This window comes from Denitraticella aggregata, assembly GCF_048158365.1.
GTDB lineage: Bacteria > Pseudomonadota > Gammaproteobacteria > Burkholderiales > Rhodocyclaceae > Azoarcus_F.
The window spans coordinates 1-56546 of sequence record NZ_JBLLNL010000011.1 but is presented as its reverse complement, the minus strand read 5'-3'; the positions used below and the strand labels follow the sequence as shown (position 1 = coordinate 56546).

At 63.0% G+C, this 56546-nt stretch carries 51 protein-coding genes, 8 tRNA genes and 1 pseudogene (1 of these 60 running past the window's edge); 36 read left to right on the top strand and 24 right to left on the bottom strand.

Translation table 11 applies throughout. The features are described from left to right. From ACKVEX_RS13430 to ACKVEX_RS13395, 8 genes are all read right to left on the bottom strand, one after another. On the bottom strand, window positions 1-47 hold the 5' end (the start) of the coding sequence (locus ACKVEX_RS13430) for a CBS domain-containing protein (RefSeq protein WP_473216243.1). 409 nt of this gene lie to the left of the window's left edge; 47 of the gene's 456 nt are visible here — the first part of the coding sequence; it begins with the start codon at window positions 45-47; its stop codon lies off the left edge, out of view. A gap of 261 nt (window positions 48-308) precedes the next feature. Next, window positions 309-1136 (bottom strand): pantoate--beta-alanine ligase, encoded by an 828-nt coding sequence (gene panC / locus ACKVEX_RS13425; RefSeq protein ID WP_473216242.1) that lies wholly within the window; start codon window positions 1134-1136, stop codon window positions 309-311. Window positions 1137-1163: 27 nt separating this feature from the next. Continuing rightward, the gene (panB, locus tag ACKVEX_RS13420) at window positions 1164-1979 is read right to left on the bottom strand and encodes a 3-methyl-2-oxobutanoate hydroxymethyltransferase (protein WP_473216241.1); all 816 of its coding nucleotides are present in this window, start codon (window positions 1977-1979) and stop codon (window positions 1164-1166) included. Window positions 1980-2141: 162 nt separating this feature from the next. Continuing rightward, on the bottom strand, window positions 2142-2777 hold the full coding sequence (locus ACKVEX_RS13415) for a deoxynucleoside kinase (protein WP_473216240.1): 636 nt from the start codon (window positions 2775-2777) through the stop codon (window positions 2142-2144). 96 nt (window positions 2778-2873) lie between these two features. Then, a complete protein-coding gene (gene pcnB / locus ACKVEX_RS13410; protein ID WP_473216239.1) occupies window positions 2874-4232 on the bottom strand; it encodes a polynucleotide adenylyltransferase PcnB in 1359 nt (452 codons plus the stop codon). Between the two features lie 81 nt (window positions 4233-4313). Further along, entirely contained in the window at window positions 4314-4976 is a 663-nt protein-coding gene (locus tag ACKVEX_RS13405) for a histidinol-phosphatase (RefSeq protein ID WP_473216238.1), read from the bottom strand. A 64-nt stretch (window positions 4977-5040) separates the two neighbouring features. Further along, window positions 5041-5712, bottom strand: coding sequence for a DnaA regulatory inactivator Hda (gene hda / locus ACKVEX_RS13400; protein ID WP_473216237.1), 672 nt, complete (start codon window positions 5710-5712; stop codon window positions 5041-5043). Next, on the bottom strand, window positions 5712-6803 hold the full coding sequence (locus tag ACKVEX_RS13395) for an AI-2E family transporter (RefSeq protein ID WP_473216236.1): 1092 nt from the start codon (window positions 6801-6803) through the stop codon (window positions 5712-5714). The genes hda and ACKVEX_RS13395 overlap by 1 nt, the downstream gene beginning before the upstream one ends. Before the next feature lie 117 nt (window positions 6804-6920). Here ACKVEX_RS13395 and purM point away from each other — a divergent pair, with 117 nt between their 5' ends. The 3 genes from purM (at window position 6921) to ACKVEX_RS13380 (ending at window position 12320) form a co-directional block, all read left to right on the top strand. After that, complete coding sequence (gene purM / locus ACKVEX_RS13390; protein WP_473216235.1) at window positions 6921-7955, top strand: phosphoribosylformylglycinamidine cyclo-ligase; 1035 nt, start codon at window positions 6921-6923, stop codon at window positions 7953-7955. 119 nt (window positions 7956-8074) lie between these two features. After that, window positions 8075-9232: an efflux RND transporter periplasmic adaptor subunit gene (locus ACKVEX_RS13385; RefSeq protein ID WP_473216234.1), complete on the top strand. Its 1158-nt coding sequence runs from the start codon at window positions 8075-8077 to the stop codon at window positions 9230-9232. A 10-nt stretch (window positions 9233-9242) separates the two neighbouring features. Next, window positions 9243-12320, top strand: a complete 3078-nt coding sequence (locus ACKVEX_RS13380; protein ID WP_473216233.1) for an efflux RND transporter permease subunit — start codon at window positions 9243-9245, stop codon at window positions 12318-12320. Window positions 12321-12362: 42 nt separating this feature from the next. Here ACKVEX_RS13380 and miaA read toward each other — a convergent pair whose 3' ends face one another. Both miaA and ACKVEX_RS13370 read right to left on the bottom strand, forming a co-directional pair. Beyond that, window positions 12363-13307 (bottom strand): tRNA (adenosine(37)-N6)-dimethylallyltransferase MiaA, encoded by a 945-nt coding sequence (gene miaA, locus ACKVEX_RS13375; protein ID WP_473216232.1) that lies wholly within the window; start codon window positions 13305-13307, stop codon window positions 12363-12365. A 32-nt stretch (window positions 13308-13339) separates the two neighbouring features. Next, window positions 13340-15121 (bottom strand): diguanylate cyclase, encoded by a 1782-nt coding sequence (locus tag ACKVEX_RS13370; RefSeq protein WP_473216231.1) that lies wholly within the window; start codon window positions 15119-15121, stop codon window positions 13340-13342. Window positions 15122-15482: 361 nt separating this feature from the next. Here ACKVEX_RS13370 and ACKVEX_RS13365 point away from each other — a divergent pair, with 361 nt between their 5' ends. Then, a complete protein-coding gene (locus tag ACKVEX_RS13365; protein ID WP_473216230.1) occupies window positions 15483-16064 on the top strand; it encodes a YqaA family protein in 582 nt (193 codons plus the stop codon). A gap of 77 nt (window positions 16065-16141) precedes the next feature. Here ACKVEX_RS13365 and mutL read toward each other — a convergent pair whose 3' ends face one another. Beyond that, window positions 16142-17980, bottom strand: coding sequence for a DNA mismatch repair endonuclease MutL (mutL, locus tag ACKVEX_RS13360; RefSeq protein WP_473216229.1), 1839 nt, complete (start codon window positions 17978-17980; stop codon window positions 16142-16144). Between the two features lie 289 nt (window positions 17981-18269). Between mutL and ACKVEX_RS13355 the strand changes: the two genes are divergently transcribed. From ACKVEX_RS13355 to ACKVEX_RS13330, 6 genes are all read left to right on the top strand, one after another. Beyond that, window positions 18270-18959: a hypothetical protein gene (locus ACKVEX_RS13355; RefSeq protein WP_473216228.1), complete on the top strand. Its 690-nt coding sequence runs from the start codon at window positions 18270-18272 to the stop codon at window positions 18957-18959. Between the two features lie 18 nt (window positions 18960-18977). Continuing rightward, window positions 18978-19637, top strand: coding sequence for a phosphoribosylglycinamide formyltransferase (gene purN / locus ACKVEX_RS13350; RefSeq protein WP_473216227.1), 660 nt, complete (start codon window positions 18978-18980; stop codon window positions 19635-19637). Further along, the gene (locus ACKVEX_RS13345) at window positions 19634-20392 is read left to right on the top strand and encodes a DUF3108 domain-containing protein (protein WP_473216226.1); all 759 of its coding nucleotides are present in this window, start codon (window positions 19634-19636) and stop codon (window positions 20390-20392) included. The genes purN and ACKVEX_RS13345 overlap by 4 nt, the downstream gene beginning before the upstream one ends. Before the next feature lie 32 nt (window positions 20393-20424). Then, the gene (locus ACKVEX_RS13340; protein ID WP_473216225.1) at window positions 20425-21759 is read left to right on the top strand and encodes an RsmB/NOP family class I SAM-dependent RNA methyltransferase; all 1335 of its coding nucleotides are present in this window, start codon (window positions 20425-20427) and stop codon (window positions 21757-21759) included. Continuing rightward, entirely contained in the window at window positions 21752-22336 is a 585-nt protein-coding gene (locus ACKVEX_RS13335) for a phospholipase D family nuclease (RefSeq protein WP_473216224.1), read from the top strand. Before ACKVEX_RS13340 ends, ACKVEX_RS13335 begins: the two co-directional genes overlap by 8 nt. A gap of 154 nt (window positions 22337-22490) precedes the next feature. After that, window positions 22491-23660, top strand: coding sequence for a DesA family fatty acid desaturase (locus ACKVEX_RS13330; RefSeq protein ID WP_473216223.1), 1170 nt, complete (start codon window positions 22491-22493; stop codon window positions 23658-23660). On the opposite strand, the gene queD is transcribed toward ACKVEX_RS13330, so the two are convergent. Next, entirely contained in the window at window positions 23648-24136 is a 489-nt protein-coding gene (queD, locus tag ACKVEX_RS13325) for a 6-carboxytetrahydropterin synthase QueD (RefSeq protein WP_473216222.1), read from the bottom strand. The two genes, ACKVEX_RS13330 and queD, sit on opposite strands and share 13 nt — an antisense overlap. 149 nt (window positions 24137-24285) lie before the next feature. Then, window positions 24286-24576, bottom strand: coding sequence for a helix-turn-helix domain-containing protein (locus ACKVEX_RS13320; protein WP_473216221.1), 291 nt, complete (start codon window positions 24574-24576; stop codon window positions 24286-24288). 272 nt (window positions 24577-24848) lie between these two features. Here ACKVEX_RS13320 and ACKVEX_RS13315 point away from each other — a divergent pair, with 272 nt between their 5' ends. From ACKVEX_RS13315 to ACKVEX_RS13305, 3 genes are all read left to right on the top strand, one after another. Continuing rightward, entirely contained in the window at window positions 24849-26072 is a 1224-nt protein-coding gene (locus ACKVEX_RS13315; protein WP_473216220.1) for an aspartate kinase, read from the top strand. Window positions 26073-26134: 62 nt separating this feature from the next. Continuing rightward, window positions 26135-26227, top strand: a tRNA-Ser gene (locus ACKVEX_RS13310). Window positions 26228-26340: 113 nt separating this feature from the next. After that, window positions 26341-27198: a DUF6279 family lipoprotein gene (locus ACKVEX_RS13305; RefSeq protein WP_473216219.1), complete on the top strand. Its 858-nt coding sequence runs from the start codon at window positions 26341-26343 to the stop codon at window positions 27196-27198. A gap of 58 nt (window positions 27199-27256) precedes the next feature. On the opposite strand, the gene ACKVEX_RS13300 is transcribed toward ACKVEX_RS13305, so the two are convergent. Beyond that, the gene (locus ACKVEX_RS13300; protein WP_473216218.1) at window positions 27257-28321 is read right to left on the bottom strand and encodes an AI-2E family transporter; all 1065 of its coding nucleotides are present in this window, start codon (window positions 28319-28321) and stop codon (window positions 27257-27259) included. Window positions 28322-28583: 262 nt separating this feature from the next. On the opposite strand from ACKVEX_RS13300, the gene ACKVEX_RS13295 reads away from it, so the two are divergent. Then, window positions 28584-30029 (top strand): mannose-1-phosphate guanylyltransferase/mannose-6-phosphate isomerase, encoded by a 1446-nt coding sequence (locus ACKVEX_RS13295; RefSeq protein ID WP_473216300.1) that lies wholly within the window; start codon window positions 28584-28586, stop codon window positions 30027-30029. A gap of 38 nt (window positions 30030-30067) precedes the next feature. Here ACKVEX_RS13295 and ACKVEX_RS13290 read toward each other — a convergent pair whose 3' ends face one another. Further along, on the bottom strand, window positions 30068-30865 hold the full coding sequence (locus tag ACKVEX_RS13290) for an outer membrane protein assembly factor BamD (RefSeq protein WP_473216217.1): 798 nt from the start codon (window positions 30863-30865) through the stop codon (window positions 30068-30070). Between ACKVEX_RS13290 and rluD the strand changes: the two genes are divergently transcribed. Beyond that, complete coding sequence (gene rluD / locus ACKVEX_RS13285) at window positions 30852-31841, top strand: 23S rRNA pseudouridine(1911/1915/1917) synthase RluD (protein WP_473216216.1); 990 nt, start codon at window positions 30852-30854, stop codon at window positions 31839-31841. The genes ACKVEX_RS13290 and rluD overlap by 14 nt on opposite strands. After that, window positions 31838-32584, top strand: a complete 747-nt coding sequence (pgeF, locus tag ACKVEX_RS13280; protein WP_473216215.1) for a peptidoglycan editing factor PgeF — start codon at window positions 31838-31840, stop codon at window positions 32582-32584. Before rluD ends, pgeF begins: the two co-directional genes overlap by 4 nt. Window positions 32585-32650: 66 nt before the next feature. On the opposite strand, the gene ACKVEX_RS13275 is transcribed toward pgeF, so the two are convergent. Continuing rightward, on the bottom strand, window positions 32651-32875 hold the full coding sequence (locus ACKVEX_RS13275) for a hypothetical protein (RefSeq protein ID WP_473216214.1): 225 nt from the start codon (window positions 32873-32875) through the stop codon (window positions 32651-32653). A 111-nt stretch (window positions 32876-32986) separates the two neighbouring features. Here ACKVEX_RS13275 and ACKVEX_RS13270 point away from each other — a divergent pair, with 111 nt between their 5' ends. The 14 genes from ACKVEX_RS13270 (at window position 32987) to ACKVEX_RS13205 (ending at window position 43153) form a co-directional block, all read left to right on the top strand. Next, window positions 32987-34729 (top strand): PHA/PHB synthase family protein, encoded by a 1743-nt coding sequence (locus ACKVEX_RS13270; protein ID WP_473216213.1) that lies wholly within the window; start codon window positions 32987-32989, stop codon window positions 34727-34729. 125 nt (window positions 34730-34854) lie between these two features. Beyond that, window positions 34855-35595 (top strand): acetoacetyl-CoA reductase, encoded by a 741-nt coding sequence (phbB, locus tag ACKVEX_RS13265; RefSeq protein WP_473216212.1) that lies wholly within the window; start codon window positions 34855-34857, stop codon window positions 35593-35595. A 275-nt stretch (window positions 35596-35870) separates the two neighbouring features. Beyond that, window positions 35871-36611, top strand: a complete 741-nt coding sequence (gene phbB / locus ACKVEX_RS13260) for an acetoacetyl-CoA reductase (protein WP_473216211.1) — start codon at window positions 35871-35873, stop codon at window positions 36609-36611. Window positions 36612-36731: 120 nt separating this feature from the next. Continuing rightward, window positions 36732-37385 (top strand): polyhydroxyalkanoate synthesis repressor PhaR, encoded by a 654-nt coding sequence (phaR, locus tag ACKVEX_RS13255; protein WP_473216210.1) that lies wholly within the window; start codon window positions 36732-36734, stop codon window positions 37383-37385. Window positions 37386-37467: 82 nt separating this feature from the next. Then, the gene (gene rimO / locus ACKVEX_RS13250; protein WP_473216209.1) at window positions 37468-38799 is read left to right on the top strand and encodes a 30S ribosomal protein S12 methylthiotransferase RimO; all 1332 of its coding nucleotides are present in this window, start codon (window positions 37468-37470) and stop codon (window positions 38797-38799) included. Window positions 38800-38970: 171 nt separating this feature from the next. Then, window positions 38971-39912, top strand: a complete 942-nt coding sequence (locus ACKVEX_RS13245; protein ID WP_473216208.1) for a patatin-like phospholipase family protein — start codon at window positions 38971-38973, stop codon at window positions 39910-39912. Window positions 39913-39992: 80 nt separating this feature from the next. Then, window positions 39993-41330: an FAD-binding oxidoreductase gene (locus tag ACKVEX_RS13240; protein ID WP_473216207.1), complete on the top strand. Its 1338-nt coding sequence runs from the start codon at window positions 39993-39995 to the stop codon at window positions 41328-41330. Between the two features lie 70 nt (window positions 41331-41400). After that, window positions 41401-41476 (top strand) — tRNA-Ala (locus tag ACKVEX_RS13235). A gap of 13 nt (window positions 41477-41489) precedes the next feature. Then, a tRNA-Glu gene (locus tag ACKVEX_RS13230) sits at window positions 41490-41565 on the top strand. 61 nt (window positions 41566-41626) lie between these two features. Next, window positions 41627-41703 (top strand) — tRNA-Asp (locus ACKVEX_RS13225). A 106-nt stretch (window positions 41704-41809) separates the two neighbouring features. After that, window positions 41810-41885 (top strand) — tRNA-Ala (locus ACKVEX_RS13220). Window positions 41886-41902: 17 nt separating this feature from the next. Continuing rightward, window positions 41903-41978 (top strand) — tRNA-Glu (locus ACKVEX_RS13215). A gap of 58 nt (window positions 41979-42036) precedes the next feature. After that, window positions 42037-42113 (top strand) — tRNA-Asp (locus ACKVEX_RS13210). Between the two features lie 185 nt (window positions 42114-42298). Continuing rightward, window positions 42299-43153 (top strand): 3-hydroxybutyryl-CoA dehydrogenase, encoded by an 855-nt coding sequence (locus ACKVEX_RS13205; RefSeq protein WP_473216206.1) that lies wholly within the window; start codon window positions 42299-42301, stop codon window positions 43151-43153. 69 nt (window positions 43154-43222) lie between these two features. Here the strand turns inward: ACKVEX_RS13205 and rho are convergent, their stop codons facing one another. Then, window positions 43223-44485, bottom strand: coding sequence for a transcription termination factor Rho (gene rho / locus ACKVEX_RS13200; RefSeq protein ID WP_473216205.1), 1263 nt, complete (start codon window positions 44483-44485; stop codon window positions 43223-43225). 135 nt (window positions 44486-44620) lie between these two features. Then, window positions 44621-44947 (bottom strand): thioredoxin TrxA, encoded by a 327-nt coding sequence (gene trxA, locus ACKVEX_RS13195; RefSeq protein WP_473216204.1) that lies wholly within the window; start codon window positions 44945-44947, stop codon window positions 44621-44623. A 269-nt stretch (window positions 44948-45216) separates the two neighbouring features. On the opposite strand from trxA, the gene fdxA reads away from it, so the two are divergent. The 5 genes and pseudogenes from fdxA to ACKVEX_RS13170 all read left to right on the top strand — a co-directional run bounded on the left by fdxA (window position 45217) and on the right by ACKVEX_RS13170 (window position 48464). Beyond that, complete coding sequence (fdxA, locus tag ACKVEX_RS13190) at window positions 45217-45540, top strand: ferredoxin FdxA (RefSeq protein ID WP_473216203.1); 324 nt, start codon at window positions 45217-45219, stop codon at window positions 45538-45540. Between the two features lie 144 nt (window positions 45541-45684). Then, window positions 45685-46134, top strand: a complete 450-nt coding sequence (locus ACKVEX_RS13185) for a CBS domain-containing protein (protein ID WP_473216202.1) — start codon at window positions 45685-45687, stop codon at window positions 46132-46134. Window positions 46135-46277: 143 nt separating this feature from the next. After that, window positions 46278-47945 carry an AMP-binding protein gene (locus tag ACKVEX_RS13180; RefSeq protein ID WP_473216201.1) on the top strand — a complete coding sequence of 556 codons (1668 nt, stop codon included), beginning with the start codon at window positions 46278-46280 and terminating at the stop codon, window positions 47943-47945. A gap of 292 nt (window positions 47946-48237) precedes the next feature. Further along, window positions 48238-48351, top strand: a pseudogene (locus ACKVEX_RS13175) (HU family DNA-binding protein); the annotation flags it as partial. Between the two features lie 37 nt (window positions 48352-48388). Continuing rightward, window positions 48389-48464, top strand: a tRNA-Val gene (locus tag ACKVEX_RS13170). A 135-nt stretch (window positions 48465-48599) separates the two neighbouring features. Here ACKVEX_RS13170 and ACKVEX_RS13165 read toward each other — a convergent pair. The 6 genes from ACKVEX_RS13165 to hyfB form a co-directional block, all read right to left on the bottom strand. Continuing rightward, the gene (locus ACKVEX_RS13165) at window positions 48600-49172 is read right to left on the bottom strand and encodes an NADH-quinone oxidoreductase subunit B family protein (protein WP_473216200.1); all 573 of its coding nucleotides are present in this window, start codon (window positions 49170-49172) and stop codon (window positions 48600-48602) included. 37 nt (window positions 49173-49209) lie between these two features. Next, entirely contained in the window at window positions 49210-50754 is a 1545-nt protein-coding gene (locus tag ACKVEX_RS13160; protein ID WP_473216199.1) for a hydrogenase large subunit, read from the bottom strand. Beyond that, window positions 50751-52211, bottom strand: coding sequence for a hydrogenase 4 subunit F (locus ACKVEX_RS13155; protein ID WP_473216198.1), 1461 nt, complete (start codon window positions 52209-52211; stop codon window positions 50751-50753). Before ACKVEX_RS13155 ends, ACKVEX_RS13160 begins: the two co-directional genes overlap by 4 nt. Then, window positions 52211-52870 (bottom strand): formate hydrogenlyase, encoded by a 660-nt coding sequence (locus ACKVEX_RS13150; RefSeq protein ID WP_473216197.1) that lies wholly within the window; start codon window positions 52868-52870, stop codon window positions 52211-52213. Before ACKVEX_RS13150 ends, ACKVEX_RS13155 begins: the two co-directional genes overlap by 1 nt. 86 nt (window positions 52871-52956) lie before the next feature. After that, the gene (locus ACKVEX_RS13145; RefSeq protein ID WP_473216196.1) at window positions 52957-53907 is read right to left on the bottom strand and encodes a respiratory chain complex I subunit 1 family protein; all 951 of its coding nucleotides are present in this window, start codon (window positions 53905-53907) and stop codon (window positions 52957-52959) included. Next, window positions 53901-55901 (bottom strand): hydrogenase 4 subunit B, encoded by a 2001-nt coding sequence (gene hyfB / locus ACKVEX_RS13140; protein ID WP_473216195.1) that lies wholly within the window; start codon window positions 55899-55901, stop codon window positions 53901-53903. Before hyfB ends, ACKVEX_RS13145 begins: the two co-directional genes overlap by 7 nt. A gap of 252 nt (window positions 55902-56153) precedes the next feature. Between hyfB and ACKVEX_RS13135 the strand changes: the two genes are divergently transcribed. Further along, window positions 56154-56339 (top strand): CopG family transcriptional regulator, encoded by a 186-nt coding sequence (locus tag ACKVEX_RS13135; protein WP_473216194.1) that lies wholly within the window; start codon window positions 56154-56156, stop codon window positions 56337-56339. Window positions 56340-56546 lie beyond the last annotated feature (207 nt).

The window sequence follows — 56546 nt, the reverse complement described above, 5'->3', positions numbered from 1 at the left end:
CCCTTTTGCTCCAGAACCTGCTTCACTGTGACGGTGATTGCGGTCATGCCTGTTGTCCCCTTTCTTGGCAAAAAAACTCCGAAACTCTTCCGTATTCTCTCACAGCTCTTGGAGAATTCGTCACCCTAGGAGGCTGTCGGACTTGAGCGATCGTCACGAGCCGGGTGGGAAAGCGAGGACAGATCTGGTCGATTTTGAGGCGCATAGTGGTTCTATGCAACGAAAAATCGGGCAGATATGGACCGCTTCTCCCACCGGCGCAGTAGATCAGCCTCAAGTCCGACAGCCTCCTAGGGTCCCGGCCCTTTTCAGATCTCGAGGTTGTCGATCAGACGCGTCCGCCCGAGTCGTGCAGCGGCGAGCACGACCAGCGGATCGTCTTCGTGAAGCGGCGGCTGCAGGTCGGCACGACGGCGCACCGCGATGTAATCCGGCTCCCAGCCATGCGCCGACAGCGTGCTCATCGCGTCGGTCTCGAGCTTCAGAAAGTCGTGGTCCCCAGCGCAAACCGCCTCCCGGATGACGTTGAGCAACTGGTACAGACGCGGTGCCTCGGCTCTTTCCGGCTCCGACAGATAGCCGTTGCGCGATGACAGGGCCAGACCATCCTCGGCCCGCACCGTTTCGCCCGGCAGCACTTCGACGGGCATCGCGAGTTGGTGCACCATGTTCGACAGCACCATCAGTTGCTGGTAGTCCTTCTTGCCGAACAAGGCGGTGTCGGGTTGAACGATGTTGAGCAGCTTGAGTACGATCGTCGCGACGCCGCGGAAGTGCCCGGGTCTGAATTCGCCTTCTAGAATCGAGATCTGGGCCGGCGCGGGGTCCACATGATAGTTTTGCGGCTCCGGATAGATCAGCTGCTCATCGGGGGCAAAAAGATGTTCTACGCCCGCGGCCTCGAGCTTCTCGCAGTCGGCCTCGAGCGTCCGGGGGTAGCTGTTGAAATCCTCGCCTGGGCCGAACTGCAGGCGATTGACGAAGATGCTGGCGATGACCGCGTCGGCATGATCTCCGGCCTGACGCATCATCGTGATGTGACCCTCGTGCAGGTTGCCCATGGTCGGCACGAAGGCAACCCTGCCGGCTTTCCTGCGCGTGTCACGAATGCTTTCGATCGTTTCGTGGATCTGCATGGTGTCGTCTCCCGGTGCGTGCGTCGATCAGTAGTTGTTTTCGGCGGCCGGGAAGCTGCCGTCCTTCACCGCCTGCACATAGCGTGAGACCGCCTCGTCGATGCTGGCCGACCCTTCCATGAAATTGCGCACGAAACGCGCCTTGCGGCCGGGAAACACGCCGATCATGTCGTGCAGCACCAGGACCTGGCCGTCGCAGGCGGTGCCGGCTCCGATGCCGATCGTGGCCATCGAGCCGAGGCTCGCGGTGATGTCGGCGGCGAGCTCGGCCGGAACCATCTCCATTACCATCATGGCCGCACCAGCCTTCTCCAGTGCAAGTGCATCCGCCTTCAGGTGCGCTGCGCCGTCCTTGTCGCGCCCCTGCACCCGGTAACCGCCGAGCTGATGCACGGACTGCGGGGTGAGACCGATATGGGCGCATACCGGTACACCGCGTTCGACGAGAAAACGGACCGTCTCGACGACATGGGCGCCACCTTCGAGTTTGACCATCTGTGCGCCTGCGGCCAGCAGACGGGCGGCATTGCGCATGGCCTGCTCGGGGCTCTCCTGATAGCTGCCGAACGGCATGTCGGCGACGACGAAGGCGCGCCGCGCGCCGCGCGCCACGCATTCGGTGTGGTAAACCATCTGTTCCATCGTCACCGGCAGCGTCGATTTCTGGCCCTGCAACACATTGCCGAGGGAGTCGCCGACCAGCAGCACATCGACCCCCGCACGCTCCAGCAGCGACGCGAAGCTGGCGTCGTAGCAGGTAAGCATCGCGATCTTGTGTTTTTCGGCCCGCATCTTGCCGAGCTGGAAAAGCGTGACGGGTTTGTCGTCCTGTAGGTAACTCATTGGATACTCCAGCTCCGGATGAGGGTTCGAAATGCCAGGATTCGGGTTGGCGACGTCAAGGATGGCGAAATTCGATCGGGTCCGGACGCTCAAGGGCGGCAGTGTTCCGCAAAACGCGGCGATGTACAAGCCTCTTTGCGCGATGAAGCAATCGTGCAGTGCTCAGCCCGCATATCCGAAGAACTCCCGATAACTGCGCATGTTGCGCAGTCGATCCAGGAGCAGTTCGAAGTCGGCGTCCTCGTCGATCGGATTCAGGACCTCTGCGTCGACGATGAACAGGGGCGCGGCGTCATACTCGTAAAAGAAGCGCGCATAGCGCTCGGCGACGCTTTCGAGATAGCGTTCGGTGATGCGTCGCTCGGCATCGACACCGCGCCGATGTACCCGACCGATCAGTGTCTCGGGTTTAGCCTGAAGGTAGATGACCAGATCGGGCTTGCGAACCCGTGCCGGGCGGATCGCGTCGAACAGACGCTGATAGAGCGCAAACTCGTCTTCCCTCAGATTCAGCGCTGCGAAAAGCGGGTCCTTGTCGAGGATGAAGTCGGAGACCACCTTGTGGTCGGTCTGCTCCCCAAGCAATGCGAGCTGGTCGATGCGCTGGTACAGGAAGGAGATCTGGGTCGCCAGCGCCCATCTGTCCAGGTTGGCGTAAAAACGCTCGAGGAAAGGGTTTCGCTCGGGTTGCTCGAACACCGTGTCCGAGTCGAGACGCTCGGCCAGACGCCGGGCCAGCGTAGTCTTGCCGGCGCCGATCGGTCCTTCCACAACGATGTAGCGGGCCTTGTCGAGCATGAGCGGGGTCGCGAGTTCGGTCGAAGGGAGTCTTATAGGCGCTGCAAGGAGGTCGGTCAACTCGCGATCGGCAAATCCGTCGTCGCGTGTGCGCGTTCAGTCCGAGGCCTGTTCGAGGGATTCGTCAGGCAGCTTCTTCGCAGGTTTTTTCCGGCGTCGGCGCTTCCTGGCCGGCGCGTCGGTCGCCGGTGCCCGGTTGATCATCGCTTCACGCGCATCATGCCCGGCGTCCGCGAAGTCGCTCCACCAGTCGACGATCTCCATCGGTATTTCGCCGGACTGCGCACGCAGGCGCAGGAAATCCCATCCGGCCCGGTAGCGGGGCTGCTCGATCAGTCGGTAGGGTGCCCGCCCGTTGCGCTTGTCGAAGCGTGGCTGAAGCGCCCAGATCTCCTTGATGTCGGCCGCGATCCGGCGCGTGATTGCAAGCTTGCGTGCCTGAGAGTCGAGTACGTCGTCCATCGCCGCGAACAGCGCCGCCTGGGACTGTTCCCCGTCGCCCCGGCGCTTGTCCCAGTTGGCCAGCACTTCATGCCACAGCAACGTCGCGAACAGGAACCCGGGCGAGACCGACTTGTCCGCACGGACCCTGTCGTCGGTGTTCTCCAGCGACAGCCACACGAAACGTTCGCCCATCGGCTGTTCCAGAATCACGTCGAGCAGGGGCAGCAGGCCGTGATGGAGGCCTTCTTCACGCAACTGCTGCAGACATCGGACCGCGTAACCGGAGAACAGCAGCTTCAGCATCTCGTCGAACAGGCGCGCGCTGGGCACATTCTCGAGCAGCACCGCCATCTCGCGAATCGGCGTGCGTGCGTCGGGCGCGATCACCAGGCCGAGTTTCGCGGCCAGACGCACTGCCCTGAGCATGCGCACCGGGTCCTCCCGATAGCGCGCCCGGGGGTCGCCGATCATCCGCAGGGTCTTCTGCTCGATATCGGCGACGCCGTGGTGGTAATCGACGATTGTTTCGGTGGTGGGATCGTAATAGAGCGCGTTGGCGGTGAAGTCGCGGCGGGTGGCGTCTTCGGCCTGTGCACCGTACTCGTTATCCCGCAGTACGCGCCCATGTTCGTCCGTCTGTGCGGCCTCCGCATCATGGGTGGCGCGAAAGGTGGAGACCTCGATGGTCTCACGGCCGCTCATCACGTGCACTATCTTGAAGCGACGGCCGATGATGCGCGATCGCCGGAACAACGCGCGCACCTGCTCGGGTGTGGCGCTGGTCGCGACATCGTAGTCCTTAGGCGGGTGGCCGATCAGCAGATCGCGGACCGCGCCGCCCACGATGAAAGCGGCGTGGCCGTTGTCCTGAAGCACGGCGCACACCTTGCATGCCACCGGGGAAAGCTGCTCCCGCTCGATACCGTGTCGCGAGACCGGGATCAAGGCCGGTTCGGTGGCGACGGCAGATTCTGCGCGGCGAAAAACCTTGCGCAGCAGTTTTCGGATCATCTGGTCGTTTCTTCCGAGGAGTTCGATATTAGCCGGCAATCATAACTGATCCATGCCCTGTCCGGCGCTTCGCCGGCCACGTCAGCGCAACGACAGAATCGGCCAGCCCTGTTCGTGCGCATGGGCGCGCAGCGCATCGTCCGGGTCGACTGCCACCGGATTGGTGACGCGCTTCATCAACGGCAGATCGTTGTGGGAGTCGCTGTAGAACCAGGTGCGCTCGAAGCTGCCGAAGTACAGGCCCATCGCCTCCAGCCACGCCTCGACACGTTCGATCTTGCCAGCCTTGAACGCCGGCATGCCGCGTGGTTTGCCGGTGAACGCGCCGTTCTCCTGCGCGGCAACCGTCGCGATCACATGCGCGATGCCGAACTCGCGCACGATCGGGCCGGTCACGAAGCTGTTTGTCGCGGTCACGACCGCGACCAGAGCCTCGCGGTCCAGATGTTGCTGGACCAGGGCACGGGCGTGCTCGCCGATCATCGGGCGGATCCTGTCGTGCATGAACCGACGGTGCCAGGCATCGAGCTGGGCGCGCGAATGGCGTGCAAGCGGCGCGAGCTGGAAGTCGAGGAACTCGAAGATGTCCAGCGTTCCGGCCTTGTACTGTTCATAGAACTGGACGTTGCGGGCCTCCTGCACCTCGCGGTCGAGCACGCCCAGCGAGATCAGGAACTGCGCCCATTCAAAGTCGGAATCCCCGGCGAGCAGGGTGTTGTCCAGGTCGAAGAGTACGAGATCCACATTCAATCCTTTTTCGATTGTCGATGGCCGTTCCGCGGCGCGCGGCGACGGCGCTTGCTTGACCCTAGATGTCCAGCCCGCCCTGCATCAGCTCTCGCAGTAGCGGTAATGTAACCGGGCGCTTGCGCTCCAGCGAGGCCTGGTCCAGTGCGTCCAGTGCGGTCACCAGCGACGGAATGTCGCGGCGACCGTGACGCAGCAGGAAGTCGATGACCTCGTCCGCGAGGTGCAGCCCCCGGCGGTCGGCGAGCGTGACCAGGATATCGGCTCGGGTGCGGTCGTCCAGGGGCCTGAGTTCGAACACGAGGCATTGTCCGATGCGGGTGCGCAAGTCCTCGCGCCGGTCGAGTTGGAGCGGTGCGTGCATACCTGAGAGCAGCAGGGTCTGATTCAGCGTGCGGGACCGGTTGAAGGCATTGAACAGCGCGATCTGTGCCTGGGGCGTCAACGCTTCGATGTCGTCCACGGCCAGCAGGGCATCCTCGTCTTCCGGCATGACGGCGTCGGTCCGGCCTCCCGCAACGTAGAAGGCGGGGCGCCCGGCGTCCGTGCACGCGGCGACGGCGGCGCGCAGCAGATGGGTACGACCGCTGCCGGGCGGGCCCCACAGGTAGAGGTGATCCGCACCGATGATTGTCTGTTCCAGCGTCGCCAGCAGTTCGACATTGTCGCCGACGACGAAATTGTCGAGTCGGGCGGGGGCGTCCGGGTGGAGTTCGAGCACGAGCTGGCGCATCAGCCCCGGTGCTCCGAATCCTGATCGCGACCGAGATAGACCGGGCTGCTCATCCAGGCCTCGCGCACCTCGCGCAAGCCGACCAGGATCGCGGCGCTGGCGGGTAGTGCCACCAGCATGCCGAAGAACCCGAACAGCTGACCGAAGGCCATCAGCGCGAAGATGACCGCGAGCGGGTGCAGGCCGATACGCTCGCCGACCATGTAGGGCGTCAGAACGTAGCTCTCCAGCAGCTGGCCGATGCCGAACACCACCCCGACGCCGATCAGCGGTGTCCAGCCCTCGCCCTGAAGCAGTGCGGCGAAGATCGCCAGCAGCAGTCCGCCGCCGAAACCGACGAACGGGATGAAGGCGAGCAGGCCGGTGATCACGCCGACCGGCAATGCGAACTTCAGTCCGGCCAACCACAGACCGATGCTGTAGAAGATCGCCAGCAGCAGCATCACCGACAGCTGGCCACGCAGGAATTCGGACAGCACCGAGTCGATGTCGCCCAGAATGCGCATCGTGCGCGGCAGCACCGGGCGCGGAATGACCGTCTGCAGCGCGCCCACGATTCGGGGCCATTCCTGGAGCAGGTAGAACATCACGATCGGAATCAGCACCAGGTTGGCGACCACCGCGATCACCGCCAGTCCGCCTTCGCGCGCATGGCTCAACAGCGTTGGAATCAGATCCTGCGCCGTGTCGCGGTATTCGGATACCCAGGCCTTGATCGAAGCGGCGTCCATCGGCAGCTCGACGTCGAAATGCGTCCTGAGCAGCGGCGCGACACGCGCCTCGAGCAGCTCGATGAGTTCGGGCAGACGGGCGATCAATAACACCGCCTCACGATAGATCAATGGTACGAGCATCAGGAACAGCAGGCTCAGGAACGCGCCCATCCCGACGATGACGAGCAGCACCGCGGCCGCACGCGGAAAACGCCGTGCCTCCAGCCAGTTGACCGCCGGGTCGCAGATATATGCGAAGACCGCTGCGACCGCGAACGGCGTCAGAATCGGGGACAGCACATAGAGGAGCGCGAGCAGCGCGAGGCCGACCGCGGCCCAGAGGGCTGTTTGCATGCGGTCGGCGCGATAGGTGGGCATTTAAAGTAAAATCCTGTTCTTGGCGAGCCGGCATGGCCGCCAAACCCGTTAATGTAGCCCCTCGGTGTTGCCGCCTCAAGCGCACCCGGGTGCGGGCTCGCCTCGCAAGGAATGACTTTGAGCTCCCTGACATATCGAGACGCCGGTGTGGATATCGCCGCTGGCGACGACCTGGTGGAACGCATCAAACCGCTGGCCAGGCGGACCATGCGTCCTGAAGTAATGGGCGGAATCGGCGGATTCGGCGCCTTGTTCGAGCTGTCGGGCAAGTACCGCGAGCCCGTGCTGGTGTCGGGGACAGATGGCGTGGGCACCAAGCTCAAGCTCGCGTTCCAGCTCAAACGGCATGACACGGTCGGTCAGGACCTGGTTGCGATGAGCGTCAACGATATCCTGGTCCAGGGTGCCGAGCCGCTGTTCTTCCTCGATTACTTCGCCTGCGGCAAGCTCGATGTGGATACCGCGGCGGACGTGGTCAAGGGCATTTCGCGTGGCTGCGAACTGGCCGGTTGTGCGCTGATCGGTGGCGAAACCGCCGAGATGCCCGGCATGTATCCCGAGGGCGAGTACGATCTTGCCGGTTTTGCGGTCGGTGCGGTCGAGAAATCCGCGATCATCGACGGCTCGACGATCGCCGCGGGCGACGTGGTGCTAGGGCTGGCTTCGAGCGGGGCCCATTCCAACGGCTACTCGCTGATTCGCAAGATCATCGAGCGCGCCCAACCCGATCTGGATGCCGACTTCGATGGGCGCCCCCTGCGCGAAGCGGTGCTCGAGCCGACCCGGATCTACGTTAAGCCGCTGCTGGCGCTGATGGCCTCGCAGCCTGGCCTGGTGAAGGGGCTGGCCCATATCACGGGGGGCGGGCTGACCGAGAATGTGCCGCGCATCCTGCGTGATGAGCTCACCGCCCGAATCGATGCGTCGAGCTGGACGATGCCGCGGCTGTTCCAGTGGCTGCAACAGGTCGGCAATGTCGCCGATGCGGAGATGTACCGGGTGTTCAACTGCGGTATCGGCATGGTGGTCGTGGTGGCCGAGGCCGACGCCGACACGGCGGTCGAGCGACTCGGTGCGGCCGGTGAAACGGTGTTCCGCATTGGACGTATCGCGAATCGCATGGAAGGCGAAGCACGGACCACCGTGTGCTGATGCAACTCGGTGAAGCTTTGGCTGTCATTTTAAGTTGTCGGTCGTTCGTATCTGCATGCCGCGACGCAGGCGTTGCGACGAGATCGATCTGTGTGACTGATTGAGGAGAACGACCCCGCATGTCTTCGCGCAAAGTCGTGGTGCTCTCCCTGAGCGTGGTCGGGATCGTCGCGCTTGCCGCCTATGCCTGGCATGCGCAGCGCGGTCTACCCTTGCCATGGCTCTCGCCCACTGCCACTCACGGCGAATCGGCGGCCCCGGCGGCTCCGTCACCTGCTGCGATGGCGATCGCGGTAGAGACGGTGACGGTCGGTTCGGTTTCGATGCCGGACGAGGTGTCGGCGGTCGGCAATCTGCGCTCCAATGAATCGGTCGTGCTTCAGCCCGAGGTCTCCGGACGGATCAGTGCGATCCGGTTCGAGGAGGGGCAGCCGGTCAGCCGGGGCGACGTACTGGTCGAACTGGATGCGGCGGTGCAGCGGGCCGAACTGCAGCAGGCGAGGGCCACCCTCGACCTGGCCGAATCCAGTTTCAAGCGCACGTCCGATCTTCATGAACGAAATTACGTCAGCCTCAGCGCGCGCGAGGAGGCAGCCAGTCGACTCGAGGTCGCCCGGGCGACGGCGCAACTGGCGCGGGCGCGCCTGGACCGGATGCAGATCGTCGCGCCTTTCTCGGGCACGGTGGGCATTCGCAACGTGAGCGTCGGCGATTACGTCAAGGACGGCGATACGCTCGTCAATCTCGAGGACATCTCGGTACTGAAGGTGGATTTCCGTCTGCCTGAGGCCTATCTGCAGCGCATCAGCCGCGGACAGTCGCTGGAAGTGGTAAGCGATACCCTGCCGGGCGAGCGCTTCGAGGCAAAGGTGATCGCGATCGATCCGCAACTCGACGCCCAGGGACGGGCGGTGGTGCTGCGCGCCGAACTGGGCAACCCCGATGGGCGTCTTCGCCCCGGCATGTTCGCCCGGATCCGCGTGATCCTGGCCGAACGTCCGGCCGTCACCGTGGTGCCGGAGGAGGCGGTCGTGCCGGCCGCGGGAGAGTCGCACTATGTCTATCGGGTGGTCGATGGGAAGGCCGAGCGTGTCAACGTGCGGACCGGCGTGCGACGCAACGCGATGGTCGAGATCGTCGATGGGCTGCAGCCGGGGGACGTGGTGGTGACCGCCGGGCAACTCAAGCTTCGGGATGGTGTCGCGGTGCGGCCGGTGAGTGCTTCGGCGGTCGGAGACGTCGGCGCGGGCCTGGACGGGCTCGAGCCCCGGAGCTGAGGCGAACACCATGGTCCTTTCCGACATCTGCATCAAGCGCCCGGTCTTTGCGACCGTACTGTCTTTGCTGGTGGTGCTGATCGGCCTGGTCTCCTATACGAAGCTGACCGTCCGGGAATATCCCAATATCGACGAACCGGTCGTGACCGTCGACACCACCTACCGCGGAGCGAGTGCCGATATCGTCGAATCCCGCGTGACCAAGCCGCTCGAGGACTCGCTCGCCGGGATCGAGGGAGTCGATGTGATCTCGTCCATCAGCCGCTCCGAGCGCAGCCAGATCTCGGTGCGCTTCCGCCTCGAGCGCGATGCCGACAGCGCGGCGGCGGACGTGCGTGACCGCGTGTCGCGGGTCAGGCGTTCGCTGCCCGACGACATCGACGAACCGGTGATCGCGAAGGTCGAGGCGGATGCCAATCCGATCATCTGGCTGGCGTTCTCGTCGGACCGGCACTCGCCGCTGGAAGTCACCGATGTGGCCAACCGGATCGTCAAACCGCGTCTGCAGACGCTGCCCGGCGCGGCCGACGCGCGCGTGTTCGGTGAGCGTCGATATTCGATGCGGATCTGGCTGGATCGTGACCGGCTCGGGGCCTATGGACTAACCGCGCAGGACGTGGAGGATGCGCTGAGGCGGCAGAACGTCGAACTGCCGGCCGGACGCATCGAGAGCCAGAAACGCGAGTTCTCGGTGGTCGCCCAGACCGATCTGGTCCGGCCTGCGCAGTTCGAGGCGGTCGTGGTGCGCGAGCCGGGCAGCGCCGACGGCATTCCGGTGCGCATTCGCGATATCGGGCGGGTCGAGATCGGCGCGGCGTCGGAGCGCACGTCGGTGCGTTTCGACGGCCGCTCTGCGGTGGCGATCGGTCTGGTCAAGCAGGCGACCGCGAATCCGCTCGATCTGTCCAAGGCGCTGAGGGCGGAACTCGGGACCATCGAGCGCCAACTGCCCGAGGGCATGCGCGTCAGCATCTCCTACGACTCGACGGTGTTCATCGAACGATCGATCCAGGCGGTCTTCATGACGATCGCCGAGGCGGTGTTGCTGGTCGCGGGCGTGTGCTTCTTCTTTTTGCGCAGCTGGCGCTCGGTGCTGATCCCGCTGGTCACGATTCCGGTGTCGCTGATCGGTGCATTCGCGCTGATGCTGGCCTTCGGTTTCTCGATCAACACGCTCACGCTGCTTGCGCTGGTGCTGGCGATTGGCCTCGTGGTCGACGACGCGATCGTGATGCTCGAGAACATCTACCGCCATGTGGAGGAGGGGATGGAGCCGGTGCAGGCCGCGTTCCGCGGCGCACGCGAGATCGCGTTCGCGGTGATCGCGATGACCTTGACGCTGGCGGCGGTGTATGCGCCGGTGGCGTTCATGACCGGCCGGGTGGGCAAGCTGTTCACCGAGTTCGCGCTGACGCTGGCGGGCGCGGTGATCGTGTCCGGGTTCGTCGCGCTGACCCTGTCGCCGATGATGTGCTCCAAGCTGCTGCGTCACGAGAAGAAGCACGGGCGGTTCTACAACCTGATCGAGAGGTTTCTGACCTGGATCAATGACGGGTACCGCAGCGTACTGACGCGGATGCTGCGGCTGCGCTGGGTGGTGTTGACGGGTTTCGTGCTGATTTCGGGCGCCGGCGTCGTGCTGCTCAACAACCTGCAGTCCGAACTTGCGCCGGTCGAGGACCGGGGGGTGATCCTCGGCGTCTTCACCGGGCCCGAGGGAGCGACCATCGATTACATGGAGCGCTATGCGCGCCAGCTCGAACAGATTTACGCGAGCACCGACGAGATCGAGCGCTACTTCGTCGTGTCCGGCAATCCGACCGTCAGCCAGGGCATCTCCTTCGTCGGTCTGACCGACTGGGACGAACGCGACCGCCATTCGAGCGAAATCGCGCGCAGCCTGTTTCCGCGCTTCATGGGGGTGCCGGGGGTGCAGGCGTTTCCGGTCACTCCACCGTCGCTCGGCCAGGGGGTGCGCGAACGCCCGGTCAATTTCGTCATCATCACGTCGGAGTCCTACCAGGAGCTGGACCGCTACACCGAGCTGATCATGGACGAGGTCCGCCGCAACCCGGGTTTCGTCGCACCCGATACCGACCTCAAGCTGACCCGGCCGGAACTGGCGGTGCGGGTCGATCGGGATCAGGCGGCCGATCTGGGCGTGTCGGTGGATGTCGTCGGCCGGACGCTGGAAACCATGCTGGGCGGACGCCAGGTCACGCGCTTCAAGCAGGACGCCGAACAATACGATGTGATCGTCCAGGTCGAAGCGGTGGAGCGTGCCGCTCCGCATGACATCCGCGACATCTTCGTGCGCGGTCGCGGCGGCGACATGATTCCGCTGGCCAGTCTGCTCGACGTCGATGAAACGGTTGCTCCACGCGAGCTGAATCACTTTGCGCAGCGTCGTTCGGTGCGCATCACCGCCAATCTGGCGCCCGAGTATTCGCTCGGGGAGGCCCTGGGTTTCCTCGAGGACACCGCCGAACGCATCCTGCCGTCCGCTTATGCGATCGATTACGACGGCCAGTCGCGCGAGTTCAAGACCAGCTCGGCCAGCCTGGCGCTGACGTTCGTGCTCGCGCTGGCGTTCATCTATCTGGTGCTCGCCGCCCAGTTCGAGAGCTTCCGGGATCCTTTGATCATCATGCTGACCGTACCCTTGTCGATGACCGGTGCGTTGACGGCGCTCTACCTGACCGGCGGCACGCTCAACGTCTACAGTCAGATCGGGCTGGTGACGCTGGTCGGTCTGATCACCAAGCATGGCATCCTGATCGTCGAATTCGCCAACCAGCTGCGGGACAAGGGCATGGCGCTGCGCGAGGCGGTGATCGAGTCCTCGACCCTGCGTCTTCGGCCGATCCTGATGACCACCGGCGCGATGGTGCTGGGGGCGATCCCGCTTGCACTGGCAACCGGCGCGGGTGCGGAGAGTCGGCAGCAGATCGGCTGGGTGATCGTCGGGGGCTTGTTGCTCGGGACCTTCTTCACGCTGTTTGTCGTGCCCACCGTATACACCTTGCTTGCGCGTCGTAACCGGACCAAGGTGGTCGACCCTTCCGAGGTCGTGCCCGAGCCCGCCTGACCGGGCGGAATGTGTCGCGCACGGGATGGCCGCGCTCGCCGATCAGCTGTGCAAAGCGCGCTCGACCACGGCTTCGATCCGGGCCTGTAGATCGCCTGCGAGGCAGTCCAGCTCGACCAGCTCGGGCCAGATCTCGCGAAACTGGCGTTGCCAGGTGAGCTGTCGCTTGGCCAGCTGACGGGTCCCGACGATGCCGTTCAAGCGCATGGTGGCGCGGTCCGTCCGGCCCTCGAGATAATCCCACACCTGGCGATAGCCGACACAGCGCATCGAGGGCATCCCCGGGTTCAAGCGATACCGGGCGCGCAGTGATACGACTTCATCGATCAGACCTGCGGCGAGCATCGCATCGAAGCGTGCTTCGATGCGCCGGTGCAGCACGCTACGATCCGAGGGTGCGAGCGCAATCGGGACGAGTCGATGACGAAGGACATGCGCGGCATCACGTCGCGCATAGCTGTCGGCGAGCGGACGTCCGGTCAGACGCACGATCTCCAGCGCACGCTGGATCCGCTGCGCGTCGGTGGGCTCCAGCCTCGCTGCGGCGGCGGGATCGATGCGGGAAAGTTCGCCATGCATGGCCGGCCAGCCAAGCCGCGCCGCCTCCCGATCGATCTTTTCGCGCAGTCCGGGATCGGCCTGCGGCAGGTCAGAGAGGCCGTCGCGCAAGGCCTTGAAATAGAGCATCGTTCCGCCGACCAGCAATGGCGTTCGTCCGCGCGCGCCGATCTCGTCCATCAGCCTCAGCGTGTCGGCGCAGAACATCGCGGCCGAATAGGACTGCTCGGGGCTGACGATGTCGATCAGGTGATGCGGGCACGCGGCGAGTTCGTCGGCGCCGGGTTTGGCCGTGCCGATGTTCATGTCCCGATAGACCAGCGCCGAATCGACACTGATGATCTCGACCGGATGACGCGTGGCCAGTGCGAGCGCGCTGGCGGTCTTGCCGCTGGCGGTCGGGCCCAGCAGAAGCAGGGCAGGCTGCATCGGATCCGCTGGCGGATCGGGGTTACCCACCGTCAAGGCACGTCCTGGCCAGAGGCCGACGACTCCGTGTCATCCGGCGACGCGCGGAGTTGCTGGTTGCTGAACTTCTGCTCGTACATGCTGCTGTCAGCCAGTTTGAGCAGGGACTCGACGCTGTCACCGTCGTCCGGATACAGTGCCACGCCGATCGACGCACCGATCTCCAGCGCCTGTTCGAGTCCCAGGGACTGCAAGGGGTCCGAGAAAATGCGATCGATCGTGCGACGAACCTGCGTCAGATGATCGGACGCATCGATGTTCTCGAGCAGGATCACGAACTCGTCGCCCGCGTAGCGCGCCACCAGATCATCGGCCCGGACGCTGGCGCGCAGACGGCGCGCGACCTCCTGCAGGACCTTGTCTCCGGCATCGTGGCCGAGAGTGTCATTGACTGCCTTGAAGCGGTCGAGGTCGATGAACAGCACGGCCATGCGGCCCTTGCGGCGGTCCTGCCGATACGCGCGAATGCGGTTGCGCAGTCGCTGAACGAACGCCTCGCGATTCATCAGGCCGGTGAGCTCGTCCGTCTGCAGGCGCAGCTGCATGTTTTCGAAACTGCGCGCAAGCTCGCCGATCTCGTCGCGACGATTCACGCCGACCGGCGCGTCTAGTTCGCCGTCCCCTACCTTGCGGGCCGCCTCCTTGATGCGCCGCAGGTCGCCTGCAACCCAGCTCAGGATGGCCAGACCGATTGCGACCGTGATCAGCACCGCGAGGCCGGCGAGAATCGTTGTGCGCTTCACGTTGCCGGTGATGCCCGACATGTAATCGCTGTTGGGCAGCGCCACGACGGTGATCCATTCCAGCCCCGCGTCGTCACGCACCCGGTCGAAGGCCGCATGGATCAGATCGTTCTCGGTCTCGATCGCAAGGGTCTGCGTCGAACCGGGCACGCCAGCCTCGACGATCCGTTCGATGATCGCACGCACCGTTCGGCCCAGCACCGGATGATCACTGTCGCGCGCGGAAACCCGCGCGTACTCGCCATTTTCCAGTGGCACGACGTTCGGGGTGGCCGACGACGCGATCAGATTGCCGTTCGGCTCGATGATGAAGGCGATGCCGTTGGGGGACACGCTCAGCCGACTGACGAAATCGTTCAGTGCCTTCAGCGAGACGTCGGTCGCCACCACACCCTCGAAGCTGCCTTCGAGCGACAGCACCCGCCGCGCGCGCGTGGCGACCAGTTCGCGCGTGCCGAAGTCGATATACACCGAGGTCCAGGTATGCCCCTTCTGGCTCTTCCCGTCCGCATACCAGGGCCTGACCCGCGGGTCGAACACGCGCTCTTCGCGCCTGACGAACTCGAGGGTTCCGTCTATGCCCTCGTAATGAAAAATGCTGCGACGTTCGTTTGCCTGCAATTTCATTCGCAACTCCGCCCTGTCGGGCGAGTAACGGTAGAGCCCAAGGCCTTGCCCGGCCTCGTTGCCGTAGTAGACATAGTTGTTCGGATCGGTATGGAGCGATGTGGCGATCCAGAAACGGGTGCGCAGGTTTTCCAGATCGGACTCGATCGTGCGCGGCGCTGGCATGCCGTCCGGAAACGCGGATTCGAGCACCGCGCCGGAACCGATGATGTGGCGATCGACCGCCTGCGTGATGCGCCCGACGGTCTCGAGCAGCAGCTGTCCCGTGAGAGTGTCGATGGCCCGACTGCCAGCCTGGTAGGACAGGATGCCGATGGCGACCGCCAGGCCGATGACGAGGACGACGTACGGAACCGTCAGCACGAGGCGCAGCGACGCCGGATTGTTCTTCCTTCGTTCAGTCATGATGGTTTCCGCGGCGGGAGGACGGCTCTCCATGCAAGACATCCGGCCCAGGGGCCGAACAGTCGACTCATGCTCCAGCGCGCGGCGCTCGACCGCCGCTGGGGGTATCGGTTCGGGGGCGGGGAGGACGACTATCCAGGGTGGGCACAGTCGGTCGCATTGGATGCCCGCGGGACTTGTAACCCGCATTAAAGCAAGTTTCTCCGTCGGAGGTAAGCACAATGTCTTATTCTTCGTGACAATTTCAAGGGTGCGACACATCCGGCGAATACACGCGCGCCGCCGCGCGGGTCGCAACGCTGGCTGATGTCGGCACGGCGACGGTATGATTGCCACCTTTGCGAGAATCGGAGGAACGTCGGTGAAGATCTTTTCTCCGCTCTACCAGCGTGCCATGCAGTGGGCGCGCCATCGTCATGCACCCTGGTACCTGGGCGGTCTGAGCTTTGCCGAATCCTCGTTCTTTCCGATCCCGCCCGATGTGATGCTGGCGCCGATGAGTCTGGCCAATCCGTCGCGGGCATGGTGGTTTGCGCTGATCACCACGGTCGCATCGGTGGCTGGCGGGGTGCTTGGTTATTTCATCGGCGCGTTCGCCTTCGATCTGGTCGAGCCGGTGATTCGCGACGGACGCTACTGGGACGGCTACCTGACCGCGCGGGAATGGTTCGATGCGTGGGGTTTCTGGGCGATTCTGGTGGCCGGATTCTCGCCGATTCCGTTCAAGGTGTTCACCATCGCCGCCGGCGCGGCATCGATGGTGTTGCTGCCGTTCGTGCTGGCCTCGATGCTCGGTCGTGGGTCGCGCTTCTTCCTCGTCGCGGGCCTCATGGCGCTCGGTGGTCCGCGCATGGAGGCGATGCTGAATCGTTACGTCGATCGGCTTGGTTGGGTGACGGTGATCCTCATCGTGCTCGCCGTCGTCATCATGAATGGACGGTGAGCGCTCGCACCGGCCGTTGCGAGGCGGTGGCGTTTCTCCCGGTCCGGCGCCGGTGACCGGGCGCGCGCCGAACGGTTTTACTGGCCGCGCATGAAGAAGCGGTCGAGGTCGGCCATGCTCAACTGCGTCCACGTCGGACGGCCGTGGTTGCACTGGTCGGCGCGTTCGGTCGCTTCCATCTGACGCAGCAGCGCGTTCATCTCGGCGAGCGTGAGCTGCCGATTGGCGCGCACGGCGGCGTGGCAGGCCAGCGTCGCCAGCAGTTCGTTGCGTCGCGCGGTGATCACGTCCGAGGACGGATACTCGCGCAGTTCCCCGAGCAGTTCGCGCACCAGTTCGGCCAGCGGAGCATGGGCGAGCAGGGTCGGAACCGCACGCACCGAGATCTCCTGCGGGCCGACCGGCGCGAGCTCGAAACCGATGCCGTCCAGAACGTCGCTGCACTCCTCGACGATTGCCATGTCCCGAGGGTCGATCGCGAAGACCGCCGGAATCAGCAGGCGCTGGATCGCGGGCCGTCCGTCGAGCACGTCCTTGAGCTTCTCGTACAGAATGCGCTCGTGGGCCGCATGCATGTCCACCACCACGAGCCCGTGCCGATTCTGGGCCAGGATGTAGATACCGTGAAGCTGTGCGAGCGCGAAACCCAGAGGCGGACCGTCCTCGCCCGACGAGAATGCCGGTCGATCCAGGGCATCCGGCGTACGCGCTGTCGGCTGCACAGGCACGCGTTGGGCGACTGCATCTGCGGAAGCGTTGGCGCCCGCGACGAAGTCGTAATAGGCGTGGCTGGCGGAGTCCATGGCAAGCCGCCCCTGACGCGGCTCGGCCCGCAGCCATGCCGTGGCGCCGGGGACGGGGCTGTGCATGGCCGGTTCACGATCGTGGTCGTCGGATGAGCGGGGGGACTGCGCCGGCGAGGTTGGTGTCGCCGCCGCGATCGATTCGGACAGGGCCCGGGACAGCGCATGGAAGACGAACTGATGGATCGCGCGCGCTTCGCGGAAGCGAACCTCGATCTTGGCCGGGTGCACGTTGACGTCGACCGCGGCCGGGTCGAGCTCGAGAAACAGCACATAGGCCGGATGTCGGGCGCCATGCAGGATGTCGGCGTAGGCCTGACGCACCGCGTGGGTGAGCAGTTTGTCACGCACGAAGCGCCCATTGACGAAAAAATACTGCGAATCGCGGTTCGCGCGTGAGTATGCCGGCAAGGAGGCGAGACCGCTCAGACGCAGAACGCCCGCATCGGCATCGATGGACCGGGCGCTGGTGAGGAAATCCTGTCCCATCATCGCACCGACCCGGCGCTGCGGATCGGCCGGCGGCAGACGATGAATCACCCTGCCATTGTGTGAGAGCTGCAGCGCGACGTCCGGTCTGGACAGTGCAACACGTCGGAAGATTTCGTCACAGTGGCCGAACTCGGTGTTCTCGGTCTTCAGGAACTTGCGTCGAGCCGGCGTGTTGTAATAGAGATCGGCCACGTCGATGACGGTGCCACGATTGAGCGCGGCCGGTGAGGGGGTCCGGCCCTGTCCCTCGATCCGCCAAGCGTGGGGGGCACCCTCGGCCAGGCTGGTGATCGTGGTCCGCGCGACAGCGGCGATCGCTGCCAGCGCCTCGCCGCGAAAACCCATCGTACCGACTCGTTCCAGGTCGTCCAGCGTGGTGATCTTGCTGGTTGCGTGACGCTCCAGCGCAAGGGCCAGCTGCGCGTGCGCGATCCCGCATCCATCGTCCGCGACTCGCACTCGGCGCACACCGCCCTGTTCGAGCTGAACCTCGATCGCGCGAGACCCGGCGTCCAGTGCGTTCTCGAGCAATTCCTTCAGCACCGAGGCGGGTCGTTCGACGACCTCGCCGGCGGCGATCTGATTGATCAGGAGGTCGGACAGGACGCGAATCTCGGGCATCGAAGCGGTAGCAGGCTGAGGGAAGCTTCGATTATACGGCCGGCCGATCGGAGGCGCGCCGGACGGGCGTGGGCCAGGCGCCTGGGGTATCATGCGCCGCTGAGTTTCATGATGCGGCAGCATGACAATCAACAAGAATCTGATGGGCGGAAGCGCTGCGGCGGGGCGCGCCGGATCTTGCCAAGGTGGCGCAAGCCGAGCATTGCCGCCCCGATGCAGAATCGATACATGTGACATCGTGCCGAGCGAAGTGCCAGCGGACCTTGGCCGCCGGCGGGTTCTGAGCGCCGTGACCGCGCTCTCGGCTGCAAGCCTGACCGGCTGTCTCGCGACAGGCACCGCTCCGGGGCCGCTGGCCCCCCAGCCCTATTCCCTGAAGCAGTTCGTCAAGTCGGACATCGACCATTTCGTCGAGAAGTGCCAGCGCCGCATCTTTGTCAGTCTGCGCAGGCTCGCGACCAAGCTGTATCGTCGCAACCCGCAGGAGTGGCGAAAGAGCGGCGTGCCCGGCGTCGAGGCCGCCGTGGAAGCGATCTTCGACGTCAATCACGGATGGCGTCTGGCCGAACTCGGCTATCGACGGGATATCGACGCACTGCGGATCGCGTTGCATCCCATATACGGTGGTGACCGGGTGCGTGCCTTCATGATCGGGCTGGCGAGCATGGTGCAGACCGCGTTCGGTGACCAGGTCGATTTCTACATCGTCAATGACCTGGATGCGCAACGGTTCTACAATGCCGCCCGAAATGTCGAGATTGCGGCCTGGCGACTCGCCACGACGCGCGATGAGGACGGAAACCTGTTGTTGCTGTCGAACGAGATGGGCCCGATCGATAATCTGAGCTTCGAACGGGAGTTCGGGCGCATCATCGCGTTGCTCGAGTTGCTGACCGATGTCGTCGAGGCCCAGAACGAACGCGCGGTCGTGCGCGTGGTCCAGAGCATGGCGACTGCGGTATTCCTGCCGCTGTACTGAGTCCTTCGCAAGGCCATCATGAAGTCGATCGTCATCCTGATATCTGGTCGTGGTTCGAACATGCAGGCGATCGTGCACGCCGCGATCCCGGGTGCGCGGATTGCGGCGGTGATCAGCAACCGGGTCGATGCGGCCGGTCTCGCTTTCGCGCGCGAGCGCGGCATTGCGACCGCGGTCGTGGACCATCGCAGCTTTGCGTCGCGCGAGGCCTTCGACGCGTCACTGGCGGAAGTCATCGATGGCTTTACACCCGATCTGGTGGTGCTGGCCGGGTTCATGCGGGTGTTGACCGACGATTTCGTGCTTCGCTACGCCGGTCGCCTGATGAACGTGCATCCGTCGCTGCTGCCGGCGTTTCCGGGTCTGCATACGCACCGGCGGGTCCTCGAGGCGGGCGCGCGCGTCCACGGTGCGACGGTGCACTTCGTGACCCCGATGCTCGATTGCGGACCGGTGGTGGTTCAGGCGGTCGTGCCGGTGTTGCCGGGCGATGACGAGGTGACGCTCGCAGCGCGCGTACTGCGGCAGGAGCATCTGATCTATCCGCTGGCGGTGCGCTGGTTCGTGGCCGATCGGCTCCGCATCGATCCGGCGGGCCGGGTCACGCTGACGGGCGAGACCACCCAGGCGTCGGCCTTCATCGTGCCTGCGCCGGATGCCGGCTGGAGTGATGCATGATGCGGGCCCTGCACAGGCTGATGTTCATGGCGCTCGTTTCCACGGCCGTATTCGTGTCCGGACCGGTTGTCGCGGCCGGGAACGCCTCGGCCGCCGCCCCGGGGCAGTCGATCGCTTGGCCCGAATCCGGGCAGATCCGGTATGACGTTCTGCACGGTGATGGCGGAATCAAGCTCGGCGAGGCGGAACACCGCTGGCAGCACGACGGGCGTCGCTACCAGATGCAGACCGAGCTCGAAACCACAGGCCTGGCCGGCATGCTCTACAGCTTTCGCTACATTCAGCACAGCGAGGGCGTGGTCGAGGATGGCATGCTCCGCCCGGAACTGTTCAGGGTGGTGCAGCAGGGCAGGGAGCCCGAGGTGGCCAGGCTCGACTGGTCGGCTCTCGAGGCCACGATCGAGCGGCGGGGGCGTGTACGGACCTACCCGATCGCCGCCAATGACCAGGACGTGCTCAGCGTCTGGCATCTGTTCGGTCTGCTGCAGGAGCGCGTGATACCGCAGCACCTGTCGGTGGTCACGAACCGCCGCGTGTCACCGGTGGCGATCACCGCGCTCGGGGCCGAACGCGTGCGACTGCCCGTCGGCGAGCTGGCGACGCAGCGGGTCCGGGTCGCGGCGCTGTCCGGCAAGCTCACGATCGAACTGTGGCTTTCCGAAGCCCATGGCCGGATGCCGGTCAGGATACTGATGACCGACGACAAGGGCGAGGTGCTCGACCAGCGTGCGGTGAGCATCGTGCTGAATCAGTGAACCGGCGATACAACACACCAGACAGGATTCACATGCAAGGCAACAGAACCAGGCGACCCGCTGCGACAGTCAGGGGCGGCTATGCGGAACAGGAAGGTGCAGGCGTATCGCGCTCGCTGATGGCGCACGCGACACAGGTGCTCGGTGCAGTCCTGTCTTTCGAGCATCCGGCCGATGCGGTGTTGTCGCGCTATTTTCGGGAAAATCGGGAGATCGGTCATCGGGATCGCGGCTTCATCGCCGAATCGGTCTATGGCGTGTTGCGACGTCTGCGCTGGCTGCGCCGGATGGTGGGCGAGCCGGCTCAGCCGCGTGCATTGCTGCTGGCGTGGCTGGCCCGCGGAGAAGGCTGGCCGATGCGTCAATTCGAGGTCATCGCGTCACCCACCGAACGCGAATGGCTGTCGTCGATCAAGGCGCTGGAGCTTTCCGAGGCCACGCTCGCAGAGCGCACCGACCTGCCCGACTGGCTGGCAGAGCGACTGTTCGCCCGGTTCGGCGAGCAGGCGCTGCTCGCGCTCGCCCACGGCCTGAACCGTCCTGCGCCGCTGGACTTGCGCGCCAACCTGCTCAAGCTCGATCGCGATGCTCTGTTGAAGGGTCTGGTCGAGTCCGGCTACGGGGCCGAAGCGTGTCGATTTTCGCCGCATGGTGTACGCCTCGCCGGCAAGCCCGCGCTGCAGAAGCATCCGCTCTTTCTGTCGGGCGGGTTCGAAGTGCAGGACGAGGGCAGCCAGCTGCTCGGTTTCCTGGTTCAGCCGCGTCGCGGCGAACTGGTCGTCGATTTCTGTGCGGGCGCGGGGGGCAAGACCTTGCAGCTGGGTGCGATGATGCGTTCGACCGGCCGGCTGTACGCGTTCGATGTGGCCGAGCGGCGGCTGGCCAAGCTGAAGCAACGTATCGCGCGCGCAGGGCTCTCCAACGTGCATCCGGTCCTGATCGCTCATGAGCGCGACGCCAAGGTGAAGCGCCTGGCCGGCAAGGCCGACCGGGTGCTGGTCGATGCGCCTTGCAGCGGGCTGGGCACGCTCAGGCGCAACCCGGACCTGAAGTGGCGGCAGTCGCCCGAATCGGTCGCCGAGATGATCGTCAAACAGACGGCGATCCTCGAATCGGCAGCGCGCCTGGTCAAGCCGGGCGGTCGGCTCGTATACGCGACCTGCAGCCTGTTGGCGGAGGAGAACGACGGTGTGGTCGACGCATTTCTTGCCGCCCATGCCGATTTCCAGCAGATCGACGCGTCGACGGTGCTCGAGAAACAGGGCATTGCGATCGACTGCGGCTCCAGGCTGAATCTGCTGCCGCACATTCACGATACCGATGGTTTCTTCGCCGCGGTGCTGGAACGCCGTACGTCGAATGACTGACACGCTGCATCGGGTGTGGCGGGTCGGGATCATTGCGGCACTGGTCTTCGGTCTCGTAGCGGCCGTTCCGGCCGGGCAGCGCATCCCGGCAAGAGGCAGCGTGGAAGTCGCTTTCTCACCCGCGGATGACCCCGAGGCTCTGCTGCTGCGCGTGATCGGCGACGCGCGCGAATCTATTCGGGTGCAGGCTTATGTGTTCACAAGCCGTGCGATCGCGCGCGGGCTCGTCGAAGCGCATCGCCGCGGCGTGCGGGTCGAGGTGCTGGCCGATGCCGAGATGAACCGCCGCGGTGGCCGCAACGCCGCGATTCCCGCCCTGCTCGAAGCGAAGGTGCCGGTCGCGTTTGAAACCGCATTCGCGGCGGCTCACAACAAGGTGCTGATCATCGATCCGCAAGGGCCCGTGTGCACGGTCGTGACCGGTTCGTACAACTTCACCTGGTCTGCCCGCAATCGCAACGCCGAAAACGTATTAGTGCTGCGGGACAACTGCGAGCTGGTTCAGGCCTATCTGGACAACTGGAATCGTCACCGCGCCAACGCCGTCCCGGTCGCGTCGCTGCCGTGGAGCCCCTGAACGGCGAGCGCAAGGAACTCGCGCGACAGGTCGGCGTCTATCATTAAAGAGAGGCGCGAACACGGCAAGCTGACTCGTGGTCGCGCCTTCGATTGTTAACGGCTGAAGCTTCGCGTAAAATCGTGCGGCCAATACATTAAGGATAGACCTGCGCATGTTCACAGGCTTGATCGATCTTCCGTGGTGGGGCTACATCGTCGTTGCGCTCGCGCTCACCCATGTCACCATCGCTTCGGTCACGATTTTTCTGCATCGCCACCAGGCCCACCGTGCGCTGGAACTGCATCCGATTCCGAGTCACTTCTTCCGGTTCTGGCTGTGGCTCACGACCGGCATGGTGACCAAGGAATGGGCGGCAATCCACCGTAAGCATCACGCCAAATGCGAAACGGAAGAAGATCCGCACAGTCCGCAGATCAAGGGCATCCGCAAGGTCCTGCTCGAAGGCGCTGAGCTGTATCGGGCCGAATCGCGCAACCAGGACACGCTGCGTCGCTACGGGCACGGCACGCCCGACGACTGGATGGAGCGCAATGTCTATCGCCACTCGGTTGTCGGGGTGAGCGCGATGTTGATCACCAACGTGTTGTTGTTCGGGCCGATCGGTCTGACGATCTGGGCGGTGCAGATGTTGTGGATACCGGTGTGGGCCGCCGGCGTCATCAATGGGCTCGGTCATTTCTGGGGTTATCGCAATTTCGATTGCGCCGATGCGTCGACCAACATCGTCCCTTGGGGCATCCTGATCGGCGGCGAAGAACTGCACAACAACCACCACAGTTTCGCGACGTCGGCGAAGCTGTCGGCCAAATGGTATGAGTTCGACATCGGCTGGATGTACATCCGCATTCTGGAGATCCTGGGCCTCGCCAAGGCCCGCAAGGTGATACCGACCCCGAGGTTCGGAGACGCCAAGAGCGTGCCGGATCTGGACACGTTGCAGGCCGTGATCACTCACCGTTACGACGTGATGACGCGCTATGTCTCATCCCTGAAACGGACCTGCTCGCAGGAGATCGACCGGCTTGCCGCGGCGCACGCCGGAAAGTTCGATCCCAAGGCCTTGCGTCGCTGGATTCTGTCCGGCGAGGACAGGCATCTCGCCGATGGCGAGAAGGGCCGACTCCAGGAGGTGATCAAGGACAGTCAGGCGTTGACGACGATGGTCACGATGCGTGAAGAGCTGGCCGCCCTGTGGGCACGTTCCAACGCGTCGAGCGAACAGCTGCTGCAACAGCTCCAGGACTGGGTCTCCCGAGCGGAGCAAAGCGGTATCGAGCAGTTGCGCGAATTCTCGCTGCGCTTGCGGCGCTACGCGATCTGATGAGGGTCCGGGCCGCACGGGTCCGGCATCAGCTCGCTGCGTAGCGCGTCGGCCCAGCAGTTGGGGGTTTCGTACAGCCTGACGCGCTCCAGTCTGAGCTGATTGCCGTAGGTGTCGCGATAGAGCGGATCGAGGATGCGAAAGGCGGCCTCGGCAAGGTTCTCGGCGGTGGGCACCACATCCAGTTCGACCGTCTTGTGGCCGGGCATGCTCGCGAGAAAGTCGGCGACCGGTCGGTCGCCGCGGAATACCAGAAAGGCATGATCCCACTGGTCGACCAGGTGCGTCTTGGCGATCTGCTTGACGTCAGCGAAATCCATCACCATTCCATTCACCGGTTTGCCAGCCGCGTCTATGATGCCGCCTGACAGCGTGACTTCGAGCGTATAGCGATGCCCGTGCAGATGCCGGCACTGGCTTGCATGATCCGGGATTCGGTGCCCGGCATCGAATTCCAGCTTGCGGGTGATGCGCATGGTCGGAACGCCTCGATCTGAACGAAGGGCGCAGATTGTAGCACCTGGGGGGTGTCCGATCGTGGGGTCGGCGGCGGGGGTAGGACGTGAAGAGGGCCGCGCTCAGCGCGGCCCTCCTGGCATGGGACAAGTCGAGGCCGGCTTGCAGATCACTGCTTGCGCTTGCTCTTCGCTTCCTTCTTCAAGCTCTTGTAAAGATCCGGATTCGAGGCCTTCAGGTACTCGGCAACCTCGACGTCCTCGCGCTTGACCCTGTTGATGTCGATCTGTTCGATATGCACGAGCCGCAACAACGCCTGCACCGGACGCGGAATGTTCCGACCGCTCTCGTAACGCGAACCACCGCTCTGCGTGACGCCGATCTTGGACCAGAACTGGGACTGGTTCATGCCCAGCTTGCGCCGGATCTCACGTACGTCCAATTTCTCGCTAGCTTTCATCTGTAGACTCCTGGTATGGACTTCGCGCGTTCTATGCTGAACGCGTTGCGGATCTGAAGGACCCTACAACCTAAGTGGTAGGACGTTTTGAGTATAGGTCAGTATTTCGTTCTCATACAATAGTTAAATGTCGTTTCTTGCGCCGAACACCTGTGACACGTGAAGTAAGTCATCCCTTTTGGTTCCGACCTGCTGCCCCACCTTTCAGGCCTGTATTTTTTTCGCGTAATTGTTAATATGTGCGGCTTTATTCACCGCAATTTGGATGCAACATGGCACTGATAGTTCAGAAGTACGGCGGTACGTCGGTCGGCAGTCCGGAGCGCATCCGGAACGTGGCGAAGCGGGTCGCAGCGTTCAAGGCGCGGGGTGACCAGGTGATCGTCGTGGTGTCGGCGATGAGCGGGGAGACGAACCGCCTGATCGCCTTGACCAGGGAGGTCGCCACGCACCCCGATCCGCGAGAGTTGGACGTCGTGGTCTCGACCGGTGAGCAGGTCACCATCGGTCTGTTGTGCATGGCGCTCAAGGATGCCGGGCTGAAGGCGAAGAGCTACACCGGGGGGCAGGTGCGCATCCTGACGGATTCCGCCCATACCAAGGCGCGGATCCTCAACATCGACGAGGCCCCGATCCGCAGGGACCTGGACCAGGACAAGGTCATCGTCGTGGCCGGATTCCAGGGCGTCGATGAGCGCGGGAACATCACCACCCTCGGCCGCGGCGGGTCCGACACCACGGCGGTGGCGATCGCGGCGGCGTTGAAGGCGGACGAGTGCCAGATCTATACCGACGTGGACGGCGTCTATACGACCGATCCGCGCATCGTTACCGAAGCACGCAAGCTGGATCGGATCACCTTCGAGGAGATGCTCGAACTCGCCAGCCTCGGCTCCAAGGTGCTGCAGATCCGCTCGGTCGAGTTTGCCGGCAAGTACAAGGTCAAGCTGCGTGTGCTCTCCAGTTTCGAGGACGGGGGCGAGGGCACGCTCATTTCATTCGAGGAAGATCAGAACATGGAACAACCTGTCATCTCCGGCATCGCCTTCAATCGTGACGAAGCCAAGATCACCGTGCTCGGCGCGCCGGACAAGCCCGGCATCGCCTACAACATCCTCGGCCCTGTCGCCGATGCCAACATCGATGTCGACATGATCGTGCAGAACGTCGGCCACGACGGCGCCACCGACTTTTCGTTCACTGTCGCGCGAGGCGACGTCGACAAGGCGCTCAAGGCGCTCGACGCCGCCAAGGCGCAGATCGGTGAACACGTCATCGAAACCGACAGTTCCATGGCCAAGGTGTCGGTCGTGGGCGTGGGCATGCGATCGCACCCCGGCGTCGCGGCCAAGATGTTCCGCACGCTGGGACAGGAAGGCATCAATATCCAGATGATCGCCACGTCCGAGATCCGGATCTCGGTCGCGATCGAGGAGAAATACCTCGAACTTGCCGTGCGTGTATTGCACAAGGCATTCGGGCTGGAACAGGCCTGAACAGCGGGCGATTTGGTTTGACCGGGGGGCGTGGAATGGCTATCATCGCGCCTCCAAAGCTTGGAGACGTGGCCGAGAGGTCGAAGGCACTCCCCTGCTAAGGGAGCAGACGGGCAAAACCTGTCTCAAGGGTTCGAATCCCTTCGTCTCCGCCAGCTTGGAAAATAACCCGCTGATATAGCGGGTTTTTTTTGTCCGCCGGTCGGCTTGGCTGCCCGCAGATCGGCCTGCGGCAGAACCGAATGCAGTCAGGCTGCTCAAACGCCTCATGCGCATTCGTTCGGTTTTCCTCGTGATCTGTGTCAGCACGCTTCTCGCTGCCTGCGGCACCGTTCGCTATGTCTACGGCCAGCTCGACTGGATCGTGCCCTGGTATGTGCGGGATTATGTTCGTCTCGACCGTGACCAGCGCGCGTTGCTCGACATGCGACTCGGCGAGCGGATCGCCTGGCACTGCACTGCGGAGTTGCCGGCCTATGCCGTGTTTCTGCGAGAACTCGATGCCGATCTTGCAGCGCATCGAGTCGACGTCGACAGCCTCGATCGTCATGTTTCACGGATCGAGGTCTTTGTCCGGACGCTATCGGAAGCGATCGTGCCGGATCTGACCGAACTCCTTGGGCAGCTCAGGGACGATCAGATCGAGCATCTCGCCGCGCGGCTCGAGGTGCGCAATGAGGACATGCGCGAAAAGTTCCTGGATGGCAGCCCCGACGAACTGCACGCGGCCCGAGTGGAGCGCATGGAGAAACGGTTGCGGCGGTGGTTCGGACAGCTGGACGCGGGACAGCGGGATCTGATCGAACGCTGGAGTCTGGAACTCGATCCGGTAACCGAGGCGTGGCTGAGCAATCGCATCGTGTGGCAGCAGCGATTCCTGACTGCGCTCGAGTTGCGCGAAGAGCGCGATCTGTTCCTGCAGCGCGTGTCGGAATTGTTGCTCGATGCGGATGCGCACACGAGTGAAGAGCACCAGGCTTCGGTGGCAACCAACCGCCGGCTGACATTGCAGTTGATCTCGGATCTTCATCGCGACGCCTCGCCATCGCAGCGAGCGCGTCTCGGTCGCGAACTCGATTCGCTGGCGAGCCAGCTCGAAGGGCTGAGTTGCAGTCGACCCGCGTGACATGTTCGGCGCTGGGCAGACGGCGCAGCGGTACCGGTGAGCACTGCCAAGTGCCCTGCTACGGTGAGGGCCGGCCCTCGCCCGAGGGCCACGCATTCAGTACGGCGGCGATCAGCGTCGCGAGCGGAATCGCGAAGAACACGCCCCACAGACCCCACAGGCCGCCGAAGATCAGCACGGCCGCGATGATCGCGACGGGGTGCAGATTGACGACCTCGGAAAACAGCAGGGGTGCAAGCAGGTTGCCGTCCAGAAACTGGATAACAGCGTAGGCGGCGAGCACGAACCAGAAATCGGGCGCCATGCCGAACTCGAAATACGCCACGGCGGCCACCGGTATCGTCACGATCGCCGCGCCGACATAAGGCACGACCACCGATAATCCCGTTGCGAGCGACAACAACATCGCATAGGGAAGGTTCAGCACCGAAAAAACCACGTAGCTGACGAACCACACGATCAGGATCTCGATGAACTTGCCCCGCACGTAGTTGCCGATACCGGCGTTCACATCGGCCCATACGTTGTTCACAAGACTTCGTTCGTGCGGCAGGAACAGCAGGAACCACGCGATGATCTTGTTCTTGTCCTTGAGCATGAAGAATACGAGAAGGGGCACGAGCACCAGATAGACCAGCAGTGTCATCAGCTGGACCGCCGACGACAGGGACATCAGTACGACCCGCTGTCCGAACGCGGTCAGATTCTGGCGGATCGAGTACAGCAATTCGTTGATCTGCTGTTCCGAGAAGATCTGCGGATAGCGCTCCGGCAGTTGCAGCATCAGCGACTGGGTCTTGGTGACGATCGCAGGAAGTTCGCGTGCGAGCTGGCTCAACTGCCCGGCCAGCAGCGGTAAAAGCAGCAACATCATGATGACGAACAGGGACAGGAACAGGCTGAACACCAGGATGACCGACGGGAAGCGCGGCACGCGGTGTCGTTCGAGCGCCCGCACCGCACCCTCCAGCAGGTAGGCGATGATGACGCTGGCGATCAGCGGAGCAAGCAGGCGGCCGGCGAACAGCACGACCACCAGGCCGAAGATCAGCACCAGCGCCAGGATGACGACCTGGGGGTCGGAGAAATGCCTGTCGAACCAGTTGCGCAGGTAGTGGAACATCGATTCCCGTCCGGGTGGCGATCCTGAGCGAGTATCGCTCGTGGTGAGGGTCTGTTCTCATTCGCGGTGGCGCGACCGCCAGCGCGAATGAGAACAGACCCTCGCGATTCTATACAGCCTGCATCGGGCTGCCCATAGGTGGCTGTCCGGTTGTGTGCAGTGCGCCTCGGTCGCTACAGCGCGCCGTTTGCTATGCTTCGCGTATTTTATCGGTGAGTGGCGGGACGCGAACATGATCGGTATGAATGAAACTGGATCGACCTTGATGCTGCAGGCGGTGATCCTGTCGGGAGGCTCGGGCACCCGCCTGTGGCCGCTGTCGCGCGAGCAGTATCCGAAGCAGCTGCTGCAGTTGTTCGGAGAGGGCACGATGCTGCAGGAAGCTGCGCGACGGCTGGCGGGCTTACAGGGGCATCTGGCTATGGCCGGCGAGGCGATCGTGGTGTGCAACGAGGAGTACCGATTCATCACCGCCGAGCAGCTGCGCGGCGGTGGAACGCCGACGCGTCAGATCATTCTCGAACCCGTGGGTCGGAACACGGCACCGGCATTGACGCTGGCGGCCTTGCAGGCGCTTCGCACGGAGAAGGACGCCGTGCTGCTGGTGATGCCGGCCGACCATGTGATCCGCGACCTCGCCGGCTTTCATCGGGCGGTCGACACGGCTGCACGGGCGGCGCTGGATGGGGCGATGGTGACGTTCGGGATCGTCCCCGAACGCGCCGAGACCGGTTATGGGTACATCCGATCCGGCGCCGAGATCGATCCCGGACTGCACGCAGTCGCCGCCTTTGTCGAAAAACCGGACAAGGCGACCGCCGAGGCCTATCTGGCGAGTGGCGAATATCTCTGGAATAGCGGGCTGTTCATGGTGCTGGCGTCTTCGTGGATGAAGGCGATCCGGCATTTCAATCCCGAGATGGCCAATGCCTGCGCGCTCGCGCTGGACGGCGCGATTCGGGACGCCGATTTCATACGCATCGCGTCGGAGGCCTTTCTGGGCTGCCCTTCGGATTCGATCGACTATGCGGTCATGGAAAAGCTCGCGGAAACCCCTGAACTCGGCGTGCCGGCTCGGGTCGTGCCGATGTCGGTGGGTTGGTCGGATGTGGGGGCCTGGGATGCGCTATGGTCACTGGCAGACAAGGACAGCGACGGAAATGCGGCGAGCGGCGACGTGATGTTCGAAGCCACGCGCAATACGCTGGTCCATGCGTCGGACCGGCTGGTGGCCTGCCTCGGCGTGGACGATCTGGTCGTGGTCGAGACTCCGGATGCGGTCATGGTCGCGCATCGCGATCGCACCCAGGAGGTGAAGCGGATCGTCGCGCGACTCAAGGCCGAGCGGCGGACCCAGGCCGATGCCCACCGCAAGATTCATCGACCCTGGGGTTTCTACGATTCGATCGACGCGGGCGCGCGCTTTCAGGTCAAGCGCATCGTCGTCAAGCCGGGCGGCACCCTGAGCCTGCAGATGCACCATCACCGTGCCGAGCACTGGATCGTCGTGCAGGGCACCGCACGCGTGACGCGCGGCGATGAGGTCTTTCTGCTGTCGGAGAACCAGTCGACCTATATTCCGCTGGGGGTGACACACCGCCTGGAGAACCCCGGAAAGGTCGCGCTCGAGATGATCGAGGTGCAGTCCGGCAGCTATCTTGGAGAGGACGATATCGTCCGATTCGAGGATAACTACGGCCGGGGCTGAATGCGATCGAGGTCAGTCGAGCGTTCGCCGCCTTCGACTCACCAGATCTGCCACCACGGCTTGCTGACCTTCGGGCCGCCGGCGAAATAGACGCTGTCCGGAAAGTTCAGACGCATCACCCGGTCGGCGTCGTCGCGCAGGTCGGTCATGCCGAGCGCATCGTAGCTCTTAACCAGCAGGAACAGGGCTTCTTCGGTAGCCGGTGTGCCCGGGTAGGTCGTGATCGCGGTCTGGGCGCGGCTGATCGCCGCGACATAGGCTCCGCGCTGGTAATAGTAGCGCGCCACGTGCACCTGATGTGCCGACAGCGAATTCACCAGATACTGCATACGCAGCAGCGAGTCGGGTGTGTAGCGGCTTTCCGGATAGCGGGTGACCAGTTCCTTGAAGGTGTCGAAGGACTCCTGCGCGCCTTTGGGATCGCGCTCGGACATGTCCTGGTTCTGGAGTCCGCCGAGCAGTCCGAGGTCTTCGTTGAAAGTCGCCAGACCCTTCAGGTAATAGGTGTAATCGACATTCGGATGGTTCGGATGCAAGCGGATGAAACGGTCGGCTGCCGCGATCGCGAGCGCCGGTTCATTGCTCTTGTAGTAGGAGTAGGCGATATCGATCTGGGCCTGCTGCGCGAAGCGGCCGTACGGATAGCGCGCCTCGAGGCGCTCGTAAAGGCTGATTGCGCGTTCATATGAACCCTCGTTCATCGCACCTCTGGCCTCGGTGTAGATCTGCTGGGCGCTCCAGCCCGCCGTTTCGTCGGCCTCCTCGGGCAGCAAACCGCATCCGCTGACCAGCAGTACGGCGATTACCGCTAAACTTCGCAGGGTGAATCCAGCCATTGAAAGCACTCGGGTAAATGAATCGGCACATTATAGCCCACAGGGCGAAGTCGATTCCTGCCATGCGTTGACGATCCCGCGCGAGTTCGCAGGCCTGCGCCTGGATCAAGCCATGGCGAAACTGTTTCCTTCGCATTCGCGCAGCCGCCTGCAGGCCTGGATGAAGGCCAGCCGGGTCAAGCTCGATGGACGGGTCCGCGAACCCAAGTTCAAGGTATCGGGCGGCGAGGCCTTGCAGGTGGACGAACCGGCCGCGAAGGAAGGGGGTGCCGAACGCGCCGAGGACATCCCATTGCAGGTCGTTTTCGAGGACGCGCACCTCCTCGTCATCGACAAGCCGGTTGGACTGGTGGTCCATCCGGGCAGCGGAAACCGGAGCGGGACGCTGCTCAACGCCTTGTTGCATCATGCCCCTGAACTGGCGGGCGTGCCGCGCGCCGGCATCGTGCATCGGCTGGACAAGGACACCAGTGGTCTGATGGTCGTCGCCCGGACACTGGAGGCCCAGACGGACTTGATCAGGCAACTGCAGGCGCGTAGCGTGACGCGGCACTATGTCGCGCTGGTGCAGGGCCAGCTGACCGGTTCGGGCACGATAGACGCGCCGATCGGGCGGCATCCGGTGAGTCGAACTCGCATGGCGGTTGTCGGGTCGGGCCGGCGGGCCTTGACGCATTACACGGTGCGCGAACGATTCGCGCTGGCGACGCTGGTCGAGTGTCGACTAGAAACCGGCCGTACGCACCAGATCAGGGTGCATATGACCCACATTGGTCACCCGCTGATCGGCGACGGCACTTACCGCGCACGACGCACCGGCTGCAACCCGCTGGATGCGTTTCCGCGGCAGGCGCTGCACGCGTTCCGCCTCGGCCTGCGCCATCCGTTCAGCGGTGACGCGATGTGTTGGGAGGTTCCGATCGCGCAGGATCTCGCGTCGCTTCTTCAATTCCTGCGGTCGGGTGTCGTTGCGTGAGTGCGACCGGCTTCATTCGTCCGGTCTGGGAGGCCCCGACGAACGTGCATGCGTTGGTGACGACCCGTGCGGGGGGGGTGAGTCGATCGCCTTACGAGTTTCTCAATCTTGGACTGCATGTAGGTGACGATCCGGAAGCGGTGCAGGAGAACAGGGCGCTTGTGCGTAGTCATCTGCCCGCGGAGCCGGTGTGGCTGGAGCAGGTGCACGGCACGGTGGTTGCGGAACTCGATCATGTGATGGCGGGTGACGCGCCGCCGATGGCCGATGCCGCGGTTGCGCGTCGTACGGGGGTGGTCTGTGCGGTGATGAGCGCCGACTGCCTGCCGGTGATCCTTTGCGACGATGCCGGATCGGTGGTGGCCGCGGCGCATGCGGGCTGGCGTGGGCTGGCCGCAGGCGTACTCGAGACGACCGTCGACCGCATGGGGGTGGCACCCGGGCGATTGCGGGCCTGGTTGGGCCCGGCGATCGGACCGGACGCCTTCGAGGTTGGCGACGAGGTGCGCGATCGCTTCATATCGGGCGATCCTGACCTGGGCGTGGCGTTCAGGCCCGCCGGTGCGCCCGGAAAATGGATGGCCGACCTCTACCAGCTGGCGCGCAACCGCCTGCAAAACGTTGGTGTAGAGCGGGTCGGGGGGGGCGGATGGTGTACTTTCTCGGACGCTGGGCGCTTCTATTCCTATCGCCGTGACCGCGTCACCGGCCGCTTCGCCACACTGGTGTGGCTGAGCGAATGATGTCCGCACCGCATGCGGTCACGGGTCGGCCGAGTCGCGCCATCGCGATCCGCACAAACGATGCGGCTATTGATCCGGATCGGATTCGGCTCTATCGTTCATACCTGTCGCCGACTCGTCATCTCGCAATGCCGCAGCTCTTCGACGTGCTGGCGTGCCGAAAATCCATAGAAAAAGCGCAAGCGGTCCGAGACCCGCGAACAGGAAGGTGAGCACGCCGCCGACGACCGTGGTGTTGGCAATTGAGACGAGCAAGACCACGTATATCCAGGCGATTGCGACGAGGTACATGGCGTCGATTCTACCCGGTTGGGCCATGAGTTGGCTGGAGCATGGTACAAGTCTTGTTTTTTTATGGGTTGCCGTGCTTACGGTCGACCAGAAGTGCCTCAGGAGGGGTTGATGTCCGATTCCAAAGACAATAATTCGAACGCGATGATGGACGGGATGCTTCAGCTCGGCCAGGCGATGGCCCAGAACTTCTTTGGCATGCTGGCGCGTCAGCATGCGGTGATCCAGGACAGCGGCGGGGAGCCGGTGACGACCCTGCCGACGCCGGAGACGGATGAGCTCGGGCAACTGCATAAGGCTTTCGCCGAGCGGCATGCCGCACTGTGGGCGTCGATGTTGCAGCGCAGACCGGGCGACGTGTCCGAACCGGTGGCGTCGCCAGAGCCGGGTGATCGGCGCTTTTCGGCGCCCGAATGGACGGAAAGCCCCCTTTACGACTACGTTCGTCAGGCCTATCTGGTCAATTCCGACTTCCTCAGGCAGATGTCGGATGCGATGCCGATCGCCGATGGACGGGCGAAATCCAGGCTGCAGTTCCTGACGCGTCAATATCTCGATGCGTTGTCGCCGTCAAACTTTGCAGCGACCAATCCGGAGTTCGTCAAGGCGGCGCTGGAAACCCAGGGGGCGAGCATCACGACCGGGATTCAGAACCTGCTTGCCGACCTGGAGAAGGGCCGGATCTCGATGACCGACGACGCCGCTTTCGAAGTGGGTCGCAATCTCGCACTGACGCCCGGCTCGGTGATCCACGAGAACGAACTCATGCAGTTGATCCAGTACGCACCGCTGACCGACAAGGTCGCGGAGAAGCCGTTGCTGATCGTGCCGCCATGCATCAACAAGTTCTACATCATGGATCTGCAGCCCGAGAATTCTCTGGTGAGATTCGTGGTGGAGCAGGGGTTCACCGTCTTCCTCATTTCATGGAAGAACGCCGGCCCTGCGGAGTCTCGCTTCGGCTGGGATGACTACTTGCAGAAAGGGCCGCTCGAGGCGCTGGACGTGGTGCGCGCGGTGACCCGTGTGAAGAAGCCGAACGTACTCGGTTTCTGCGTGGGCGGCACCATCCTGTCGTCGGCGCTGGCGGTCGCGCGTGGCAAGGGCGAGGATCCGGTCGAGAGCGTGACGCTGATGACGACGCTGCTGGACTTCGCCGAAGCAGGCGAACTGGGATGTCTGGTCGATGAGGCGAGCGTGGCCGCGCGCGAAGCCGCGATCGGCAAGGGGGGCTTGCTGAAGGGCCAGGAACTGGCCAACGTTTTTTCGGCCTTGCGTGCCAACGACCTGATCTGGCAGTACGTGGTCGGCAACTATCTGAAGGGCAAGAAACCGCAGGCCTTCGATCTGCTGTATTGGAACTCGGATTCGACCAATCTGCCGGGTCCGTTTTTGACCTGGTATCTGCGCAACATGTATCTCGAGAACAGCCTGCGCGTACCGGGCAAACTCAAAATGCTGGGCGTGAAGGTGGATCTGGGCAAGGTCGATGCACCGGCCTATCTGCTGGCCGCGCGGGAAGATCACATCGTGCCGTGGAAGAGTGCGTATCACGCGCGGCCGCTGCTCGGTGGCGAGACCACCTTCGTGCTTGCGGCCAGCGGTCACATCGCGGGTGCGATCAATCCGGCTTCCAAGAATCGTCGCAGTTACTGGACCCACGCCACCAACATCGCCGATCCGGATGAATGGCTGGAGGGGGCGAACGAACAGCAAGGCAGCTGGTGGCTGCACTGGATCGACTGGCTCAAGGCTCGGGGCGGCAAGCAGATAGCGGCGCGCGGCAAGGCGGGCAACGCGCGCTACAAGCCGATCGAGCCGGCGCCGGGGCGCTACGTGAAGGAGCGGGCCTGAACCAGCGCCTGGGGGCCGACTGGCAAACGTATCAACGATTCAAGCTGACGGCAGCGGATACGGGGGGCGCTGCCTGATATCGCATCAAGCCCTTCGAGAGATGAAACGGGAGAGGAGTAAGCACAATGACCAGAGTTGCACTTGTAACGGGCGGTATGGGCGGTCTCGGCGAAGCGATCTGCATCAAGCTCGCTGCGCTGGGATACAAAGTGGTGACGACGCATTCACCGGGTAACACCAAGGCGTCGGAGTGGCTGACGAACATGCACAACATGGGTTATGGCTTCAAGGCCTATCCGTGCGACGTTGCCGACTTCGAATCGGCCAAGGCCTGCGTGGAGGCGGTGACCAAGGACGTCGGGCCGGTCGATGTGCTGGTGAACAACGCCGGCATCACGCGTGACATGACCTTCAGGAAGATGACCAAGGCCGACTGGGATGCGGTGATCAGCACCAACCTCGACAGCGTGTTCAACATGAGCAAGCAGGTCGTCGACGGCATGGTCGAGCGCAAGTGGGGTCGTGTCATCAACGTGTCGTCGGTCAACGGCCAGAAGGGTGCGTTCGGCCAGACCAATTACTCTGCTGCCAAGGCTGGCATGCACGGCTTCACGAAGGCGCTGGCACTGGAAGTCGCACGCAACGGCGTGACGGTCAATACCATCTCTCCGGGCTATATCGGGACCAAGATGGTGATGGCGATTCCTCAGGAAATCCTGGATTCCAAGATCCTGCCGCAGATCCCGGTGTCCCGTCTGGGCAAGCCCGAGGAGATCGCCGGCCTGGTTGCGTACCTGTCTTCCGAAGAGGCAGCCTTCGTGACGGGCGCCAACATCTCGATCAACGGTGGTCAGCACATGTTCTGACCACGTCGCTGCTACGACGGGTTCGCGTGCGTGTCACATCGTTCGTGTGACCGCTGGATAAAACCCGTCGTACTGACTTCCGAAAAGCGCCCGCGACCCGGGCGTTTTTTTTGACCGGAACTTATTGCGTCGCAGCATCCATGCTCAAACAAGGGTATAATCCAACGCGCTGGGTGGCCTGAATGGGGCCCGCAGGCTCAGTTGAAGCACCCCCGTGGCTTTTGCCGCAGCGCGGCGTGCCTTCAGTATCCAACTTGTTGCAAAAGGATAGGAAAATGTCCCAAAGAATCGCACTCGTGACCGGCGCGATGGGTGGTCTCGGTACCGCAATCTGCCAGGCGCTGGCCAAGGATGGTATGAAGGTGGTGGCCAACTGTCTTCCGGGTTTTCCGCCGAAAGACGAATGGCTTGCCAGCCAGAAGGCCCTCGGTTTCGAGTTCATCCCGGCCGAAGGTGACGTTTCCGACTACGAGTCGTGCCGGGATATGGTCGCCAGAATAGAGGCCGAGGTCGGTCCGATCGATGTACTGATCAACAACGCCGGCATCACCCGCGACAAGTTCTTCCCGAAGATGGAAAAGGCGCAATGGGATGCGGTGATCAACACGAATCTGAACAGCTTGTTCAACGTGACCCACCACATCTCCGCCAAGATGGCCGAGCGGGGCTGGGGACGGATCATCAATATCTCCTCGGTCAATGGAATCAAGGGGCAGGCCGGCCAGACGAATTACTCCACCGCGAAGGCCGGTGTGCTCGGTTTCACCAAGGCGCTGGCGGCCGAGCTGGCCACCAAGGGCGTCACGGTCAATGCGGTCGCGCCCGGTTACGTCGGCACCGACATGGTGATGGCGATCCGTGACGACATCCGTCAGGGCATCATCGACAGCGTGCCGATGAAGCGTCTGGGCAAGCCAGAGGAGATTGGAGCGCTGTGTGCCTACCTGTCTTCCGAACTGGCCGGCTACATCACCGGTGCGACGATCAACATCAATGGTGGTCTGCATATGTGCTGACGCAGCATTTCGACTGCTGCAGATTCGGCGAAAGCCCCGACGATTGCCGGGGCTTTTTGTTTACCAAGCGTTATAATTGCAGTTGCGGTGCGGCATTTTGCCGATGAGGAGAGTGAGAACATGGCGGAAAAGCTCAGACTGATCAAGAAGTACCCGAATCGTCGTCTATACGATACGCGGACGAGTTCTTACATCACGCTTGCAGATGTGAAGGAACTGGTACTCAGTCGAGAAGAATTCCAGGTCGTCGACGCAAAAAGCGGCGAGGATCTGACCCGGGCCATTCTGCTCCAGATCATTCTGGAGGAGGAGGCGGGTGGGGCGCCGATGTTCACCAGCGACCTGCTCTCGCACATGATCCGTTTCTATGGCAACGCGACGCAGGGCATGATGGGCAAGTACCTGGAGAACAACATCAAGGCCTTTACCGAAATGCAGGCCAAGCTCCAGGAGCAGGCGCGCACGATCTACGGTGAGAACAGTCCGATCAGCCAGGACTTGTGGGCACAGTTCCTGAACTTCCAGGGCCCCGCACTGAAGAGCGTGATGGGGACCTACGTCGATCAGAGCAAGAAGATGTTCGATCAGATGCAGGAACAGATCGAGAGTCAGACCCGCAACATGTTCGCCGGCTTCCCCTTCCCGAAATACCCGCATGGCGAGGGCGACGAATCGAAGCACGGTCCGGCCGGTGAGCAGACCGACACCGAGAAGGTGTCCGCGCCTTCGTCCGGCACCGGTGCCGGCGGTGATCGCCCGACCGTAAAGAAATAGGCAGAATGTGGCCAGCATCCGCAAGGATGCCGAAGGTCCACATCGACCGCCGAATCACGACGGCGACAGCCAACAGGACAAGATGATTCCGAGAAAAGTGCAGGATGCGCCCCGGGTGGGGTTCGTTTCGCTGGGGTGCCCGAAAGCGACGGTCGATTCGGAGCACATCCTGACGCGCCTGCGCGCCGAGGGCTACGACATCTCCGGCAGTTACGACGATGCCGACCTGGTCGTGGTCAATACCTGCGGCTTCATCGATGCGGCCGTCGAGGAATCGCTCGATGCAATCGGCGAGGCGCTGGCCGAGAACGGCAAGGTGATCGTGACCGGTTGCCTCGGGGCAAAGGATGATGTCGTGATGGCGACGCACCCGCAGGTGCTGGCAGTCTCCGGCCCGCATGCCACCGAGGAGGTGATGCGGGCGGTGCATCTGCATCTTCCCAAGCCGCATGACCCGTTCACCGATCTGGTGCCACCGCAGGGCGTTCGGCTGACGCCGCGGCATTATGCCTATCTGAAGATCTCGGAAGGCTGTAATCACCGGTGCAGCTTCTGCATCATACCGGCCATGCGCGGTGATCTGGTCAGCCGACCGATTCACGACGTGATGAAGGAGGCCGAGGCGCTGGTCGACGCCGGCGTCAGGGAGATTCTGGTGATCTCCCAGGACACCAGCGCCTACGGTGTCGACCTGAAATACCGCACCGGCTTCTGGAACGGTCGGCCGCTCAAGACACGTCTGCTTGAACTGGCCGGGGCACTCGGGGATCTGGGCGTGTGGATCCGGATGCACTACGTCTATCCGTACCCAAGTGTGGATGACCTGATTCCACTGATGGCCGAAGGGAAGATCCTTCCCTATCTGGACATTCCGTTCCAGCATGCGAGCCCGCGCATCCTGAAGGCGATGAAGCGCCCCGCAAGTTCGGAGAACGTGCTGGAGCGTATTCGCACGTGGCGCAGCATCTGTCCCGACCTGACCATACGGTCGACCTTCATCACCGGATTCCCGGGAGAGACAGAGGAAGACTTCGAGCAGTTGCTGAACTTTCTGAACGAGGCCCGACTGGATCGGGTCGGCGCATTCGCCTATTCGCCGGTCGAGGGCGCCGCCGCCAATGCGCTCGCCGATCCGTTGCCGGACGACGTTCGCGAGGAGCGTCGCATGCGTCTGATGGCCTTTCAGGAGGACATTTCGACACAGCGGCTTGAGCGCTGGATCGACCGGGAGATGACGGTGCTGGTCGACGATGTCGACGAGGAAGGCGCGCTTGCACGATCATGTGCGGACGCGCCGGAGATCGACGGTCTGGTCGTGATTCCGAACGGCGAGCATCTCGAGGTGGGCGAATTCGCGCGGGTTCGGATCACCGACTGCGACGTGCACGACCTTTATGCCGAGCCACTGAGCTAGGAGGCTGTCGGACTTGAGACTGATCTACTGCGCCGGTGGGATAAGCGGTCCATATCTGCCCGATTTTTCGTTGCATAGAACCACTATGCGCCTCAAAATCAACCAGATATGTTGTCGCTTTCCCACTCGGCTGGTGACGATCGCTCAAGCTCGACAGCCTCCTGGGCGGTGATGTACGAATCTGCGCCGATCGAGAAACGGGACGGGCGTCCGGTCATCGGTCTGGCGCTCGGCAGCGGTGCAGCGCGTGGTTGGTCTCACATCGGCGTCGTCCAGGCGCTCGAGCGTGCGGGCATCAGACCCGATGTGGTGTGCGGATGCTCGGTCGGTGCGCTGGTCGGTGCGGCCCTGGTTTCGGAGCGCCTCGACGCGCTCGGTCAATGGCTGACTTCGCTCGATTGGCAGGATGTCGTGTCCATGCTCGACATCAGTCTGAAGAGCGGCCTGATCCGCGGTGATCGGGTGGTTCAGCATTGCGCCGAACATTTCTTTCTCGATGATTTTTCCGAGCTTTCCAAGCCCTTTGCCTGTGTGGCGACCGAATTGACCTCGGGCCGGGAAGTGTGGTTGCGTGACGGCAGCATCGCCGCAGCGGTGCAGGCGTCGATCGCATTGCCCGGATTGTTTTCTCCAGTGATGCGCCATGGTCGCGTGCTGGTCGATGGTGGGCTGGTCAATCCGGTGCCGGTCTCCTTGTGCAGGGCGCTCGGTGCGGAGATCGTGATCGCGGTCGAACTGGGTTCGGGCATGGTCGGCAAGACGCGCAGGCGGGGACGGACCCTGCCTTTGCTTCCGGAAGGCGGCTGGACGCAGAAGTTGCTCGGTTCGATCGGCCTGCGCAGCGGTGCGACCCAGACCGACGACGTGGATGATGATGCGCAGTCGGACTTGCCCTCGCTTCCGGACGTGATTGCGTCCAGCATCAACATCATGCAGATGCGTATCGCTCGCAGCCGGCTTGCGGGCGAACCGGCAGACGTGCTGATCTCGCCGCGGGTCGCCCATCTGAACATGATGGAATTCGACCGCGCGCGTGAGGCGATCGACGAGGGCGTGGCTGCAGTCGAGCGGGTGCAGTCACTGCTGAATCAAATCATGGAGGCTCCGCAATGAGTCTTGCAGTGGATCAGGGTCTCACTCGCGCTCTGACAGCGGTGGTCGGCGCCGATCGGATTTGCTCGACTTCACAGGCGATGGCACCTTATCTCACCGACTGGCGGGGTCGTTACAGCGGGGACGCGATCGCGGTGGTCCATCCGGGCAACGTGGAGGAGGTGGCGTCCGTCGTCACCCTCTGTTCGGCTCGCGGGGTGGCCATCGTGCCCCAGGGCGGCAATACCGGATTGTGTGGCGGCGCCACACCCTTGCCCGGGTCGCGGTCGGTGGTGATCAACCTGTCCCGCCTCAACAGGCTCCGGTCGGTCGATGCTGCGAACAATACGCTGGTGGTCGAGGCCGGCTGCACGCTGTCGGCCATCCAGAAGGCCGCGGCCGACGCGGACCGACTCTTTCCGCTGTCGCTGGCGTCCGAAGGCAGTTGCGAGATCGGCGGAAACGTGTCGACCAATGCCGGCGGCGTGCAGGTGCTGCGTTATGGAAACATGCGCGACCTGGTGCTCGGCGTCGAGGTCGTGCTCCCGGACGGTCGGGTCTGGGATGGTCTGCGGGGTTTGCGCAAGAACAATACCGGCTATGATCTGAAGCAGTTGTTCATCGGTGCCGAGGGTACGCTGGGCATCGTCACCGCCGCGGTGCTGAAGCTGTTTCCGCGTCCGCGCAGTCGCGCTACGGCCTGGGTGGAAGTCGTCGATCCGGATGCGGCCGTCCAGTTGCTGAACCGGCTGCAATCGAGCTGCGGCGACCGTGTCACCGCGTTCGAGATCGTCGGGCTCGAGGCGTTGCGACTGGTGCTCAAGCATGTCCCCGGTGCGCGCGCACCGATCGATCCACCAGGCGAGTGGTCGGTGCTGATGGAGTTGTCGGACACGGTCGAGGATGCGGCTCTGGACGTGTTGCTGGAGCGTGAGCTGGGCGATGCGCTCGAGTCGGGCCTGGTGCGTGATGCGGTGATTGCGAACACGCTGGCCCAGTCCGCGGCGCTGTGGGCGCTGCGCGAGAACGTCTCCGAGGCACAACGAATCGAGGGGTTCAGCATCAAGCATGACATTGCCGTGCCGGTGAGCCGCATTCCAGATTTTCTGCGTCGGGCGGAGACGGCACTGCTGCAGCGCTGGCCGGATGCGCGCATCGTCGCATTCGGCCATATCGGCGACGGAAACCTGCACTACAACCTTTCGAAAGCGGATTCCATCGACAACCAGACCTTTCTTGACCGTACGTCGGAGATCAATCTGATCGTTCATGATCTCGTTCATGAACTGGAGGGATCGATCTCGGCCGAACACGGGCTGGGCCAGCTCAAGCGGACCGAGATTGTGCGCTACAAGTCGGCGCTCGAGATCGAGATGATGCGCATGCTCAAGTCGGCTTTCGATCCTCGTGGCCTGATGAATCCCGGCAAGCTGCTGTGATCGGTGTAATTCCGGATGGAGGCTTTACACGGTCGGGAGCGCACCCTATAATGCGCGCTCTTTCGCCGTCGGGGGTATAGCTCAGCTGGGAGAGCGCTTGCATGGCATGCAAGAGGTCAGCGGTTCGATCCCGCTTACCTCCACCAACGAAAGAGCCGGGTCCCCATCGTCTAGAGGCCTAGGACATCGCCCTTTCACGGCGGTAACCGGGGTTCGAATCCCCGTGGGGACGCCAGGAATTTCAGATGCGCAGGGATCGCGCGTCGGATGCCGGGATGTCATCCGGTTGTGGTTTTGGAGTGGTAGTTCAGTTGGTTAGAATACCGGCCTGTCACGCCGGGGGTCGCGGGTTCGAGCCCCGTCCACTCCGCCAGTACGATCGCGTCATGCTTGTGCATGGTGCACTGTTCAACAGGTGCAGGGCAGGCCGGGAGGCTTGCGGCGCTTGGGGTGCATGACTATAATGCTTTGCTCTGTCAGGGGGTATAGCTCAGCTGGGAGAGCGCTTGCATGGCATGCAAGAGGTCAGCGGTTCGATCCCGCTTACCTCCACCAGACAGCAGCAAAGCTAGGTCCCCATCGTCTAGAGGCCTAGGACATCGCCCTTTCACGGCGGTAACCGGGGTTCGAATCCCCGTGGGGACGCCAGATTCTGGTGGTCTTTTTGTCCAAGACCACCGCCGTTCGAACGAGCGGCTGCAGTTCTGGAGTGGTAGTTCAGTTGGTTAGAATACCGGCCTGTCACGCCGGGGGTCGCGGGTTCGAGTCCCGTCCACTCCGCCAACTTCGAAAGGGAGCCCATAGGGCTCCCTTTTTTTCTGAGCATCTCCGTTGGCCGCGTCGCCGACACATATGACACTGACTGGCGCGCAGCGCAGCCGTGGGTTAGAGTTGAAACGTACGTCCAGGTATGGATCGATCTTCCAGACCGATCGGGCGTCGATCATCACGAACGGGAGAGCGACACAATGAGCATTCGCAGGGTGGGCGTCGTCGGCGCCGGGACGATGGGCAACGGAATCGCGCAGACGTTCGCGGTAGCCGGTTTCGAGGTAATCATGTCCGATGTGAGCGACGACGCGCTGGAACGTGGGGTCAGCACGATTTCCGGCAGCCTGGATCGCCTGATCAAGAAGGAGAAGATGACCGAGGCGCAGAAGGCTGACGTGATGGGCCGCGTCAGCACCAGCAAGGCGATCGGCGCGATGGCCGATGTCGATCTGGTCATCGAGGCAGCTACCGAGAATCTCGATATCAAGCTCAAGATTTTCGCCCAGTTGGACGACTGCATGAGCGCCGACGCGATCATCGCGACCAACACGTCGTCGATCTCGATCACCAGGCTGGCCGCGTCTACCCGCCGGCCCGACAAAGTAATCGGCATGCATTTCTTCAACCCTGTTCCGTTGATGGCCCTGGTCGAACTGATACGTGGGTTGCAGACTTCGGATGAGACCCATGCCGCTGTGGAGGAGGTGTCTCGCGCGGTTGGCAAGACGCCGGTGCAGGTCCGGAACAGCCCGGGCTTCGTGGTCAACAGGATGCTGTGCCCGATGATCAACGAGGCGGTGTTCGCACTGGGCGAAGGTCTCGCGTCGGCGGCCGAGATAGACGAAGCGATGAAGCTCGGTTGCAACCACCCGATCGGGCCGTTGGCCCTGTGCGACCTGATTGGACTTGATGTGGAACTGGCGGTGATGCAGGTGCTGTTCGAGGGTTTCAAGGACCCGAAATATCGGCCCGCACCGCTGTTGGTCGAGATGGTCGAGGCTGGCTATCTGGGGCGCAAGACCGGTCGGGGTTTCTTCGATTACAGCAAGTAGGATGTGTTCTGAAGCGACGGAGCCACCCGTTCGGGTGGCTCCGTCGATGCGCAGGGGGCTGCTCCAGGCTCAGCGTCCGGAGCGCATTGCGTCGTAGAACTCCGCGTTGCTCTTTGTCGCCCTGACCTTGTCGAGCAGGAATTCCATCGCATCGATGTCATCCATGCCGTACAACAGCTTGCGCAGTACCCAGACCTTTTGCAGGATGTCCGGCTTCATCAGCAGTTCCTCGCGTCGGGTGCCCGAGCGATTGACGTTGATCGCCGGATAGACGCGCTTCTCGGACATGCGCCGGTCGAGGTGCAGTTCCATGTTGCCGGTACCCTTGAATTCCTCGTAGATGACATCGTCCATGCGGCTGCCGGTGTCGATCAGTGCGGTAGCGATGATGGTCAGACTGCCGCCTTCCTCGATGTTGCGGGCCGCGCCGAAGAAGCGCTTGGGTTTTTGCAGCGCGTTGGCATCCACACCACCGGTGAGCACCTTGCCGGAGGCGGGCACGACGGTGTTGTAGGCGCGCGCGAGACGGGTCAGCGAATCGAGCAGGATCACGACGTCCTTCTTGTGCTCGGTGAGTCGCTTGGCCTTGTCGATGACCATCTCCGCGACCTGGACGTGACGCGATGCGGGTTCGTCGAAGGTCGAGGCGACGACCTCGCCACGCACCGAACGCTGCATCTCGGTCACTTCCTCCGGGCGCTCGTCGATCAACAATACGATCATGACCACGTCGGGGTGATTGGATGTGATCGCATGCGCGATGTGTTGCAACATCACGGTCTTGCCGCTCTTGGGCGGCGACACGATCAGTCCGCGCTGACCTTTGCCGATCGGCGCGATCATGTCGATGATCCGACCGGTGATGTTCTCCTCGCCGCGCATGTCGCGTTCGAGCTTCAGACATTCGTTCGGATGCAGCGGGGTCAGGTTCTCGAACAGGATCTTGTTCTTGCAGTTCTCCGGCGATTCGCCGTTGATCTTGTCCAGCTTGACCATCGCGAAGTAGCGCTCACCGTCTTTCGGCGTGCGGATCTCGCCTTCGATGGTGTCGCCGGTGCGCAGGTTGAAGCGCCGGATTTGCGAAGGCGACACATAGATGTCGTCGGTACCGGCCAGATACGAGGTATCCGGAGAACGCAGAAAACCGAATCCATCGGGCAGTACCTCGAGTGCCCCGTCGCCGAATATCGGTTCGCCCTTCTTGGCGGTGTTCTTGAGCAGGGCGAACACGAGCTCCTGCTTTTTCAGCCGGTTGGCACCTTCAATGCCACTGACCGTGGCCATCTCCAGGAGCTGGCTGACGTGGAGGGCTTTTAACTCCGATAGTTGCATGGCAGCGGGACGCGATTGAGCGTAAGTGAGTGAAACTAATGAGGGGAGGATGGCGGGGGGTGTTGCGAGCGGCGCCGGGTCGGGAGTGTGTGCCCCGCGGGCGCCGCTAGGGATATCGTCTGATATCGGAGGCGTTCAGAGATTGCTGTCGAGGAATGCGGTCAGTTGCGATTTGGAGAGCGCACCGACCTTGGTCGCTTCGATGTTGCCGTTCTTGAAAAGCATCAGCGTCGGGATTCCGCGAATACCGAACTTCGCCGGCGTTTCCTGATTCTCGTCGATGTTCAGCTTGGCGACCTTGAGTTTGCCGGAATATTCCTTCGCGACGTCGTCGAGGATCGGTGCAATCATCTTGCACGGCCCGCACCACTCGGCCCAGTAATCGACCAGAACCGGTGTCTGCTCCTGCAGCACTTCGGCTTCGAAATTGGCATCGGTAACGTAATGAATATGCTCGCTCATGGTTCCTCGCTTCAGGGGGTGGCGATCGTGATTCTAATCGGGAGTCGAGCCAGAACTGGCTCGGAGGGTGAGGCTCGGTCGGGCCGAAGTCTTTATAGGTTTTTCCAGAAGTTATGCGAAGCCGCCTGCCGCGTCAAGAATTTCCGCAGGAATTCGTCGATTACTACCGATTCGGCGTGGTAAAAAAGGGCGCGACTCGGCTATATTGAGCGCGTTCGGCCTGTGCGCCCGCCGTCGCAGGCCTGGTTCAAGCGAGTGGAGAATTTGACATGACCTATGTGGTGACCGAATCCTGCATCCGGTGCAAGTACACCGACTGCGTCGACGTGTGTCCGGTGGACTGTTTTCGTGAAGGTCCGAATTTCCTCGTCATCGATCCGGAGGAGTGCATCGACTGCACGCTGTGCGTCGCCGAATGCCCCGTCGAGGCGATCTATGCCGAAGATGACGTGCCGTCCGATCAGGTCCATTTCATCGCGTTGAATGCGGAGTTGTCCAAGCAGTGGAAACCGATCGTCGAGCGCAAGGATGCGCTGCCTGACGCGGACGAATGGGCGGCCCGCAAGGACAAGCTGTCAGAGCTGATCAAGTGATGTCGGCTCGCGCCGAACGCGGGAGCGGGTGAAGGTGTCGATCGCGGTTAATCTGATCGGGGCCGTCAACGCAGGCGACCCCTCGCGCTTGAGATTCTCGACGCTCGCGCTCGCGCGGCGACGCAATACTGGGAGACTGTGAAGATGCTGGTCAGCGAAATTCTCGCAATCAAGGGCAAGGTCCTTTATACGGTGGCCGCCGATAGGCCTCTGGCCGAAGCGGTCGAAATCATGACCGAGCAGGACGTCGGATCGGTCGTCGTGTTCGAAGGTGGGCGCATGGCTGGGATCGTGACTTTCCGCGAGGTCCTGCAGGCGGTTCATCGAGGCGGGGCCGAATGGGGACGAACCCCGGTGCGTGACGCAATGGTCGCGTCGCCGATGACGGCTTCGCCGAACATGGAAATGGATGAATTGCGTCGACTGATGGTGGATCATCACCAGCGCTATCTGCCCGTCATGGAGGATCTCACGCTGATGGGCGTGGTGTCCTTCCATGACGTGGCAAAGGCGGTGCTCGAAGAGCAGAGTTTCGAGAACCGCATGCTCAAGAACTACATTCGCAACTGGCCCGAGGACACTGGCGAGCGTTGAGTTTTCCGCGCGGGACATGGTTATGCGTTAGTCCCGCTCTGGCCGAAAGCCCGGCATATCCGGTAGCGTGATGGCGCGCGGCCGTCTGGCTGGAATCGAACTGTCTGCGACATGACAGCTTTCCAGGCGGATGAGGAGAAGGCATGGACAAGGTTTGGCTGAAGAGCTACCCGGAAGGCATCCCCGCGGAGATCGACGTAGACGAGTTTGCCTCGCTCGGTGATCTTTTCGAGCAGGGTGTTCGAAAGTTCGGCCCGCGCACCGCCTATATCTCGATGGGCCGTCGTATCAGCTATGAAGAGCTGGACCGGCTTTCGACGAGTTTCGCCGCCTATCTGCAGCAGGTGTTGAAGCTTCCGCCCAGATCCCGGGTCGCGCTGATGATGCCCAACCTGCTGCAGTACCCGATCGCGATGTTCGGTGTGCTCAGGGCCGGATACACCGTGGTGAACGTGAATCCCTTATACACGCCGCGGGAACTCGAACATCAGCTGGAAGATGCCGGCGTCGACACCATCGTCATCGTCGAGAACTTTGCCCACACGCTGGACACGGTGCTGCACAAGGTCAGCGTGAGTCACATTATCGTGACCTCGCTCGGGGAGATGCTGGGTTTCCCGAAAGCGCAGATCGTCAACTTCGTCGTACGCCAAGTGAAGAAGATGGTTCCGCCCTGGCGCCTGCCGGGGGCGATCGGATTTTCCGAGGCGCTGCGTCGCGGAGGGGCCCATCGTCTGCAGCCGGTCGATGTCGGTCACGACGATATCGCATATCTGCAGTACACCGGCGGAACGACCGGCACGGCCAAGGGTGCTGTGCTGACCCATGGAAACATCATCGCGAACCTGCAGCAGGCGCACGCATGGATCAAGCCGTTTCTGGCCGAGGGTGAAGAGGTCATTATCACCGCCTTGCCGCTATATCACATCTTCTCGCTGACGGCGAACTGCCTGACGTTCTTCAAGATCGGTGCGACCAACGTGCTGATTGCCAATCCGCGCGACATTCCCGGCTTCGTCAAGGAACTGGGCAAACACCGCTTCACCGTGATGACCGGGGTCAACACCCTGTTCAATGCGTTGCTGAACAACCCGGACTTCGCGAAGCTGGATTTCTCCGGACTCAATTTCGCGCTGGGGGGCGGGATGGCGGTCCAGCAGGCGGTTGCCGAGCGCTGGCAACGGGTCACGGGAAAGGCGTTGATCGAAGCTTACGGGCTCACCGAAACATCGCCGGCGGTCACGATCAACCCGCTTGACCTTGAGGAATTCAATCACGCCATCGGGCTGCCTGTTTCGTCCACCGATGTCAGCATCCGCAATGAGGACGGAGATGAGGTGGGTTTCGACCGACCCGGCGAATTGTGCGTGCGTGGCCCGCAGGTGATGCGTGAATACTGGAACCGGCCCCAGGACACCGCGAGGGCTTTCACACACGATCGATTCCTTCGGACCGGCGACATCGCAACGATCGATCAGCGCGGATTCGTTCGAATCGTCGATCGAAAGAAGGACATGATTCTGGTCTCGGGTTTCAACGTCTTTCCAAACGAGGTCGAGGATGTGGTGGCGAGCCATCCCGGCGTCATCGAAGTCGCCGCAGTCGGCGTTCCGAATGAACACAGCGGAGAAGCGGTCAAGTTGTTCGTGGTGAGGAAGGACCCGTCATTGACGGTGGACGACATCATCGCGCATTGCAGGGCGAACCTGACCGCCTACAAGGTTCCACATCTGATCGAGTTTCGCGAGGAACTGCCCAAGACCAATGTGGGCAAGGTGCTGCGTCGCATATTGCGTGACGGGAAGGGCTGACCGGTTGCATTCGCGGCAGCGAGTCTGCCTCGGGATCTGTGGGCGGCTTGGTCGGCACATGGCGTCGCGTTCAGCATCGTTTCGGCCCCTCTCCGACCAGGGTCTGTAGCCGAAACGGGTTTTTCTGCGTTGTTGACATGCCTGAATTCAGCGCGCTATGACGATCGTGCAGGGACCATCAAGGTCGCTTGGTCGGTTCATTCCCTGCGACGTCGCTTGGTGCGCGGCGTTCCATAACGACGTCGAACGATCAGAAAGGAGTTTTGGTGAATAAATCCGAACTTGTCGATGCGATCGCTCCGCGCGCACCGGTCGAAACCCTCGTACAGGCAAGGCGATCAAGATCAAGGCGGCAAAAGTGCCCGGGTTCCGCGCTGGCAACGGCCTGAAAGATGCACTAGAATAATGCGCTTTTCGAGGAGGGCAGTCTCCTCATCCAGAGCGGGTGCTTAGCTCAGTTGGTAGAGCGTCGCCCTTACAAGGCGAATGTCGGCGGTTCGAACCCGTCAGCACCCACCAAACGCCCCGAAGCCCGGACGCGATCCGGGCTTTGTCATGCAGGGGCAAGGCGCATGTGCGGCTGCGTGCTTGACCCGCTGCTTGGGGCTGGCCTAGCCGGTCGAAGGTCTTTTCTTCAGCCGGGCTCGAGCGCGCTCAACGCGGCCTTGGTGTCATGTCGCTCAAAGGCGATGGGTCGGACGAGTCGGTGGACGTTGTTTCAGGGCCGTGGACGGCAGCCAGAATGCCGCGCAGGATGTCGAGCGGCGGCGGTGGGCAACCGGGCACTGCGACATCGACCGGGATCACGTTCGATACGCGTCCGCAGCTGGCATAGCTTTCGCCGAAAATCCCGCCTGTGCAACCGCAATCGCCTACCGCCACGACCAGCTTTGGTGCGGGCGTGGCGTCCCAGGTGCGCTTCAGCGCGATCTCCATGTGGCGCGATACGGGACCGGTCACGAGCAACATGTCCGCATGGCGCGGACTGGCCACGAACTTGATGCCCAGACCTTCGATGTTGTAATAGAGGTTGTTCAACGCGTTGATTTCCAGTTCGCATCCGTTGCATGAACCTGCATCGACTTCGCGTATGGCCAGTGAGCGGCCGAGTATCGACAGGATGCGCTGCTGAATCTGCTGAGCCTCGGTGCGCCATGCCGTCTCGGCCTGGGGTGCGGGCTCGCTGACGAGCCCGCTTCGAGCGATGCGCTTCAGAACATGCCACATGAAGGCCCCCTGAATGGATGAATCGGCTGAACCTGGCTCATGAGTCGTGCCCCGCGTAGCTCAGATTCAGGGATTTATTGATCAGCGGAAAATCCGGCACGATGTTGCCGATTACCGCGTGCTCGAGCACCGGCCAGTTCTCCCACGACGGGTCGTGACAATGGCAGCGAGTGATGCGGCCATGCGCGTCGGTTTCGAGCGCGACGAAGATCGGGCCGCGCCAGCCCTCTATCCAACCGGCACCGAAGCGCTCGACCGGGGCGCCGACGGTGCGCCGCAACTCGCCGGCCGGTAGACCGGCGAGCAAGGCCTCGATCAACCGCAGCGACTCGAACACTTCGTCGAAGCGCATCGCGACGCGGGCCGCGACATCGCCCCTCGTGTCAGTCGCGATGCGTACTGCGAGCGTGTCGTAGGGCGGCCACATGTGATCGACGCGGAGGTCGGCCGCCTGGCCGCTGGCACGGCCGGCCATTCCGGACAGACCGAACGCGGCAGCGAGTTCCGGCGTCACGCGACCCGTCGTCACGAACCGATCCTGCAGGCCCGCGTGCTCCTCGAAGATGCTCCTGAGCTCGCGGACCGCGCGTGCGGTTTCGGCCGCCTGCATGCGCAGGCGATCCCGATCGTCGTCGGCCAGATCGCCGAGGACACCGCCCGGCGCGACGCAGTCCATCATCAAGCGGTGGCCGAACACGTCGAGGTTCGCCCGCAGCCAGTCTTCCCGCAGTCGCGAGAACTGCGCGAGCGCGAAGCCGAACGCGGCGTCGTTGCCGATCGCGCCGAGATCGCCGAGATGATTCGCAATGCGTTCGCGTTCGAGCATCAGCGCGCGCAGCCATTGCGCACGCGCTGGAACTTGCGTGCCGTCGAGGGCTTCGGTCGCCATCGCATAGGCCCATGCGTACGCGACGGTGCTGTCGCCGCTGACCCGACCCGCGAGCCGGCTGCCGGATTCGAGATCCATGCCGATGAAGCGCTTGTCGATGCCCTTGTGCTTGTAACCGAGGCGCTCTTCGAGTCGCAAGCACTTCTCACCGACCACCGAGAAGCGAAAATGGCCGGGTTCGATGATGCCTGCATGGACCGGTCCCACCGCTATCTCGTGCACGCCATCGCCCTCGACGAACACGAACGGGTAATCGTCAGGCTGCAGATCGAAGCGTTCCTGTCCGGTATGGTCGCGGCGAAGCGGGAAATAGTCCGCCGGCCACGCGCCGTGGCGCAGCCAGGGGCGTCGGTCGGTCGCGTCCTCGGCGTCAAAGCTGACCAGGTCGTGGGTGGCCCGCTGCATACGGGCGGCCGCCGGAAAGAAACATGACAGATCCGGATACGCCGCGTTGGGCTCTTCCAGCGGCAACTCCACCCACAACAGGCCGTCGGAGATCGCGTATGCGGCCGCTACGACAAGTCCGTGACCTGTGTCGTCGCGGTCTGTACCCCACAGGCTGACCAGTCTGCCGTGCGCTTCGACGATGCGGCGTGCCAGCTCTATCCATTGCGCGCGATCCACGCCCGCGCGATACATCGGCAGCGGCGCGTCGATACGCGCGAAGTCGATTTCCAGGCCCAGGAATCTCATGTTCCGCCTCCGATCATGCGCGCGGCCTGTTCATACCAGGTGTTCAGATACGGCGGAATGTAAAGGCCCAGCATCAGCGCCAGCGCGAGGTGGACGAATACCGGCACCAGCGCCGGCGGGTGCGGCAGCGGTTGCAGCGCGGTTTCCCCGAACACCATCGGGTGAACTCGCCCGAAGATCGCCGCGAACGCGACCGCGAGTGCCACCAACAACAGCGGCGTGGACCAGGGCAGCTCTCGCATCGCCGTCGTCAGGATCAGGAACTCGCTTGCGAACACACCAAACGGCGGCATACCCAGAATCGCCAGTGTCCCGATCATCAGACCCCACCCGACGGTCGGACTCACCTTGACCAGTCCGCGAATGTCTTCCATCGCTTGTGTTCCCGCCTTCTGCACCGCATGCCCGACTGCGAAGAAGATGGCCGACTTCACCAGTGAATGGACAGTCATGTGCAGCAGGCCTGCGAAGTTCGCGATAGGCCCGCCGATGCCGAATGCGAAGGTGATCAAACCCATGTGTTCGATCGACGAGTAGGCGAACATGCGTTTCACGTCGCGCTGACGCGACAGGAAGAAGGCCGCTGAGACCACCGTGACCAGCCCGAAACCGATCATCATCTGGCCGGGCAAGCCATTGCCGAGCGCACCGTCTGCGAGCACCTTGCAGCGCAGGATCGCGTAAAGCGCGACGTTGAGCAAAAGCCCCGAAAGGACGGCGGAGATGGGTGTCGGACCCTCCGCATGGGCATCGGGCAGCCAGTTGTGCAGCGGCACCAGACCGACCTTGGTCCCGTAGCCGATCAGCACGAACACGAAGGCGAGCGTCAGGATGTCCGGGTCGAGCAGATGCTTGGATGCGGCGAGATGGGTCCACAGCAACGCGTCGTCGCCGCCGCCCATGGCCCGTTCCGCGGCCAGGTAGATCAGGATCGTGCCGAACAGCGCCTGTGCGATGCCGACGCCGCACAGGATGAAGTATTTCCAGGCCGCTTCGAGACTCGCCGGTGTGCGGTATACCGAGACCAGCAGGACCGTTGCCAGCGTGGCCGCTTCCATCGCGACCCACAGAATCCCCAGGTTGTTCGTGGTCAGCGCCACCAGCATCATCGAATTGAACAACTGGTACATGCTGTGATAAAGACGCATCCGCCGCGCCGTCATCTTGCCGTGGGCGAGCTCGATGCGCATGTAGGGGCGGGAGAACAGCGACGTGGTGAAGCCGACGAGGGCGGTCAGCGTGACCAGGAAGACGTTCAGAGCATCGACGAAGAACCACGCGCCCCATACGAGGAGCGGACCGTCGCGGATCACGATGAAGGTCAGCCACAGCGATACCAGGAAGGTCAGCAGGCTGACCGCGGCGTTGATGTCATAGGCGACCTCACGGTCGCCACACCATGCCAGCACAAGCCCGCCGATGAGCGGAATCGACAGCACGAGCGCGAGGGCTTCCATCAGTCGTCCTTCAGCTTTTCGATGTGGTGGATGTCCAGACTGTCGAACTGCTCGCGGATCTGGAACATGAACACGCCGAGAATCAGGATCCCGACCAGCACGTCGAATGCGATACCCAGTTCGACGATCATCGGCATTCCGCTGGTGGCGGCCGTTGCGGCAAAGAACAGGCCGTTCTCCATCGACAGGAACCCGATCACCTGCGGTACCGCCTTCGAGCGCACGATCATCATCAGCAGCGAAAGGAGCACGCACGCGAGCGCGATGCCCAGCGTGTCGCCGGCCAGTGCTTGAGAAAGGCTGGCGATTGGCGCCGCAAGGTTGAACGCGATGATCACCAGCACGATCCCGATCAGCATCGTCGCCGGGATGTTCACCAGCGTCTCGACGTCCCAGCGCACGTTCAGCCGGTCGATGACGCGATGCAGCAGAATCGGGATCGCCACGACCTTCACCACGAAGGTGATGGCCGCCGAAAAATACAGGTGAGTGTGCCCGGTGAGGTATGCGACCACCAGCGTCGCAGCCACGAGTGACACGCCCTGCAGCGTGAAAAGATGGATCAGGGTCAGGATGCGCCTTTGCGCGATCATCGCGAAGGCGAGCACCAGCAACAGCACCGCGAACAGGTCGATGGTCTGGGCGAGCAGCGCGTCCACGTCAGATCTCCCGCCGGGCCGTCGTGATGGCGGCCTGCGGCCCCGTTGCGGACAGCGAATGAAGCGAACTTGGGGACTCTTTCATCCTAGGCTCCCAGCAACACGTGTACGAGCAGCGCGATGACCGCGAGCAGGAAGGCGGTTGCAAGAAACTCCGGCACGCGGAAGAGCCGCATCTTCGCGTTGATGGTCTCGACCAGTGCAAGCAGCACGCCGCCGATCGCGAGCTTCGCGACGAGCACCGGAATCGCAAACAGGATCGCGGTTGGCGTGACGGCCTCGGCGACCCCCCACGGAAAGAACAGCGCGAGACCGATCACCGAGTACGCGAACAGTTTCAATGAGGCCGCCCACTCGATCAGCGCGAGGTGGCGGCCCGAATATTCCAGGATCAGCGCCTCGTGGATCATCGTCAGTTCGAGGTGAGTGGCCGGGTTGTCGACCGGCACACGGGCGTTCTCGGCGAGCGACACCATCGTGAAGGCCACCCCGGCGACCGCCAGGCTCGGATAGATCGCGAGCGGCTGGTGTGCGAGCGTCTCGACGATGCGTGCGAGCGACGTCGATTGCGTGATCAGCGATGCGGAGAACAGCACCATCATCAGCGCTGGTTCCGCGAGAAAACCGATCAGCATCTCGCGTCGCGCGCCGAGCGTGCCGAACGACGTGCCGATGTCCATCGCCGCGAGCGACATGAACGTGCGCGCGAGTGCGAACAGCCCGACCAGCGCGATCGCGTCTGCAACCGGGGCGAGTGGCAACTCGGTCGACAGCGTCGGTGCGATTCCGCATGCGAGCGCCATGCAACCGAACACGATGTAGGGGGCGAACCGGAACAGGGGAGAGGCCGATTCAGCCACCACCGATTCCTTGTTGAACAGCTTGTGCAAGAGCCGGTAGGGCTGGAACAGGCTTGGTGCACGGCGGTTCTGCAGCCACGCACGCCACTGATTGACCCAGCCGGTCAGCAGCGGCGCGAGCGCCAGCGCGAGCACGATCGCGAGCAACTGAGCGAAGATTCCGGACAGCGTCACCATTTCATCACCAGCAGCAGAACGATCAGCGTGAAGAAGCTGTACATCAGATAGATCGAGATGCGCCCCTGCTGCAGGCGCCCGAAGAGGCGGGCGAGCCGCTCCGTGAGTCTTGCGATCGGCAGGTACAGCCAGTGCCAGAAATGGTCTTCGATGATCACCCGATACACCGGCTTCGCGTCGAAGGGCCGGGGCAACTCGCGCTTCATGCGGAACACCGGTTCGAATATCTGTCGAATCGGCTGCCCAAAACCTTCGGCGGTATCCTGCATGCGCGCGGTTTGTGCGGGAAAGCCGCAATCCCAGGGCGGGGCGCGCCGGATCCTGCCGTGATAGACCCGACGGACCAGCAGCACCGCGAGCCACGTCCCGAGCGCCACCACGAGCAGGAACATCAGTGGGCCGTAACTCGCGCGTTCGATCGAAGTCGGCGCCAGCAGCAGCCAGCCGTTGGCACGCACCGTAGCGGCGATGCCGCCGTCGATCAGCACCTGTGTCACCGGGTCGATGAGGCCGATCACCGGCACCGGAAAAAGTCCGAGCATGATGCAGCCTGCGCCTAGCCACACGAGTCCGGCGCGCTCGAGCGAGGAAGCCGGTTTGGCATCGACCAGCTTCGGTTCGCGCGGCTGGCCGAGGAACACGACGCCGTAGAACTTCACCATCACGTAGCCGGCGAGCGCGGCGACGAGCGCAATCGCCGCGGCGACCACCGGGACCAGCATGTTCAGGAACGAGTTCGGCAGGTCGGTGGTGAACAGAAAGCTCTGCAACAGCATCCATTCTGCGACGAAACCGGAAAAGGGCGGCAGGCCCGCGCTCGTCAGGATGCCCACCAGCGCAAGCGTCGCGACCCAGGGCATGCGCCGGATCAGTCCGCCGAGCTTGCCCAGGCTGCGCTCGCCGGTTGCGTGCAGCACCGAACCAGTGGCGAGGAACAACAGGCTCTTGAAGAACGCATGGCTGATGACGTGATAGAGCGCTGCGGTCAGGGCCAGGCCTGCGAGCGCAGTCATGCCGTAGGCGTGAAACAAGACGCCGAGACCGATTCCGACGAACAGCAGGCCGATGTTCTCGATCGACGAGTACGCGAGCAGCCGCTTCATGTCCGTCTGAGCGGCGCTGAACACCACTCCGAAGACTGCGGTGACGAGTCCGAGCGCGAGCAACACGACCCCCCACCACCACAGCGGCATCCCGACCAGATCGAAGGTGACCCGCAACAGGCCGTAGATCGCCGTCTTCAGCATCACGCCGCTCATCAGCGCGGAGACCGGCGACGGCGCAGCCGGGTGTGCCTCGGGCAGCCACACATGCAGCGGCACGATGCCGGCCTTGGCGCCGAACCCGATGGTTGCAAGCAGGAAGGCCGCCGAGCCCCAGAATGGTGACAGGTCTTGTGCGCGCATGTTCGCGAACGTGTAGTCGCCGGTGCCCGCCTGCAGCACGCCGAAGCACAGCAGGATCGCGAGCGCGCCGACGTGGGCGATGAGCAGATAAAGGAAACCCGCCTGACGAATTGCAGGCACGCGATGATTGGCCGTGACCAGGAAGAAGGACGCGAGCGCCATCGTCTCCCACATCACCATGAAGGAATAGGCATCGTCGGCCAGCGTCACCATGGCCATGCTCGCGAGAAACACGTGGTACTCGAGGCATAGCAGGCCGGGCGGCGTGCCTTCGCCGTGGCGGAAATAACCGGCGGCGAAGATCGAGATCCCGGTGCCTGCAGCACCGATGACGAGCAGGAAGAAGGCCGACAGTCCGTCCAGGCGCAAGTGAAACGGAAGGCCAGGCAAGCCCAGCGCGAGCACTCTGGTCTGGGGGTCGGAGAGCAACCCGAGCACCGCGATCACCGCCAGCGCGAGCGCCAGGACGCCGCCGACCGGAAACAGCACCCTGGCCACGAACATCGTGCTCTGCAACACAACGACACCGATGGCGCCGAGCGCGAGCCACGCCGAGATGATCCACAGGATCCCGTCGAGTTCCGTCATGGCGTTTTCCGGGCGGCACCGTCGCGGCGCCGGTTGCGACGTCGACGACGCAAGAGCGGAACCGCGGCGGCTCCGGTACCGACTTCGGCCCGGCCCGCGAACCGGGAGAACTGAGCGTCTGCGCTCAAGACAGGATTCCTACAGGGTTGTGACGCGTGCGATGAAACCGACACGTCAATGTGCATTGCGTACACATTACATGATATGTATCATCGCTTTCAATGTGAATATGATGTTAATTAAAAATACGCGATGGCGGAAAAACGCACTGCACGGCTGACCCTGCTGATTGATCCCCGGAAGAAGAAGATCTTCGAGGAGATCTGCGCCAGTCGGGATCTCACACCTTCCCAGGTGGTACGCAGGCTGATTCGCCAGTACATCCAGGAAAATGCGGGTGACCGCGTGCTGCCCGATTGGTTGAAAGATCCGAACTGAAGGACCGGGGCGGGGGGCCTGGCGTCACACTTTGGCCGGTCGGGTTGCCTGACGGAAGGATGCTGTTCCGGCGTAATCGTCGCCTTCGCCGCGTCGGCATCAACCATCCTGGCCGTTTGGAGCAAGCCATGATGTGCTCGGGTCGGCACCGCCCCGAGATGTACCGCCGTACGCTGGATCGTGTCCCGGGGCGTGGTGTAAGAAGCA

Bases quoted from the DNA above. Each gene is read 5' to 3' on its own strand.
- ACKVEX_RS13205 (WP_473216206.1), top strand. From the start codon at position 42,299: ATGAGCATTCGCAGGGTGGGCGTCGTCGGCGCCGGGACGATGGGCAAC.
- ACKVEX_RS13300 (WP_473216218.1), bottom strand. From the start codon at position 28,321: ATGTTCCACTACCTGCGCAACTGGTTCGACAGGCATTTCTCCGACCCC.
- rho (WP_473216205.1), bottom strand. From the start codon at position 44,485: ATGCAACTATCGGAGTTAAAAGCCCTCCACGTCAGCCAGCTCCTGGAG.
- fdxA (WP_473216203.1), top strand. From the start codon at position 45,217: ATGACCTATGTGGTGACCGAATCCTGCATCCGGTGCAAGTACACCGAC.
- ACKVEX_RS13240 (WP_473216207.1), top strand. From the start codon at position 39,993: ATGGCACCTTATCTCACCGACTGGCGGGGTCGTTACAGCGGGGACGCG.
- ACKVEX_RS13185 (WP_473216202.1), top strand. From the start codon at position 45,685: ATGCTGGTCAGCGAAATTCTCGCAATCAAGGGCAAGGTCCTTTATACG.
- pcnB (WP_473216239.1), bottom strand. From the start codon at position 4,232: ATGATCCGAAAACTGCTGCGCAAGGTTTTTCGCCGCGCAGAATCTGCC.
- ACKVEX_RS13160 (WP_473216199.1), bottom strand. From the start codon at position 50,754: ATGAGATTCCTGGGCCTGGAAATCGACTTCGCGCGTATCGACGCGCCG.
- miaA (WP_473216232.1), bottom strand. From the start codon at position 13,307: ATGCAGCCTGCCCTGCTTCTGCTGGGCCCGACCGCCAGCGGCAAGACC.
- ACKVEX_RS13370 (WP_473216231.1), bottom strand. From the start codon at position 15,121: ATGACTGAACGAAGGAAGAACAATCCGGCGTCGCTGCGCCTCGTGCTG.
- trxA (WP_473216204.1), bottom strand. From the start codon at position 44,947: ATGAGCGAGCATATTCATTACGTTACCGATGCCAATTTCGAAGCCGAA.
- panC (WP_473216242.1), bottom strand. From the start codon at position 1,136: ATGCAGATCCACGAAACGATCGAAAGCATTCGTGACACGCGCAGGAAA.
- panB (WP_473216241.1), bottom strand. From the start codon at position 1,979: ATGAGTTACCTACAGGACGACAAACCCGTCACGCTTTTCCAGCTCGGC.
- ACKVEX_RS13165 (WP_473216200.1), bottom strand. From the start codon at position 49,172: ATGTGGCATGTTCTGAAGCGCATCGCTCGAAGCGGGCTCGTCAGCGAG.
- ACKVEX_RS13395 (WP_473216236.1), bottom strand. From the start codon at position 6,803: ATGCCCACCTATCGCGCCGACCGCATGCAAACAGCCCTCTGGGCCGCG.
- phbB (WP_473216211.1), top strand. From the start codon at position 35,871: ATGTCCCAAAGAATCGCACTCGTGACCGGCGCGATGGGTGGTCTCGGT.
- ACKVEX_RS13145 (WP_473216196.1), bottom strand. From the start codon at position 53,907: ATGGTGACGCTGTCCGGAATCTTCGCTCAGTTGCTCGCGATCGTGCTC.
- ACKVEX_RS13385 (WP_473216234.1), top strand. From the start codon at position 8,075: ATGTCTTCGCGCAAAGTCGTGGTGCTCTCCCTGAGCGTGGTCGGGATC.
- ACKVEX_RS13290 (WP_473216217.1), bottom strand. From the start codon at position 30,865: ATGGCTGGATTCACCCTGCGAAGTTTAGCGGTAATCGCCGTACTGCTG.
- ACKVEX_RS13155 (WP_473216198.1), bottom strand. From the start codon at position 52,211: ATGGAAGCCCTCGCGCTCGTGCTGTCGATTCCGCTCATCGGCGGGCTT.
- ACKVEX_RS13335 (WP_473216224.1), top strand. From the start codon at position 21,752: ATGACTGACACGCTGCATCGGGTGTGGCGGGTCGGGATCATTGCGGCA.
- hda (WP_473216237.1), bottom strand. From the start codon at position 5,712: ATGCGCCAGCTCGTGCTCGAACTCCACCCGGACGCCCCCGCCCGACTC.
- ACKVEX_RS13245 (WP_473216208.1), top strand. From the start codon at position 38,971: ATGTACGAATCTGCGCCGATCGAGAAACGGGACGGGCGTCCGGTCATC.
- ACKVEX_RS13135 (WP_473216194.1), top strand. From the start codon at position 56,154: ATGGCGGAAAAACGCACTGCACGGCTGACCCTGCTGATTGATCCCCGG.
- ACKVEX_RS13315 (WP_473216220.1), top strand. From the start codon at position 24,849: ATGGCACTGATAGTTCAGAAGTACGGCGGTACGTCGGTCGGCAGTCCG.
- ACKVEX_RS13180 (WP_473216201.1), top strand. From the start codon at position 46,278: ATGGACAAGGTTTGGCTGAAGAGCTACCCGGAAGGCATCCCCGCGGAG.
- ACKVEX_RS13330 (WP_473216223.1), top strand. From the start codon at position 22,491: ATGTTCACAGGCTTGATCGATCTTCCGTGGTGGGGCTACATCGTCGTT.
- hyfB (WP_473216195.1), bottom strand. From the start codon at position 55,901: ATGACGGAACTCGACGGGATCCTGTGGATCATCTCGGCGTGGCTCGCG.
- rimO (WP_473216209.1), top strand. From the start codon at position 37,468: ATGATTCCGAGAAAAGTGCAGGATGCGCCCCGGGTGGGGTTCGTTTCG.
- ACKVEX_RS13270 (WP_473216213.1), top strand. From the start codon at position 32,987: ATGTCCGATTCCAAAGACAATAATTCGAACGCGATGATGGACGGGATG.
- queD (WP_473216222.1), bottom strand. From the start codon at position 24,136: ATGCGCATCACCCGCAAGCTGGAATTCGATGCCGGGCACCGAATCCCG.
- ACKVEX_RS13380 (WP_473216233.1), top strand. From the start codon at position 9,243: ATGGTCCTTTCCGACATCTGCATCAAGCGCCCGGTCTTTGCGACCGTA.
- phaR (WP_473216210.1), top strand. From the start codon at position 36,732: ATGGCGGAAAAGCTCAGACTGATCAAGAAGTACCCGAATCGTCGTCTA.
- ACKVEX_RS13345 (WP_473216226.1), top strand. From the start codon at position 19,634: ATGATGCGGGCCCTGCACAGGCTGATGTTCATGGCGCTCGTTTCCACG.
- mutL (WP_473216229.1), bottom strand. From the start codon at position 17,980: ATGCCCGAGATTCGCGTCCTGTCCGACCTCCTGATCAATCAGATCGCC.
- ACKVEX_RS13415 (WP_473216240.1), bottom strand. From the start codon at position 2,777: ATGCTCGACAAGGCCCGCTACATCGTTGTGGAAGGACCGATCGGCGCC.
- phbB (WP_473216212.1), top strand. From the start codon at position 34,855: ATGACCAGAGTTGCACTTGTAACGGGCGGTATGGGCGGTCTCGGCGAA.
- ACKVEX_RS13340 (WP_473216225.1), top strand. From the start codon at position 20,425: ATGCAAGGCAACAGAACCAGGCGACCCGCTGCGACAGTCAGGGGCGGC.
- ACKVEX_RS13305 (WP_473216219.1), top strand. From the start codon at position 26,341: ATGCGCATTCGTTCGGTTTTCCTCGTGATCTGTGTCAGCACGCTTCTC.
- ACKVEX_RS13275 (WP_473216214.1), bottom strand. From the start codon at position 32,875: ATGTACCTCGTCGCAATCGCCTGGATATACGTGGTCTTGCTCGTCTCA.
- purN (WP_473216227.1), top strand. From the start codon at position 18,978: ATGAAGTCGATCGTCATCCTGATATCTGGTCGTGGTTCGAACATGCAG.
- ACKVEX_RS13320 (WP_473216221.1), bottom strand. From the start codon at position 24,576: ATGAAAGCTAGCGAGAAATTGGACGTACGTGAGATCCGGCGCAAGCTG.